46 protein-coding genes (2 of these 46 only partly in view) are annotated in these 57671 nt (G+C 63.8%); 33 read left to right on the top strand and 13 right to left on the bottom strand.

The window, feature by feature from the left end; genetic code table 11:
- Together gatA and KY465_RS16735 are read left to right on the top strand one after the other, a co-directional pair.
- Window positions 1-926: the 3' portion of an Asp-tRNA(Asn)/Glu-tRNA(Gln) amidotransferase subunit GatA gene (gene gatA, locus KY465_RS16730; RefSeq protein ID WP_219203223.1), read on the top strand. 556 nt of this gene lie to the left of the window's left edge; only the last 926 of its 1482 coding nucleotides appear in the window; its start codon lies off the left edge, out of view; its stop codon occupies window positions 924-926.
- Window positions 927-1079: 153 nt separating this feature from the next.
- Entirely contained in the window at window positions 1080-1622 is a 543-nt protein-coding gene (locus KY465_RS16735; protein ID WP_219203224.1) for a GNAT family N-acetyltransferase, read from the top strand.
- Window positions 1623-1643: 21 nt separating this feature from the next.
- Here KY465_RS16735 and KY465_RS16740 read toward each other — a convergent pair whose 3' ends face one another.
- On the bottom strand, window positions 1644-2837 hold the full coding sequence (locus KY465_RS16740; protein ID WP_219203225.1) for a GGDEF domain-containing protein: 1194 nt from the start codon (window positions 2835-2837) through the stop codon (window positions 1644-1646).
- Between the two features lie 163 nt (window positions 2838-3000).
- Here KY465_RS16740 and gatB point away from each other — a divergent pair, with 163 nt between their 5' ends.
- From gatB to KY465_RS16765, 5 genes are all read left to right on the top strand, one after another.
- The gene (gatB, locus tag KY465_RS16745; RefSeq protein WP_219203226.1) at window positions 3001-4509 is read left to right on the top strand and encodes an Asp-tRNA(Asn)/Glu-tRNA(Gln) amidotransferase subunit GatB; all 1509 of its coding nucleotides are present in this window, start codon (window positions 3001-3003) and stop codon (window positions 4507-4509) included.
- Window positions 4509-5042, top strand: a complete 534-nt coding sequence (locus KY465_RS16750) for a GNAT family N-acetyltransferase (RefSeq protein ID WP_219203333.1) — start codon at window positions 4509-4511, stop codon at window positions 5040-5042. The genes gatB and KY465_RS16750 overlap by 1 nt, the downstream gene beginning before the upstream one ends.
- Before the next feature lie 30 nt (window positions 5043-5072).
- The gene (locus tag KY465_RS16755; RefSeq protein WP_219203227.1) at window positions 5073-5453 is read left to right on the top strand and encodes a DUF427 domain-containing protein; all 381 of its coding nucleotides are present in this window, start codon (window positions 5073-5075) and stop codon (window positions 5451-5453) included.
- 131 nt (window positions 5454-5584) lie between these two features.
- Window positions 5585-5983, top strand: coding sequence for an NADH:ubiquinone oxidoreductase subunit NDUFA12 (locus KY465_RS16760; protein ID WP_219203228.1), 399 nt, complete (start codon window positions 5585-5587; stop codon window positions 5981-5983).
- Window positions 5984-6158: 175 nt separating this feature from the next.
- A complete protein-coding gene (locus KY465_RS16765) occupies window positions 6159-6674 on the top strand; it encodes a DUF2155 domain-containing protein (protein ID WP_219203229.1) in 516 nt (171 codons plus the stop codon).
- Window positions 6675-6769: 95 nt separating this feature from the next.
- On the opposite strand, the gene KY465_RS16770 is transcribed toward KY465_RS16765, so the two are convergent.
- The 6 genes from KY465_RS16770 to KY465_RS16795 all read right to left on the bottom strand — a co-directional run bounded on the left by KY465_RS16770 (window position 6770) and on the right by KY465_RS16795 (window position 13886).
- Complete coding sequence (locus tag KY465_RS16770; protein WP_255561764.1) at window positions 6770-8764, bottom strand: OmpA family protein; 1995 nt, start codon at window positions 8762-8764, stop codon at window positions 6770-6772.
- A gap of 129 nt (window positions 8765-8893) precedes the next feature.
- On the bottom strand, window positions 8894-9511 hold the full coding sequence (gene aat, locus KY465_RS16775; RefSeq protein ID WP_219203230.1) for a leucyl/phenylalanyl-tRNA--protein transferase: 618 nt from the start codon (window positions 9509-9511) through the stop codon (window positions 8894-8896).
- Between the two features lie 20 nt (window positions 9512-9531).
- Complete coding sequence (gene accC / locus KY465_RS16780; RefSeq protein ID WP_219203231.1) at window positions 9532-10884, bottom strand: acetyl-CoA carboxylase biotin carboxylase subunit; 1353 nt, start codon at window positions 10882-10884, stop codon at window positions 9532-9534.
- A gap of 12 nt (window positions 10885-10896) precedes the next feature.
- Entirely contained in the window at window positions 10897-11370 is a 474-nt protein-coding gene (gene accB / locus KY465_RS16785; protein ID WP_219203232.1) for an acetyl-CoA carboxylase biotin carboxyl carrier protein, read from the bottom strand.
- A 269-nt stretch (window positions 11371-11639) separates the two neighbouring features.
- Window positions 11640-12398 (bottom strand): DsbA family protein, encoded by a 759-nt coding sequence (locus KY465_RS16790; protein ID WP_219203233.1) that lies wholly within the window; start codon window positions 12396-12398, stop codon window positions 11640-11642.
- 87 nt (window positions 12399-12485) lie between these two features.
- Window positions 12486-13886, bottom strand: coding sequence for a M48 family metalloprotease (locus tag KY465_RS16795; protein ID WP_219203234.1), 1401 nt, complete (start codon window positions 13884-13886; stop codon window positions 12486-12488).
- A gap of 189 nt (window positions 13887-14075) precedes the next feature.
- On the opposite strand from KY465_RS16795, the gene KY465_RS16800 reads away from it, so the two are divergent.
- Window positions 14076-15242, top strand: coding sequence for a pyridoxal phosphate-dependent aminotransferase (locus KY465_RS16800; protein WP_219203235.1), 1167 nt, complete (start codon window positions 14076-14078; stop codon window positions 15240-15242).
- A gap of 104 nt (window positions 15243-15346) precedes the next feature.
- Here the strand turns inward: KY465_RS16800 and KY465_RS16805 are convergent, their stop codons facing one another.
- Entirely contained in the window at window positions 15347-18538 is a 3192-nt protein-coding gene (locus KY465_RS16805) for an Rne/Rng family ribonuclease (protein ID WP_219203236.1), read from the bottom strand.
- Between the two features lie 814 nt (window positions 18539-19352).
- On the opposite strand from KY465_RS16805, the gene KY465_RS16810 reads away from it, so the two are divergent.
- From KY465_RS16810 to prfB, 3 genes are all read left to right on the top strand, one after another.
- Window positions 19353-20594, top strand: a complete 1242-nt coding sequence (locus KY465_RS16810; protein ID WP_219203237.1) for an N-acetylmuramoyl-L-alanine amidase — start codon at window positions 19353-19355, stop codon at window positions 20592-20594.
- 386 nt (window positions 20595-20980) lie between these two features.
- Window positions 20981-23443: a penicillin-binding protein 1A gene (locus KY465_RS16815; RefSeq protein WP_219203238.1), complete on the top strand. Its 2463-nt coding sequence runs from the start codon at window positions 20981-20983 to the stop codon at window positions 23441-23443.
- 132 nt (window positions 23444-23575) lie between these two features.
- Window positions 23576-24704, top strand: a protein-coding gene (gene prfB, locus KY465_RS16820) for a peptide chain release factor 2 (RefSeq protein ID WP_219203239.1) whose coding sequence is annotated in 2 segments (ribosomal slippage) — window positions 23576-23644 and window positions 23646-24704 — 1128 coding nt in all. Because the reading frame shifts where the segments join, the coding sequence is not laid out codon by codon here.
- An 88-nt stretch (window positions 24705-24792) separates the two neighbouring features.
- Here prfB and KY465_RS16825 read toward each other — a convergent pair.
- The 3 genes from KY465_RS16825 to KY465_RS16835 all read right to left on the bottom strand — a co-directional run bounded on the left by KY465_RS16825 (window position 24793) and on the right by KY465_RS16835 (window position 26935).
- Window positions 24793-25356 (bottom strand): type 1 glutamine amidotransferase domain-containing protein, encoded by a 564-nt coding sequence (locus KY465_RS16825; protein WP_219203240.1) that lies wholly within the window; start codon window positions 25354-25356, stop codon window positions 24793-24795.
- Window positions 25357-25546: 190 nt separating this feature from the next.
- Window positions 25547-26161, bottom strand: coding sequence for a hypothetical protein (locus KY465_RS16830; RefSeq protein ID WP_219203241.1), 615 nt, complete (start codon window positions 26159-26161; stop codon window positions 25547-25549).
- A gap of 9 nt (window positions 26162-26170) precedes the next feature.
- A complete protein-coding gene (locus KY465_RS16835; RefSeq protein ID WP_219203242.1) occupies window positions 26171-26935 on the bottom strand; it encodes an NAD kinase in 765 nt (254 codons plus the stop codon).
- 265 nt (window positions 26936-27200) lie between these two features.
- Between KY465_RS16835 and KY465_RS16840 the strand changes: the two genes are divergently transcribed.
- The 11 genes from KY465_RS16840 to KY465_RS16890 all read left to right on the top strand — a co-directional run bounded on the left by KY465_RS16840 (window position 27201) and on the right by KY465_RS16890 (window position 41543).
- Window positions 27201-28394 carry an ABC transporter substrate-binding protein gene (locus KY465_RS16840; RefSeq protein WP_219203243.1) on the top strand — a complete coding sequence of 398 codons (1194 nt, stop codon included), beginning with the start codon at window positions 27201-27203 and terminating at the stop codon, window positions 28392-28394.
- A 96-nt stretch (window positions 28395-28490) separates the two neighbouring features.
- Window positions 28491-30653: a YbhB/YbcL family Raf kinase inhibitor-like protein gene (locus tag KY465_RS16845; protein ID WP_219203244.1), complete on the top strand. Its 2163-nt coding sequence runs from the start codon at window positions 28491-28493 to the stop codon at window positions 30651-30653.
- A gap of 16 nt (window positions 30654-30669) precedes the next feature.
- Window positions 30670-31074, top strand: coding sequence for a hypothetical protein (locus KY465_RS16850; protein WP_219203245.1), 405 nt, complete (start codon window positions 30670-30672; stop codon window positions 31072-31074).
- 12 nt (window positions 31075-31086) lie between these two features.
- Window positions 31087-32043 (top strand): alpha/beta fold hydrolase, encoded by a 957-nt coding sequence (locus KY465_RS16855; protein ID WP_219203246.1) that lies wholly within the window; start codon window positions 31087-31089, stop codon window positions 32041-32043.
- A gap of 74 nt (window positions 32044-32117) precedes the next feature.
- On the top strand, window positions 32118-33455 hold the full coding sequence (locus KY465_RS16860) for an ABC transporter permease (protein ID WP_219203247.1): 1338 nt from the start codon (window positions 32118-32120) through the stop codon (window positions 33453-33455).
- Window positions 33452-34867 (top strand): ABC transporter permease, encoded by a 1416-nt coding sequence (locus KY465_RS16865; RefSeq protein WP_219203248.1) that lies wholly within the window; start codon window positions 33452-33454, stop codon window positions 34865-34867. Before KY465_RS16860 ends, KY465_RS16865 begins: the two co-directional genes overlap by 4 nt.
- A 9-nt stretch (window positions 34868-34876) precedes the next feature.
- Window positions 34877-35566 carry a bacteriorhodopsin gene (locus tag KY465_RS16870; RefSeq protein ID WP_219203249.1) on the top strand — a complete coding sequence of 230 codons (690 nt, stop codon included), beginning with the start codon at window positions 34877-34879 and terminating at the stop codon, window positions 35564-35566.
- A gap of 32 nt (window positions 35567-35598) precedes the next feature.
- Window positions 35599-37809, top strand: a complete 2211-nt coding sequence (locus KY465_RS16875) for a flotillin family protein (protein ID WP_219203250.1) — start codon at window positions 35599-35601, stop codon at window positions 37807-37809.
- An 11-nt stretch (window positions 37810-37820) separates the two neighbouring features.
- Window positions 37821-38300 carry a hypothetical protein gene (locus tag KY465_RS16880; RefSeq protein WP_219203251.1) on the top strand — a complete coding sequence of 160 codons (480 nt, stop codon included), beginning with the start codon at window positions 37821-37823 and terminating at the stop codon, window positions 38298-38300.
- Window positions 38297-40156, top strand: coding sequence for an SLC5/6 family protein (locus tag KY465_RS16885; RefSeq protein WP_219203252.1), 1860 nt, complete (start codon window positions 38297-38299; stop codon window positions 40154-40156). Before KY465_RS16880 ends, KY465_RS16885 begins: the two co-directional genes overlap by 4 nt.
- A gap of 58 nt (window positions 40157-40214) precedes the next feature.
- Window positions 40215-41543 (top strand): MmgE/PrpD family protein, encoded by a 1329-nt coding sequence (locus KY465_RS16890; protein ID WP_219203253.1) that lies wholly within the window; start codon window positions 40215-40217, stop codon window positions 41541-41543.
- Window positions 41544-41582: 39 nt separating this feature from the next.
- On the opposite strand, the gene KY465_RS16895 is transcribed toward KY465_RS16890, so the two are convergent.
- On the bottom strand, window positions 41583-42521 hold the full coding sequence (locus KY465_RS16895; RefSeq protein WP_219203254.1) for a LysR substrate-binding domain-containing protein: 939 nt from the start codon (window positions 42519-42521) through the stop codon (window positions 41583-41585).
- A gap of 116 nt (window positions 42522-42637) precedes the next feature.
- On the opposite strand from KY465_RS16895, the gene KY465_RS16900 reads away from it, so the two are divergent.
- Window positions 42638-43780, top strand: coding sequence for a CaiB/BaiF CoA transferase family protein (locus tag KY465_RS16900; RefSeq protein ID WP_219203255.1), 1143 nt, complete (start codon window positions 42638-42640; stop codon window positions 43778-43780).
- A gap of 137 nt (window positions 43781-43917) precedes the next feature.
- Here the strand turns inward: KY465_RS16900 and KY465_RS16905 are convergent, their stop codons facing one another.
- Window positions 43918-45075: an acyl-CoA dehydrogenase family protein gene (locus tag KY465_RS16905; protein ID WP_219203335.1), complete on the bottom strand. Its 1158-nt coding sequence runs from the start codon at window positions 45073-45075 to the stop codon at window positions 43918-43920.
- 250 nt (window positions 45076-45325) lie between these two features.
- On the opposite strand from KY465_RS16905, the gene KY465_RS16910 reads away from it, so the two are divergent.
- The 10 genes from KY465_RS16910 to KY465_RS16955 form a co-directional block, all read left to right on the top strand.
- Entirely contained in the window at window positions 45326-46105 is a 780-nt protein-coding gene (locus KY465_RS16910) for an IclR family transcriptional regulator (RefSeq protein WP_219203256.1), read from the top strand.
- Between the two features lie 130 nt (window positions 46106-46235).
- Complete coding sequence (locus tag KY465_RS16915; protein ID WP_219203257.1) at window positions 46236-47159, top strand: MBL fold metallo-hydrolase; 924 nt, start codon at window positions 46236-46238, stop codon at window positions 47157-47159.
- A gap of 53 nt (window positions 47160-47212) precedes the next feature.
- A complete protein-coding gene (locus tag KY465_RS16920; RefSeq protein ID WP_219203258.1) occupies window positions 47213-48820 on the top strand; it encodes an AMP-binding protein in 1608 nt (535 codons plus the stop codon).
- Window positions 48821-48870: 50 nt separating this feature from the next.
- Window positions 48871-52173, top strand: a complete 3303-nt coding sequence (locus KY465_RS16925; RefSeq protein ID WP_219203259.1) for an acetyl-CoA carboxylase family protein — start codon at window positions 48871-48873, stop codon at window positions 52171-52173.
- 117 nt (window positions 52174-52290) lie between these two features.
- Complete coding sequence (locus KY465_RS16930; RefSeq protein ID WP_219203260.1) at window positions 52291-53406, top strand: C4-dicarboxylate TRAP transporter substrate-binding protein; 1116 nt, start codon at window positions 52291-52293, stop codon at window positions 53404-53406.
- A 63-nt stretch (window positions 53407-53469) separates the two neighbouring features.
- A complete protein-coding gene (locus tag KY465_RS16935; RefSeq protein ID WP_219203261.1) occupies window positions 53470-54030 on the top strand; it encodes a TRAP transporter small permease in 561 nt (186 codons plus the stop codon).
- Entirely contained in the window at window positions 54027-55337 is a 1311-nt protein-coding gene (locus KY465_RS16940; RefSeq protein ID WP_219203262.1) for a TRAP transporter large permease, read from the top strand. The genes KY465_RS16935 and KY465_RS16940 overlap by 4 nt, the downstream gene beginning before the upstream one ends.
- 46 nt (window positions 55338-55383) lie before the next feature.
- Window positions 55384-56370, top strand: a complete 987-nt coding sequence (locus KY465_RS16945) for an NAD(P)H-dependent flavin oxidoreductase (RefSeq protein ID WP_219203263.1) — start codon at window positions 55384-55386, stop codon at window positions 56368-56370.
- Entirely contained in the window at window positions 56370-57308 is a 939-nt protein-coding gene (locus KY465_RS16950) for a hypothetical protein (RefSeq protein WP_219203264.1), read from the top strand. The genes KY465_RS16945 and KY465_RS16950 overlap by 1 nt, the downstream gene beginning before the upstream one ends.
- Window positions 57309-57395: 87 nt before the next feature.
- On the top strand, window positions 57396-57671 hold the 5' portion of the coding sequence (locus tag KY465_RS16955; RefSeq protein WP_219203265.1) for an enoyl-CoA hydratase-related protein. 579 nt of this gene lie beyond the right edge of the window; 276 of the gene's 855 nt are visible here — the first part of the coding sequence; its start codon is at window positions 57396-57398; its stop codon lies beyond the right edge, outside the window.

A 57671-nucleotide genomic window follows, 5' to 3' on the forward strand; every position in this document is an offset into this window, starting at 1 on the left:
AGCCCGCCGCCTTCACCGGCACCGTCGGCATCAAGCCGACCTATGGGCGCTGTTCGCGCTGGGGCATCGCCGCCTTTGCCTCCTCGCTCGATCAGGCCGGTCCGATCACCCGCGACGTGCGCGATGCAGCCCTGATGCTCACCTCCATGGCTTCGGTTGACGACAAGGACACCACCTGCGTTGACAAGCCGGTGCCGGACTACGCCGCAGCGCTCGGCCAATCGGTCAAGGGGCTGAAGATCGGCATTCCCAAGGAATACCGCGTCGATGCCATGCCCGAGGAGATCGAGACGCTCTGGCATCAGGGCATTGCCTGGCTGAAGGACGCCGGCGCCGAGATTGTCGATATCGAGCTGCCCAACACGCGCTACGCGCTGCCGGCCTATTATATCGTCGCACCGGCGGAAGCCTCGTCCAACCTGGCGCGCTATGACGGCGTGCGCTACGGCCTGCGCGTGCCCGGCAAGGACATTCTCGAAATGTACGAGAACACCCGCGCCGAAGGATTTGGCGATGAGGTCAAGCGCCGCATCATGATCGGCACCTATGTTCTTTCGGCCGGTTATTACGACGCCTATTATCTGCGCGCCCAGAAAGTGCGCACCCTGATCAAGCGTGATTTCGAAACCGCCTTCAATGCCGGTGTAGACGCCATTCTGACCCCGGCAACGCCGTCCTCGGCATTTCCCATCGGCGACAGCGCCATGAAGTCGGACCCGGTGAAAATGTATCTCAATGACATCTTCACCGTCACGGTCAACATGGCTGGTCTGCCCGGCATTTCCGTTCCCGCCGGCCTCGACCATCAGGGTCTGCCGCTCGGCCTGCAGCTGATCGGCCGGCCGTTCGACGAGGAAACCCTGTTTCGCACCGCGCATGTCATCGAACAGGCCGCCGGGCGCTTCGAGCCGACCCGCTGGTGGTGATCTGATCATCCGCCGGGCCGGGGACCGATGCGGCTCGGCCTGATCACGGTTCCCCATTGATCAACGCCCCGGCTTGCCGGCGCTGCCTTTTTGCCGGACACTCGGCCAACGGCGCCATGGCGCCAGGGTCCTGGAGAGGGCATGGGGAGTCGGATGATGCTTTCACTGCGTCCTGCGCGCTCGGCGGACATTGCCCGCCTGTCCGACATCGGTCTGCGCGCCTGGGAAATGGCGATCGCCGGCTGGGGCGAGGATGGCGAGAGCATGCGCGACAATGCCAGCAAGGCCTATGCCGATTTCTGTGGCCGGCAATGGCCGGACATTCTCGTTGCCGAGTGGGAGGGCGAGGCCGTCGGCTGGGGCGCCTGTGAGAAGGCCGACGACGTCATCACCGATCTATGGGTTCTGCCCCCTTATCAGGGACGGGGCATCGGCACGCGGCTTCTCGGCCGTCTCGAACAGCAGGTCGCCGGCCGCAATTATCACCATGCGCGCCTTGAGACCCATGCCCGCAACGCTGGCGCCATCAAGCTTTACAAGCAACTTGGCTATCAGGTTCGGGCCTATGTGGTGGCCTATTCGCCGCCGCTTGATCGCGACATCGACAAGGTCGAGATGATCAAACATTTCGACGGCTATGATGCCGCCCGGATCGAGGCGCCGGATGACGGCCTGTATGGCCTGGGTGGCGACTGAACCCGCCGGATATCAAGGCCGTCAGCCGTGCTCCGCCACGCTGCTGCCTTGTGGCTCAGGCTCGAGGGCTGCCGCAACGACCACGGTGCGATTGCGGCCTTTCGACTTGGCCCGGTAGATTGCCGCATCGGCGCGCGCCAGGAGCCCCTCATAGGTCTCATCGGCTTGCAGCTCTGCGACGCCGAAGCTCGCCGTGAAAAACTGCTCTTCCTTGCCAAACCGGAACAGCCGGGCGGCAAAGCCGGTGCGGATGGCTTCCGCCGTCAGGCGCGCCATCGCCTGGTTGGCGCCGGGCAGCAGGATGCAGAATTCCTCACCGCCGATCCGCCCGACCACGCCCCCCTCCGGAACCGCCGCCTGCAGCACCTTGCCGAACCCGCGGATCACCCGATCGCCGGCCGCATGACCGAAGCGGTCATTGACCTGCTTGAAATGGTCGAGATCGCAAAGCACCAGCGAGACCGGCCGGTTTGAACCCGCATTCGCGACGAGACAGCGGGCGGCCTCCATCTCCAGGCCGCGCCGGTTCAAAAGGCCGCTCAGCTTGTCGGTGTTGGCCTGCTGTTGCAGATCATCCAGCCGGTCGGTCCAGATCGCCGTGAAGACACACATGGCAATCGACAGGCCCGCCAGTGTGCCCATCACGTGAAGAAGGCCGGAAAGCGCGGAATCCGCATAGGTTTCCGGTGACAGCGAGACGCCGGCAACAAACAGAACGGCCGTGCCGCGCAGAAAATTCTGCAGCGCGACGGCGGCGATGATCCAGAACAGCACGTGATTGATCTTTGCCGTGGCGCCGCGCGGTATGAGGGTCAGGGCGAGCACGTACAGCGTTCCCGGTGCGAAACTCATCACCACGGCCCGCATGTTGATATTCGGCTCCAGGAACCAGAAGACCGCCACGCCGGCGAAGGCCAGGCTGACCACCGTCAGGATCGCCGCATAGGGGATGCGCCGCTTCATCATCAGCGCCAGGCCGATGACGATCAGGCTGAGCGCCGAGAGGTAGAAAAAGTGGATGGTGAACGACAAAGGAATATTGTCGATCGTCTGGCGCTGCACGTCGAGGATCAGCGCCGTGACCCCGCTGGCATAGGCAATGGTGAAGACAAGCGCTGCCGGCTGCCGGTTCCAGCGGTACAGACCGAGAAAGCTCAGCGTCAGCGCAATGCCGATCGCCGGCGGCAACAGCTGATAGATCGAGAGATTGTCCAATGCGCCGCCCTGTTGCTCATGTTGGTCGTGAGCCTAGGGGGAGAGGCTTAAAAACCCCTCAACTTACCAGTAATTTTTCTTATTTTGTCGCTCGCTTGACCGCCACAGCAGAAGGCGGCATTAGAAGGCCTGCTTTCCCCATGTCCGACGACCGAGGTTTTCTGTGACGATAGTCGATACCCGCACGCCCGACCCCAAGCGCCTTGTTGCCGGAGCCACCGGTGACTGGGAGGTGATCATCGGGCTGGAGGTCCATGCACAGGTGACCAGCGCCGCCAAGCTGTTTTCCGGCGCCTCGACCGAATTTGGCGCCGCGCCCAATGCCAATGTCTCGCTCGTCGATGCGGCGATGCCGGGCATGCTGCCGGTGATCAACGCCGAATGTGTCCGCCAGGCGGTGCGCACCGGCCTGGGCCTGAAAGCCAAGATCAACAAGCGCTCGGTGTTTGATCGCAAGAACTATTTCTATCCGGACCTGCCGCAGGGCTACCAGATCTCGCAGTTCAAGGACCCGATTGTCGGCGAGGGCATGATCCTCATTTCGGTCGGCCCCGATCGGCAGGGCAATTTCGAGGATATCGAGATCGGTATCGAACGCCTGCATCTTGAGCAGGATGCCGGCAAGTCGATGCACGACCAGCATCCCTCGATGTCCTATGTCGATCTCAACCGCTCCGGCGTGGCGCTGATGGAGATTGTTTCCAAGCCCGACATGCGCTCCGCCGACGAAGCCAAGGCCTATGTCACCAAGCTGCGCTCGATCCTGCGCTATCTCGGCACCTGCGACGGCAACATGGATGAAGGCTCGATGCGCGCCGACGTCAATGTCTCGGTGCGCCGTCCGGGCGAGGGGTTCGGCACCCGCTGCGAGATCAAGAACGTCAATTCGATCCGCTTCGTCGGTCAGGCGATCGATTCGGAAGCGCGCCGCCAGATCGCCATTCTCGAGGATGGCGGCAGCATCGATCAGGAGACCCGCCTGTTTGATCCGGGCAAGGGCGAGACCCGCTCGATGCGCTCCAAGGAAGACGCCCACGATTACCGCTATTTCCCCGATCCCGACCTGCTGCCGCTCGAATTCGACGACGCGTTTATCGAGGAACTCGCCGCCGGCCTGCCGGAACTGCCGGACGAAAAGCGCCAGCGCCTGATTTCCGATCTCGGCCTGTCGGTCTATGACGCATCGATCCTCGTCTCCGATGAAGCGATTGCCGATTACTTCGAGAAGGTGGCCGCGGGCCGCGACGGCAAGGCGGCCGCCAACTGGGTCATCAACGACCTCCTGGGCGCCTTGAACAAATCCGGCAAACCCATTGAGGAGACTCCCGTTTCCCCGGCCCAGCTTGGCGGCATTCTCGATCTCGTCAAGGACGGCACGATTTCCGGCAAGATCGCCAAGGATCTGTTTGAAATCGTCTGGACCGAAGGCGGCGACCCGAAGGAGCTGGTCGAAACACGCGGCATGAAGCAGGTCACCGACACCGGCGCCATCGAGAAGGCGGTCGATGAGGTGATCGCCGCCAATCCCGACCAGGTCGAGAAGGCGCGCGCCAAGCCCAAGCTTGCCGGCTGGTTCGTCGGGCAGGTGATGAAGGCCACCGGAGGCAAGGCCAATCCGCAGGCCGTGCAGCAGATCGTGCGCGACAAGCTCGGGATCGTGGAGGAAGACTGATCTTTTTCGTTCGCACCGCTTCCGAGCGCGATGTTGGCGCCATCGCGGCATTGCTCGCTGTGACCTGGCGCGCCACCTATACGTCGCTCTACGGCCCGCAAAAGGTCGAGGAGCTGATCGCCGCATGGCATGCGCCAGAGCGCATTCGCGAGCATCTCGCCCGCCCTGAGGGCGAGTATCTCATCGCCGATGACGGTACCGAACTCGGCGGCATGGCCTATGCGACAATGAGCGGCCAGGATGACATCAAGACCATCCGGCTGCACCAGCTTTACGTTCATCCCGGTCACCAGCGCCAGGGCATCGGCCGCGATCTATTCGCCGATATCGAGACCTGCTTTCCCGGCGCCAGGCGCCTCGTGGTTGAAGTGGATCCGAACAACGGCCAGGCCATCGCCTTTTATCGTGGCGTCGGCATGACCGAGGCGGGCCGGATCGACGATTGCGGCACGCCCGGCTCCGGCATACCGGCGATCCTGATGGAGAAGGAACTGCCCGCCGGCCCGGATGCCTCTGGACTTGTCGGCGTCTGACGCCATCTCTTCGCCAGGGAGGCGCACGCCATGCACCGCAAGACCATTCACAATCCGGACAATGAAGCGCATTTCATGCGCCTCAAACCGGTCGCCGGCGTTGTCAGCATCTCTCGCTCCGGCGTGGTGCTGGCCGAATCGGCCAACGCCTGCTGGCTGCTTGAGACGGGCCACGATATCTACGATCCGATGCTCTATCTGCCCGCCGCAGCGCTCGCGGTGAGGCTTGATCCGGTCGCGGGCAAATCGACCCACTGTCCTCTCAAGGGCGACGCCAGCTATCTCTCCTATGCCGGCAGCGAAATCGCCTGGCGCTATGATCGGCCACTGCCGGGCGCCGGCGTTCTTGCCGATCTCGTCGCCTTCGATCCGCGCGAGGTCACGATCACTCTGACCGGCGACAATCTGTAGCGACTGGCGAATAAACCGGCTTGGCACTGACGGCGGTCTGGACAAGCCCCCGCCAGCGCGCCATAAGCAGGAAAAGCCGGCCAACCACGAGCAAGCCAACCACGAGCCTAGCAACTGCGAGCAATGCCGCCATGAAGTCTTTCTTTCTGCAACTCTTCACCTGGTGGAACGGAACCACGATCGGCACCCGTTTCCACACCTGGCGCAACGGCACCCGTGTCGGCTCGGACATGTTCGGCAATGTCTATTATGAGGGCGGCACCGATTCCGAAGGCCGCACCCGCCGCTGGGTGGTCTATGCCGGCTACTCCGACCCGACCACGATACCGCCGGGCTGGCACGGCTGGATCCATCACCGCACCGACATCGCCCCTCCTTCGGAAGATTACGCCGAAAAACCCTGGCAATTGCCGCATCTGCGCAACATGACCGGCACGCCGCTGGCCTATCGGCCGCGCGGTTCGATCCTGCGTGCCGGCGAACGCCCGCGCGTGACCGGCGATTACGACGCCTGGACCCCGAAATCCTGAGCTCTTGGCACTATGACGGGCACCGGATGGTCACATTTCGGTGGTTTACACCGGCTGTGTCCCTCTTGCGGGCATGCATGTGCGGGGCGGGCGATACCGCAGGTCCCGACGCGCATCCGGAGCCTCGGCGAGTGTTTCGGCTTGGCAATAGCGAACAGACAGCAGGTCACAGGACATGATTAGCAAGGCTTCTTCACCCGCTCTGATCGCCGCGAGCCTGCTGTTGTCGGCGGTGCTGCCCTTCGGCGCGTCGCAGGCCGCCCGCATCGAGAACCCGGTGGCCGAATTTTCCGGCATCGACAAGATCACCGGCCGCATCACGACCTTTGATGTCTATATCGACGAGACGGTGCAATTTGGCGCCCTGCAGGTCACGCCGCGCGTGTGCTACAGCCGCGACCAGACCGAGGCGCCGAAGACCGACACATTCGTCGAGGTCGACGAGATCACCCTCGATCGCAAGATCCGCCGTATCTTCACCGGCTGGATGTTTGCCGATTCCCCGGGCCTGAACGCCGTCGATCATCCGGTCTATGATGTCTGGCTGAAGGACTGCAAGCAGCAGTCGAACGTACCGCCGCCCGATGGCATGCCGGAGGCCGAGGTGCAGACTGACGCGCAGACCGACACGCAGCCGGAGACCGATGGCGCCGCGACGGACGGCGGGGCAGCCGAACCAGCCGGCGGCTGACTCTCCGCGCGCGACGCCACTTTCCTCATGACAGCAAAAAAGGCCCGCCGCGCATGCGACGGGCCTTTCCTTTTCTTCAGATCGGTCGCTTGAGATCAGCGCGACGCGACTGGGGTCACGAGTGGCGTGATCCGGCGGATGGTCACGCGGCGGTTCAGCCGCTCCGGACCCTCGGTGCGGATCTTCAGATAGCGCTCGCCATAGCCCTGCGTGGCCAGGTTTTCCGGCGGAATGCCGTAGACCGAGGTCAGGGCGATGGCTACCGATTCGGCACGCTCGTCCGACAGGATGAGGTTGGATTCCTCCGACCCGACGGCGTCGGTATGGCCTTCGATCAGGAAGGTTTCCGCCGGATTATCCTGCAGGATCCGGTCCATCGCCTCGGCCACATTGCCCAGCTCGTCGACCTGGTCGCGCGGGATTTGCGCACTGCCGGTCGCGAAGGTCAGCGTGTCCATGTCGATGCGCCGCACCTTGTCGCGGATACGTGCCGAGTATTTCACTTCATCGACCGTATACAGACGCTCAACCCGTTCCACCGGCGGTTCCTCAAGGAACTCGTAGTAATCGCCGGGTTCGGCAACCGTGGCATCAAGCACATATTCGCCGATCGGAATGGTCAGACGCAGGGGCGGCAGGTCACGGCCCGGATCACGCCACGGGCGGCGCCCGTCACGATCATCTTCCGGCACGTAGACCAGGAGGATTTCACGCCCGTTCGGCATGATACGGGTCCGCTGGATGATCTCGCCGTGGCGATTATAGATCGTCACTACCTGCACGCCATTCGGGCGGACAATCACCTCGCGGGTGCGACCACGCGGAAGTTCCTCGTAATACACATCCTCAGCCCGATCCCGCAGACGGCGGTCGTCGTCGCCGCGCACGATGATCTGGTTGTTGAACTGGATGACCACCCGGTTCTCGCTCTCTGTGATCACCTCGGCATCATCGGGGCGGTTGCGGCGGCGGCGATCCGGATCGGCATCCAGCCGGCGGCCTTCCTCGGCCAGCGGGTCGGGAGCTTCGACCGGCTCATTGGCCATCGCTGCCTGCGCCTCGGCATCGCTCTGCGGTGCCGGAGCCGCTTCAGCCTGGGCCTCGGCCTGCGCCTCTTGTTCGGCCGGCTGCTCACCTGACGCCTGCGCATCCGCATCGGCATCAGCGGCCGGCTCTTCCTTGGCACTGTCGAGAACAGGCGCGCCACCTTCAACCGGCAACACGGCTTCAGGCGTTACCTGGGTATCGCTCTCTGCAGATGCCCGGGCAGCGGCTTCAGCGTTTTCATCCTGCTGGGCCTCGCTCTGAGCCGGTGCAGCCTCGCCACTGGTCTCGGCTGAGCTGTCGCTCTCGGCCTGGGCCTCGGTCTCCGCAGCCGGCGCGGCGCCAGTGTCGGCGGGCGGCGGTGGCGTTGCATCATCCTGGCCGCCCTCGGCTTCGGCTGGAGCGGATTGCTCGGCCGGAGCCGTCTCGGCTTCGGTTGTCGCAGAGCCGCTCGCTTCAACCTCGGCATTGGCGTTGGCATCAGCTTCCGGAGCGGCGTCACTGCCGGCGGTAGCTTCGACTTCGGTCTGCACATCAGCCTCAGCCTCAGCTTCCGCCTCGGCTTCTGCAGCAGGTTCTTCAGCCGGCGCGGCGGGCTCTTCAGCCGGCGCGGCGGGCTCTTCAGCCGGTGCGGCGGGCTCTTCAGCCGGCGCGGCGGGCTCTTCGGCCTGCGGTGCGGGCTCTTCGGCCGGCGCGGCGGGCTCTTCCGCCGGAGCAGGCTCGGCCGGAGCTTCTTCCGGCGTCGGGGCAGCCGCCTGCGCTTCCGCAGCTACGGCTGCATCAAGTTCCGCCTGCGCGGCGGCAACCCGTTCCTTCGCAGCGGCAGTGTCACCGCCGGAAGCCTGCGCTTCCGTCAGGGCTGCCATTGCGGCTTCAAGTCGTGCACGCGCATCAGAAACGCTCATCTGCACGGCGATAAGGGGCAGGGTGCGGGTCTGCTCCGCACCCGAGGGCGCTGCGGGGCGCAGCGGCAAAGCATGCGCCTGCACGCCGCCGAGCGCGGCAGCAAGCGCGGTTGTGGCCAGAAGCCTTGAGGTAAATGACATAGGTATACTCCCGTTGAGGTTCGGGATAACAACGCGAGCGCCCTCGCTCTGTTCCCAACCGCAACGCATGCCGCGTTCACATTGCTGCTTATCAGGGTGAACAAGTGTGATGGGATACAGCGCTTTTGTTCAGCCGAAGTTCAGGTCCGGTCCGGTCAGCGCCTCGGTGAGATATGCCGTATATTCGGCTTGCGGCATCTCGATGGCCCCGAATGACTTGAGATGGTCCGTGGTGAACTGCGTGTCCAGAAGCACATAGCCGAGCCTGTTCAGCTGCTCGACGAGGTGCACCAGACAGATCTTGGAGGAATCGGTGGCGCGGGAAAACATGCTCTCGCCAAAAAAGGCGCGGCGCAGCGAAACGCCGTACAGGCCGCCAACCAGCTCGCCATTGCGCCAGGCTTCCACCGAATGCGCGTGGCCCATGGCGTGCAGTTCCAGATAAAGCCGCCGGATCGTCGTGTTGATCCAGGTCGTCGGTCGGTTAGGCGTCGCTTCCGCGCACCCCTGCATCACCTCCGCGAAAGCCGTGTTGACGCGGATCTCGTAGGGCTTCTGGCGAATGGTGCGGGCCAGACGCCGCGGCACGTGAAAATCATCGAGAGGGATGATGCCACGGATTTCCGGCTCGACCCAGAACAGATCCGGATCGTCGGCATTCTCGGCCATCGGAAACAGGCCGGACGCATAGGCGCGCAGCAGCAGCTGCGGTGTGACCCGCATGTCTAGCCGGTCCTCATGCGCCATCCGGCCCCTCCGGCATCAGCTCAATGCGTGTTTTTCTTCGCCTCAAGATATTTCTCCAGCCAATGGATATCGTAATCACCATTGGCGATATCCGGATTGGAGAGCAGATCGCGGAACAGCGGGATGGTCGTGTTGATGCCATCGACCACGAATTCATCAAGCGAGCGGCGCAAACGCATCATGCACTCGACCCGGTTGCGCCCGTGCACGATCAGCTTGCCGATCAGACTGTCGTAATAGGGCGGGATCTTGTAGCCCTGATATACGCCGGAATCGACGCGCACGCCGAGCCCGCCCGGCGGATGATAGTGGGTGATCGTTCCCGGCGAAGGCACGAAGCTGCGCGGATCCTCGGCATTGATCCGGCATTCGATCGCATGTCCCGAGAAGCGAATGTCTTCCTGGCGCACGGAAAGCCCGCCACCCGAAGCAATGCGGATTTGCTCGTGAACGAGGTCAATGCCGGTGATCGCTTCGGTGACCGGATGCTCCACCTGCAGCCGGGTGTTCATCTCGATGAAATAGAAGTTGCCGTCTTCATAGAGAAACTCGACGGTTCCGGCGCCGCGGTATTTCAGCTTGCGCATCGCATTGGCGCAGATCTCGCCGATCTCGTGGCGCTGCTTGGCATTCAGGCTGGGTGAATTGGCTTCTTCCCAGACTTTCTGATGCCGCCGCTGCAGCGAGCAGTCCCGCTCGCCCAGATGCACTGCGTTGCCGGCGCCGTCGCCAAGCACCTGCACCTCGATATGCCGCGGCGTCGAAAGATATTTCTCGATATACACCGCCTCGTTGCCAAAAGCCGAACCGGCTTCCGTGCGCGCCGTGGCAAGCGCCACCGACAGCTCGTCGGCATTGTGCGCGACCTTCATGCCGCGACCGCCACCGCCGGCGGTTGCCTTGATGATCACCGGAAAGCCGATCTCCGCTGCCAGCGCCCGGGCGTCGTCGTCATTGGTGATCTCGCCATCCGATCCGGGAACCACGGGGATGCCGAGTTCTTCCGCCGTTTTCTTGGCGGTGATCTTGTCGCCCATGATGCGGATGTGATCCGCCGTCGGGCCGATGAAGGTCAGGCCATGCGCTTCCAGGATATCGGCGAATTTGGCGTTCTCGGAGAGAAAACCATAGCCCGGATGCACCGCTTCGGCGCTGGTGATTTCGCAAGCGGCGACGATCTGGTGAATATTGAGATAGCTGTCGCGCGAGGGCGGCGGCCCGATGCAGACGCTTTCGTCGGCAAGCCGCACATGCATGGCATCCTGATCGGCTGTCGAATGCACGGCCACGGTCTGGATGCCGAGTTCCTTGCAGGCGCGCAGCACCCGGAGGGCGATTTCGCCGCGATTGGCAATGAGAACCTTGGAAAACATCGATGGTCCGCCCTATTCGACAATGATGAGCGGTTCGCCGTATTCGACTGGCTGACCATCGGTGACGAGAATTTCCGTGACCTTGCCGCCTTTCGGCGCGGGGATCTGGTTCATCGTCTTCATCGCCTCGATAATCAGCAGGGTCTGGCCCTCAGTGACCGACTGGCCGACTTCGACAAATGGCTTGGCGCCGGGTGAAGCGGCCAGATAGGCGGTGCCGACCATCGGTGCCGGCACGGCATTGCCGTTCGCTGCGGCCTTGGCGTCGACGGCCGCGCCCGAAGCGGGCGTCGCGGCAGGGGGTGGCGCCGCCGGGGCAGGGGCGGGAACGTGAACCGGTTGCGGCGCGACGGGCGTGCCGGCGCGCGAGACACGAATGCGCAGATCGTCCTGTTCCACTTCGATCTCGGTCAGATCGGTCTCGTTGAGAATGGTTGCAAGATCGCGGATCAGCGTCTGGTCGATTGCCGGAGTTTTTGTAGACATTCGGGCGTTGCCTTCTTGTTATCCTCGGGGCGCGGAGCGCGCGCACCCACGCGTTGCTTGTTGCGGCGCGGCGGTCGACGGACCGGATTCGGCCAGACGATCACCAAAAACGGGTGATTGGGACCTAAGATGCGCCGCTTCGTCTCGTCAACCCGACCGGCTGACAAAACATGCCTTTCTTTCGATACCGCATCGCGCTCGCAAGGCAAACCTGCATTTGGCGAGCGGGCAGCCCGCCTATGGCGAATCAGCAACCCGCCTCCGGCAAGTCAGCAAACCGTGCTGTCACAGCGGCGCAGATTGGCGATCTTCTCCTCGAGCGTTTCGACCCCGACGGCGCCGAACACCGTCTCGTCGCCGATCACGTAAGACGGCGTGCCGCGAATCCCAAGCGCATCCGACAATCGATAGGCCTCGCGGATGTCATCCTTGATCGCCGGGTCCTGCATGCCGGCGCGCAGGGCGCTTTCGTCGGCGCCAAGCGCCGTGGCGATGTGCACCGCCACATCTTCATTGGCCCGCTCACCGCCGAGCAACTGGCGATGAAACTCGCCGTATTTTTCGGGCATCAATTCGCGGAACGACATCGCAACCATGTGCGCGCCCATCGAATCCGGTCCGAGAATGGGAAATTCCTTCAACACGAAGCGGACATTCTTGTCTTCCTCGAGAATGCTGTCCATGTCGGCCATCGCCGCCTTGCAGTACCCGCAATTGTAATCGAAGAACTCGACGACCGTGACATCGCCATCCGGATTGCCAAGCACCACATCGCCCGGCGCGTCGAAGATGGCCTTGCTGTTCTCACTGATTACCGCCTTCGACCGGCTGGCGGCCTCCGCTTCCTGCTTGGCTTGCAGCGCCATCTGCATCTCTTCGAGAATCTCGGGATTGGACAAGAGGTAATCCCGGATCACCGTTTCGATTTCGCTTTTCTCGCTCGCCTCGAGAGCCACCGCCGGTGCAAGCATCCAGCCGCTGCTCAGAGCCAGGGCAAGCAGGCTGGTCTTGATCAACCCGTGCAACATGTCCGTTCATCCCTTCCGGCCGTCCAAGGGCCTGTCTGTGCTGTGCGGGCCATCCTCGCGATCAGCCCGTTTTCGATGCCCGGCCTTCTAGCGGCTGACCGAGAAGATGTCATCCGCCCGCCGCGCCGCCGGCGTGCCCTTCGGCAATTTCGCCAGGGCGCGCGCCGCGAACACTTTTGCCTCGCGGCCGTTGCCGGCGCGGAAATACCCTTCCGCGAGCGCCAGTTCGGCATTGCCGATATCGCCTTTCAGGCCATAGGCCTGCGACAGATGCAGATAGGCATTCAAATTGTCGGGTTCGGCCTGGATCCCGGCCCGCAGATTCTCGATGGCCTTTGTTGCGTTGCCGGTCTTGCCCGAGGCCAGAAGGGCGAAACCGTAGCGGGCCCGGATCAGGCCGTTGCGCCCGCCGCTGAGCCGCAGCGCCTGCTCGAAGGCCTGTGCCGCTTCGTCCGCGCGCCGCAGTTTCAGCAGGATCTCGCCCTTGAACTCCCGCAGGTACGGTGATTTCGGCTGGGCTCCGATCAGCGCATCGATCTTTTTCAACGCCGCAGCCGAATTGCCGGCCAGATCCGTGGCCACCGCATCGCCGTATCGCGCCGCGAGCGAGGCATCGCCGCGACCGAACAGCCGCGCCACCGCCGGATGGCCACCCATATAGGCGGCGATCTTGGCGCGCGCCATCTGATGACGCTGCATCAGGCCACCCGGATCTTCCCGGTCGAAATAGGGGCTTTCGCGCGCCAGCGACTGCAGCATGGCAATGCGTTCGCGCGGCAGCGGATGGCTTTGCTGATAGGGATCGACGCGCACTCCGGCCAGCGCCAGACCGCTTGAAAAGCGCTCGAAGGTCGCCAGCATGCCGCGCGCCGATTGCTGTGTCGCCTTGAGATATTTCGCGGCCGCCTGGTCGGCATTGATCTCTTCCGAACGCCGATAGCTCAAAAGCATGCGCTTGGCCATCATCGGCGCCGCCGTCGCCAGCGCACCGCCGGCCGATTTGCCGCTGCGGCTGTCGGCCACCGTCCCGGCGGCCAGCGCACCGACGCCAAGCAAGCTGCCGACGATCGCCATGGTGCGCGTTCGTGCGAGCTGTTCGCGCAGCCGCTGCTGGTGGCCGCCGGCCAGATGCCCCGCTTCGTGCGCCAGCACGCCGATGATCTCGTTCGGCGTTTCCGCCGCCTCGATTGCTCCGGTGTTGATGAAGATGCGCCGCCCGGCGACGAAGGCGTTGAAGCTGGGATTGTTGATTAGGACGATATCGATCCCGCGTTGTTCGAGGCCTGCCGCTTTCAGGATCGGCCTTGCATAGTCGGCCAGCAAACCTTCGATCTCCGCATCGCGCACCACCGCCACGCGGCCTTGCGCCTGCGCCGGCTGCGGCAGGTCCGCCAGAAGGACGGCCAGCCCGGCCAGGAGACTCACGAGGGTTCGCGCCAGCGCACGGACGGGCAGGGCATTTGCCAGGAATGAGGTCGAGCAACGCATGGTCATGCCATCCTATACCGGCCCCCGAAACAAATGAAAACGCCGCCCGCCACGCCGCCGCGCCACCTCGCGGGAAATTGATCTGACGAGGATGGCGCCGCACGCCTTGTGATCGCCATGCCAATCGGGCATTTGTGCGGCGATTGGGGCGCGGATGTCGCGCGCCCTGCCGAATGCCCGGAGAATTGCATGATCACGCCCAAGCGGCCGACCCTCGCGCCCTTTCACGCCATGGATGTTCTTGCCGAGGCGACCCGTCTTAAAGGGGCCGGCAAGGACGTCATTTCGCTGGCCGTCGGGCAACCGGCGCATCCGGCGCCGCAGACGGCGCTGGCGGCGGCCCGGGCCGCGCTTGAGGATGGCCGCATCGGCTACACGGACGCACTCGGCTCGGCGGCATTCCGCACCGCGGTCGCAGAGTTCTATCGCCAGCGCCATCACATCGAGGTCGATCCGGGCCGCATTGCCGCCACCAACGGCTCGTCGGCGGGCTTTAATCTGGTCTTTCTGCAGTTCTTCCGGCCGGGCGAGACGGTGGCGATTTCGCGACCCGGCTATCCGGCCTATCGCAACATTCTTCAGGCGCTCGGTCTGAAGGTCGCCGAGATCCATGTCGGAGCCGAGACAGGCTATGTCCTGACGCCCGAGGCGATCGAAGAGCATGAGCGCCAGCACCAGATCCGCGTCGATGGCGTGATGGTCGCCAGCCCCGCCAATCCGACCGGAACCGTCACCTCGCGCGCGCAATTGCAGAAGCTGGCCGACTGGTGCGCCGAGCGCGATGCCGTCTTCATTTCCGACGAGATCTATCACGGCCTGACCTTTTCCGGCGAAGAGACCACGGCACTGGCCATCTCCGACCGCGCCATCGTCATCAATTCGTTCTCCAAGTATTTCTGCATGACGGGCTGGCGCATCGGCTGGATGGTCCTGCCGCAGGATCTCGTCCGGCCGATCGAATGTCTGGCGCAAAGCCTCTATATCTGTCCCTCGGAACTCTCGCAGATCGCCGCCACCGCCGCCTTTGACGGCATCGCCGAAATGGAGGCGGTCAAGGCCGGCTACGCCCGCAATCGCGACCTGTTCGCCCAGCGTCTGCCGGAGCTTGGCCTGCCGCTCGCCTCGCCGATGGACGGCGCCTTCTACGCCCTTTGCGACGTCTCGCGCCACACCAATGATTCGATGGCATTCGCGCGCGAGATGCTGCAATCGATCCATGTCGCGGCAACGCCCGGCCTCGATTTCGATCTCATCGATGGCCACCGCCTGCTGCGCTTTTCCTATGCCGGCGACCATAATGACATGCAGCAGGCGCTGGACCGCATGCAGGCCTGGCTGCCGACGCGCCGCGTCTGAGACCCGGAGTACAAGACCTATTGCGGACGCAAAAACCGGCGGACATGATCCGCCGGTTCTGTTGTCTTCAGGCTGCTGTCAGAGCCCGCTGATGCGGGCAGCGGCTAGAGAAAGCCGCGGCGCTGCCACCAGCCGCCCTTTTTCGGCTTCGACTTGCCCGTTTCGGCGTCATCGTCCGTTTTGTCTTCCTCTGCCGCCTTGCTGGAAGTGACCACCGGCGCCGAGGCAATCGCGGCGAGATCGGTCTGGGCGCGACGATCACGCTTGCCGTTGTCGTCACCGGTCGCCTCATCCGCACTGTCGGCACGGCCGCTGTCTTCGCCTTGCGCGGGCGCCGCCGCATCGGTCGCTTCTGCGGTTTCAGCAGCCACTTCACCCTTCAGGCTGTCGCGCGGCGCCGCTTTCTTGCCGTCATTGTCCGCAGGCTCCTCGACGACAGGGGCCGTGGCTGCCGCCGCAAGATCGAGCTTGTCTGCGTCATCGCCGGCATTCTGCGCCTCATTGGTCGGTGCCTCATCAGACGGCGCCGCACTGGTCTCGTCATCCGACTTGCGCCGGCGGCGCGGCCGCTTCGGCTTGGCCGGCGCCTCCTCGGACACGGCCTCCGAAGTGGTGTCCGGGCCGGATCCGGCATCTGCGGCTGCAGCCGCAGATGCCGGATCCTCGTTGGAGGCCGCTGCATCCGCTGCGGACGCCTCGGCATCGCCTTCGTTCGCCTGCGCGTCTGATGAATCATCATCTGCTGCAGCAACGCTGGCGTCATCGCGGTTCTTGCGTCCGCCACGACGGCCACGCCGCCGTTTGCGGCTGCGCCCCTCGTCGTCGTCCCCGTTCGAGGACTCGCCGGAACCCTCCTCCGCAGTGTCGCCGGAGGCCTGGCCGGCTTCCTGCTCCGCGCCGTTGCCGTCCTGCGCGCCATTGCCGTCGCCGGCGCCATCGCCGGAACCGCCGCCACGCCGGCCACGCCGCCGCCGCCGCCGCCGCTTGCGCGAGCGGTTGTCGTCCTGGTCGCCGTCCTCGTCCTGACCATTCACCGCCGAGGCCGGATCGCGGCTCGTCTCAGGCGCGTTGTCGGCGCCCTCATTGTCCTCCTCGACCGTATCGATCTCGGCATCGCCATCATCGGCTTCGTCATAGGAGGGGCTGTTGGCGTGGATATGCTCGAGCGTCACCGGCTCGTCGACCGCCTCGCCGCGATCGATGGCGAAATACTGGCTGCCAACATCCGGATCGGAGGCAAACGCGATGCGCAGGCCGAAGCGTTTTTCCAGGTCGAAGATCGTGTCACGCTTGTTGTTGAGCATGTACAGCGCCGTGTCGCCGGAGGTGCGCACCGTGATGTGATGGGTGGTGTGCTTGAGCAGATACTCCTCGATGCCGCGCAGGACGTGCAGCGCGACCGAGGAGGCCGAACGCACATGCCCGGTGCCGGCGCAGTGGGCGCAGACCTGCATCGTGCTTTCCAGCACCGAGGCACGAATGCGCTGGCGTGACATCTCCAGCAGTCCGAAATGCGAGATGCGGCCCACCTGGATGCGGGCCCGGTCATGCTTCAGGCAGTCCTTCACCTTCTTTTCGACCGCCCGGTTGTTGCGGTTCTCGTCCATGTCGATGAAGTCGATGACGATCAGGCCGGCCAGATCGCGCAGGCGCAATTGCCGCGCCACTTCTTCGGCGGCCTCGAGATTGGTCTGCAGCGCCGTGTCCTCGATGGAATGCTCGCGCGTCGAACGCCCGGAATTGACATCGATCGCCACCAGCGCCTCGGTCTGGTTGATGATGATGTAGCCGCCGGATTTAAGTGTGACTTGCGGCTGCACCATGCGGTCCAGCTGCGCATCGATCCCCGAGCGCGCAAAGATCGGCATCAGATCGCGATAGGGCTGAACCACCTTGGCGTGGCTCGGCATCAGCATCTTCATGAAGTCCTTGGCCTCGCGATAGCCATCCTCGCCAGAGACGACAACTTCGCGAATGTCCTTGGTGTAGAGATCGCGGATCGAACGCTTGATCAGGCTGCCTTCCTCATAAACGAGGCAGGGCGCCGTCGAGCGCAGCGTCAGGTTGCGCACATTCTCCCACAGCCGCATCAGATACTCGAAATCCCGCTTGATCTCGACGCGGGTTCGCGATGCACCGGCCGTGCGCAGGATGACCCCCATGCCCTGCGGCACGTCGAGCTCGCGGGCGATCTCCTTGAGCCGCTTGCGGTCGGTCACATTGGTGATCTTGCGTGAAATGCCGCCGCCGCGCGCGGTGTTCGGCATCAGCACCGAATAGCGCCCGGCGAGCGAAAGATAGGTGGTCAGCGCCGCACCCTTGTTGCCGCGTTCTTCCTTGACGACCTGCACCAGCAGGATCTGCCGCCGCTTGATGACTTCCTGGATGCGGTACTGTTTGCGCGGCTTGCGGCGGGCCCGCTCCGGCAGTTCCTCGAGCGCGTCCTCGGAGCCGACCGCATCGACCTTGTCCGTTCCGTTGTCATCATCCGTGTCGTCGTCGCCATTCTCCGTATCGGAAGAGGCATCGCCCCGTCCGGTCATGCTTTCGACCGGCTCGGAGATTTCGTCGGCGTCGATCGCAGCTGCGATGACATCCGGGCCCCCGTCATTCTTGCCGGCATCATCATCGCCCGCATCATTCTTGCCGGCGTCGTTCTGACCCGCGTCATCCTTGCCCGCGTCATTGTCCGCGCCGCTCGCGGCGGCGTCGGTCTGCGGGCTGTCTTCCGCATCCTTCTTCTTGCGGCTGCGGCGCGCCCGGCGCGGACGGCCTTCGCTCTCGTCGCCGGCGTCCTTGTCGTCATTGGCGCCAGCGCTCTTGCGGGCGGCGCGCTTTGAGCGCGTCGGCTTTTCTGTCGTCTCGCCGTCTTCAGAGGTCTCGCCGTCCTCAGCAGCCTCAGATTTATCGGAATGGTCCGACTTGTCCGACTTGCGGCTGCGGCGCGCCGACTTCTTGGCCGGCTTTTTTTCCGCCTCCTCGTCGTCGGCATCCGCTTCTGCGGCGGCATCCTGCGCTTCGGCCTCAAGCAGGGCCTGACGGTCCGCGAGCGGGATCTGGTAGTAATCCGGATGAATTTCCGAGAAGGCGAGGAAGCCGTGGCGGTTGCCGCCATAATCCACGAAGGCGGCCTGCAGCGACGGTTCGACCCGTGTCACCTTGGCGAGATAGATATTGCCGCGCAGCTGTTTCTTGTGCTGCGATTCGAAGTCGAATTCCTCTATCCGATTTCCACGCACGACAACGACGCGAGTCTCCTCGGGATGGGAGGCGTCGATAAGCATTTTCTCTGACATTGACTGTTAGCTCCTCGCCACAGCTGCGGACCGGCCCCGGCAAGGACGCGCAAGGCGCGCCGTGGAGGCAACGTTCCGGATGTGGCGGATAATGAGGGGATCGGGCCGGACGGAGCTGCAGACAACATGTGCATCCCGGCGGGCGGCGTTGCAGCCGCGAACCTGTGATGCGTTTGATGAGGTCTTGTGTGCTCCATGAAGTGCCGGCCGGATATACCTGTAATTGCAGTCCTTGCGGACCGATGAAACCCATTTCTGGGGTGCGGCAGTGCGCCGCCTTGGGAAAGTGACAGCTGCGATGCTGCCAAAAACCGTTGAACTCATGTCCGGGCACCGGCGAACATCGCTGTGCACGAACCGAAAATTACACCGCTCGGGAAGTTGTTCGGCCTGGGGCGCAAACGACCTCCGTCGATCGGGAGGCGAAAGCATCTGGACGTCGGCCGGTCCGCTTGTCGGCGCCTTCACCACCGGAAAAATCCGGCCGGTGTCGGCGGTCGAGGTGGGCGGGCCTGGCCCGTCAAACTCTGCCTCCAATTACCGCTTTTATGGTGTGACGTGTCGTCTTGCAAGCGGTAATACATCTCGCTCCAGAGAGCGCCGCAAAGCGTCACCCGCCAGCGCAAGCATGCCGCTTGAGCGCGTGCATGGTAAAGACGAGATTAACATAATCATGCCATAGCGAATCTTCAAACAGGGCCATGCCCGCGTTTCACATGCGGTTGGAGCGGACGACAATCCGGTCCGGCGGCTTCGAAGGCACGAAGCGCGAACGGCAAGCTACGGGGAACTGAATGTACGGCGGGACGGTGAAATGGCGGGTGCGGTGAGGCGGGCGAGCGGCGCCTTTGGCGCGTTTGCGGCGCTGACCTGTGCCCTTTGGCTCAGTGCCTTTGTCGCCGGCGCCGCGTCTCAGGAAAACAATGGCCGCGCCGCGGCCGAGCGGATCGATGGCGCGCTCGCCTTTGCAGCCCGGCTGGTGGCCGATGCAGAGCGCGCACGCCTCCTGATCGACTTTGAAACCCCGCCGACATTCAAGGTGCGCTATCTCGATTCTCCGGCGCGCATCGTTGTCGAGCTGTCGCCGAGCATATTTGCCTTCGATCGCGCCGGCCTGAAGGAGCGCGGCCTGGTCCGGACCTTGCGCTTTGGCGATGCCGGCCCCGACAAGGCGCGTCTGGTGCTGGAACTGGCCGGACCCGCCCGGCTTGAAAAAGCCGCCATCGAGCCGCTCGAAGGCGGCGGTGGCCATCGCCTCGTGCTGGATGCCGTGGTGGCTGATCAGGCCGCCTTTTCGGCTCTTGTCGATGAGGCGGACTGGCTGGCCGATCTGTCGGAGGACCGGTCGGCGCCCTCGGTCGGAACCGAGATGGTGATCGTCATCGACCCCGGCCATGGCGGTATTGACGGTGGCGCCGAAGGGGTTCAGGGCACCCAGGAGAAGGATGTCACACTGGCGTTTGCCAGGGCGCTGCGCGACGCGCTGAACGATCTCGACAACATTCGCACCGTTCTCACCCGCAGCGACGACAGTTTCCTCTCGCTTTCGGGCCGCCTGCGCGCCGCTCATCAGGCCGAGGCGGATCTGCTGTTGTCGATCCATGCCGATTCGATCCGCCTGCGGCGGCTGCGCGGGGCGACGGTCTACACGCTGTCCGACCGCGCTTCCGACGCCGTTGCCGCCGCACTTCTGGAGCAGGAGGACGAGGCCGTCGCCATGATCGGCGCCGAGATCGAACATGCGCCCGACTCGGTGGCAGGCATCCTTGTCGACATGGCGCGCAATGAAACCCGCGTTCTCTCGACCGGACTTGCCAGCGAGATCGTCGCCTCCTTCGAGGGACAGGTGCGGCTGATCAACAACCCGCACCGCCAGGCCGGTTTTCGCGTTCTGCAGTCGCCGGACCTGCCTTCGGCGCTGATCGAGCTGGGATATCTGTCCAATCCCGAGGACGAGAAACTGCTGACCGACGCGGCATGGCGGCGCAAGGCGGCCGAGCTGCTGGCGGCATCCATTGCGCAGTATCGCGATACCATATTGGCAGCCGGTGAATAATCGGGCCGGCACATATTTTGGCGTGGGAAAAGGGCCGATGCGTGCTAGAACATGGCGTGGCAGATGCGCAACATCGTGATGACAATGTCACGCTGCTTTGCCGGCCCGACGGCGATGGCCCTATTTTGTGCACATTGCTGGGGCTAAGCGGGTGAAGTGGACGCGGGCAGGCCGCAGGGTGGTGTCCGCAGGATCGCTCACGGCTGTGGCCGCTGAACAGATGATGAACCTGAAACGGACGGAAACAACGAAGACCAGATCGCAGACGCCCGGAATGCCGCCGCTCGCAATGCCCCGCCCTGGCGCGAGGGGCAGGCGGACGCGGTTCCGGTCAGGGCAGGCGGCCCTGGGCCGGTTCGACCCAACAGCAAGTGACAAGTGAACGCATGATTCGATTGATTGGCTACTTCTTCGGCATCGGCACGGTGCTCCTCCTGATCGCCGCGGGCGCAGTCGCCTGGTATGTGGGCAGCATCACCCGCGATCTGCCCGATTACGAGGTGCTCAACAGCTACGAGCCGCCCGTGACGACGCGCGTGCATGCCTCCGACGGGCAACTGATGGCGGAATATGCCGCCCAGCGCCGCCTTTATCTGCCGATCCAGGCCATTCCTGACCGCGTCAAGGCCGCCTTCATTTCCGCCGAAGACAAGAATTTCTATACCCATCCCGGCGTCGATCCGGTCGGTCTGGCGCGCGCCATCGTCACCAATGTGCAGAATATCGGCTCGGGCCGGCGCCCGGTCGGGGCTTCGACGATCACCCAGCAGGTGGCCAAGAACTTTCTGCTGTCTTCCGACCAGACCATCTCGCGCAAGGCGCGCGAAGCCATCCTGTCGTTCCGTATCGAGCAGGCCTATTCGAAAGACCGTATTCTCGAATTGTATCTCAACGAGATTTTCTTCGGCCTGAATTCCTACGGCATCGCCGGCGCCGCGCTGACCTATTTCAACAAGTCGGTCAATGAACTGACGATCGCCGAGACGGCCTATCTCGCGGCCCTGCCGAAAGCGCCATCCAATTATCATCCGTTCCGCAACACCGAACGCGCCGTCGAGCGCCGCAACTGGGTCATCGACCGGATGGTCGACAATGGCTATGTCACGCCCGCCGAGGCCGAGGAGGCCAAGGCGCAGCCGCTCGGCGTCACGCCGCGGCGCACCGGCTCCTACCTGTTTGCCTCGGAATATTTCGCTGAGGAAGTGCGCCGCGAATTGCTGGACCGCTACGGCAAGACAGCGCTTTACGAAGGCGGTCTTTCGGTGCGCACGACGCTCGATCCCGAATTGCAGCGCCTGGCCCGCAAATCCTTGCAAAAGGGTCTGATCAATTTCGACGAGCGCCGTGGATTCCGCGGCCCGGTGGCGACCATCGATGTTGCCGGCGACTGGGGCGCGGCAATCGGCGAGATCGATCCGCTTCGCGACGTGCCCGAGTGGAAACTGGCCGTCGTGCTGTCGGCCGATGCCGAGGAAGTGCAGATCGGCTTGCGCCCCGAGGCGCAGGTGTCAGGGGCCACCGGCGAGGAGCGCCAGACCGCCGTCATCCGCCCAGCGGACATGCAGTGGGCCTTCCGCCTGAACATTGGCGACGAGCGCAAGACGGTCAAAACACCGGACCAGGTGCTTTCGCCCGGCGATGTCATTTATGTCGAACAGCGCAAGGACGACGAGGGCACGCCGCGTTGGCGGCTGCGCCAGCCGCCGGAGGTGCAGGGCGCCCTGGTGGCCATGGACCCGCATACCGGACGCGTTCTGGCGATGGTCGGTGGATTTTCCTTCGCCCAGTCGGAATTCAACCGCGCCACCCAGGCGATGCGCCAGCCGGGCTCCGCATTCAAGCCCTTCGTCTATGCCGCGGCCCTCGACAATGGCTACACGCCGGCCTCGGTCATTCTCGACGCCCCCATCGAGATCGTCTCCGGCGGTGAGGTCTGGCGCCCGAAAAACTATGGCGGCGGCTCGGCCGGACCCTCCACCTTGCGGCTTGGCATCGAACGCTCGCGCAACCTGATGACCGTGCGTCTGGCCAAGGATATGGGCATGAATCTGGTGGCCGAATATTCCGAGCGTTTCGGCGTCTATGACGACATGCTGCCGGTGCTCGCCATGTCGCTCGGCTCTGGCGAAACCACGGTCATGCGCATGGTCTCGGCCTATTCGGTGCTCGCCAATGGCGGCAAGCAGATCCGGCCGTCGCTCGTCGACCGCATCCAGGACCGCTACGGCAAGACCATCTTCCGGCACGAGGAGCGCCGCTGTGATGCCTGCGTTGCCACTGCCTGGCTGAACCAGCCGGAGCCCGAGGTGATCGATGAGCGCGAACAGGTTCTCGACCCGATGACCTCCTACCAGATCACCTCGATGATGGAGGGTGTCGTCCAGCGCGGCACCGCCGCCGGCAAGGTTACGCTCGACCGCCCGACGGCCGGCAAGACCGGTACCACCAATGACGAGAAGGACGCCTGGTTCGTAGGCTACACGCCCAACCTCGTCACGGCTGTCTTCATCGGCTATGACACGCCGACGCCGATGGGGCGGGGCGCCACGGGCGGCGCGCTGGCCGCCCCGGTGTTCAACGAATTCATGCAGGCGGCTGTCGAGGGCACGCGCCCCAGCGATTTCCGCGTGCCCGAGGGCATGAAGCTGATTGCCATCAATCGCAAGACCGGCATGGAAGCGCCGCAGGGTGCGGATGGAACGATCATGGAAGCCTTCAAGCCCGGCACCGGCCCGTCCGATTTCTATTCGGTAATCGGCATGGACCAGGTGGCGACCGGCGAGGCCATCACCGAAGTCTCGCCGCAGGCCAGCCAGGCTGTCAGTTCCGGTGCCGGCGGTCTGTACTGACACGTCGAACCGCGGGCGAATCGCGCCTTTGCGACAGCGGTTTACAAGCTGCGGCTCGGCCCTTATGGTCCGGGCCGCTTTGCCGGTCTCGCCGGCTGCGACAATCTGAATTTCTGACAGAACGAGAATGCGATGCGCGCAGAAACCCAAGATGTGGTTGATGAAATCAAGCAGGCCATCAGCCTGCTGAGGAGGCATCTTTGACTGGGAACCGGCTCTCAAGCGATTTGACTGGCTGAACGCCCGCGCCGAGGATCCCAGCCTCTGGGACAACCCGACGGAAGCCCAGAAGCTGATGCGCGAGCGCCAGCAGCTGGAAGACGGCATCACCGGCATCCGCAAGCTCGAATCACAGCTGTCCGACAATCTCGAACTGATCGAACTCGGCGAGGGAGAGGGCGACAGCGAGATCGTCGAGGAGGCCGAGAGAGCGCTGAAAGCGATGCGCGGCGAGGTCACCCGGCTGCAGATCGAATCGCTGCTGTCCGGCGAGGCCGATGCCAACGACTCCTATCTCGAAGTCCATTCCGGCGCCGGCGGCACCGAGAGCCAGGACTGGGCCAACATGCTGTTGCGCATGTACACCCGCTGGGCTGACCGCCGCGGCATGAAAATCGAGGTTCTCGAGATGCATGACGGCGAGGAGGCGGGCATCAAGTCGGCGACCTTGCTGATCAAGGGCCACAACGCCTATGGCTGGCTCAAGACCGAGGCGGGTGTCCACCGGCTTGTGCGCATCTCGCCCTATGACAGCGCCGCGCGCCGCCACACCTCGTTCTCGAGCATCGGGGTGTATCCGGTGATTGACGATTCCATCGACATCGAGGTCAATGAGAGCGATTGCCGCATCGACACCTATCGCGCCTCCGGCGCCGGCGGCCAGCACGTCAACACCACCGATTCGGCTGTGCGCATCACGCATATCCCGACCAATATTGTCGTCCAGTGCCAGCAGGAACGTTCGCAGCACAAGAACCGGGCCAAGGCCTGGGACATGCTGCGTGCCCGGCTCTACGAGGCGGAACTGCAAAAGCGCGAAGAAGCGGCCAATGTGGAAAATGCCGCCAAGACCGATATCGGCTGGGGCCACCAGATCCGCTCTTATGTTCTCCAGCCCTACCAGCTGGTCAAGGATCTGCGCACCGGCACCGAGAGCACCAGCCCGCAAAACGTCCTTGACGGCGACCTCGACGCCTTCATGGAGGCAGCGCTGGCGCAGCGCGTGTACGGCGGCAGTGAAGAGGTCGAAGATCTGAATTGAGGCGGCATCGCCTCGCGCAGCGAATCTCCGCGCCAACAAAAAAGGGGCGGCCGGAGCCGCCCCGAATGTCTGCAGCCAAGGTCTTGGGTCAGGCCGCGCTGCGATCTTCGTGTTTTCCTTCAAGAACCTCCTCGATGATCTTGTCGACAAAGGCATCCAGATCATCGGGGTTGCGGCTGGTGATCAGCGCGTCATCAACCACCACTGCCTTGTCCTGCCAGTTGGCGCCGGCATTCTTCACGTCTGTGGCAATCGAGTGATAGGAGGTCATGTCGCGACCTTCGGCAACGCCGGCCTCGATCAGCAGCCAGGGCGCATGGCAGATGGCGGCCAGCGGCTTCTTGGTGTTGAAGAAATCGCGCACGAACTTCACGGCGTTCTCGTCGGTGCGCAGCAGATCGGGATTGATCTGGCCGCCCGGCAGCACCAGCGCGTCATAGTCATCCACCGAGGCGGCGATCAGCGCCTTGTCGACCTTGACGGAATTGCCCCAGTCCTTCTTGTCCCAGCCGTTGATTTCGCCCTCTTCCGGCGAGATCACCTCGACCGTGGCGCCGGCGTCACGCAGTTTGGAAAGCGGCACTTCCAGTTCGGACTGTTCGAAACCATGGGTGGAGAGAATAGCGATGCGTTTGCCATCAAGCTTGGCCATTGTGAGATCCTTTCATTGGATTGCGTGTCGCGCAGGGCGCTGACGACCTGCTTCCCAAGGCAAACGCAACGAAGGCGCGGATGATCCCGGCAATCGTTAAAATTGTTGCGGATCGAGAATCACACTTTGTGACAGGGGCGGATGCCGCGCGCCCGGTGCCTCATCCCACGCGGTGCGACAGCGCGACGGTTCAATTGGTCGCCTGCTCAACCGCCACTTCGCCGAATTCATCGACAAACACGGCCCAGGTCTCTGCTTCGCCGGCACCCGGATCGATCTTCAGATTGACGAAGGTCGAGAAGCCGGCACTGCCGCCGCCGTCTTCCTGGCGCACATCGGTGACATAGGCGCCCAGATCATTGATGGCCGCAATGGCGCGGGTCTGCAGCACCTGCGGCCCGTCCGGCGTCAGGGCCACCTGCTGCAGGTGAACGCGCGAGGTGTTGTCGGCCGAGCGCAGCACCACAAGCCGGTAATAGCCGCGCTGGCTGCTCTCCGCCGCATCCTTCTCGCTCTGCGCCTCGGTCTCGGCGGCATCCGGCGCATCGTCACCTTCGGCCGGCGGATCTTCCACAGCGGTGCTTTGTTCGCTGTCTTCCGGCGCAATGCTGCTGTCCGCCCAGCGGCCGCCGCTGAGAACGAAGAGCACCCGTTCCGGCACCGCTTCGGCATCGAGGTCTTGGGCGCCAGCCGGCGCGGGCAGGGCGGCGAAGGCGGTCATCGCCGCGCAAAGCAACACGGCGGCAAGCAGGCCGAAGCCGGGAGTGGCTGACTGTTTTGGGAAGGGGGATCGGCAAGCAGACATCGGGCAACCTCAATATTGAAACTGTTCGTTCAGGATGCGTTCGTTCAGCGAATGACTGGCATCGGTCAGGATGCGCGCATCGGTGTCCGGCGAAGCGGCAACCTCGACCCGCACCACCGATTTCGCCTCGCTGTGATCGGCGACGGCATTGACCGGACGTTTGTCGGCTTCAAGCACTTCGATGGACACATGCACCTTGTGCGGCAACAGCGCCCCGCGCCAACGGCGGGGGCGGAAGGCGCTGACCGGCGTCAGGGCGAGAAGCGGCGCATCGAGCGGCAGGATCGGTCCGTGCGCCGACAGATTGTAGGCCGTCGAGCCGGCGGGCGTCGCCACCATCACGCCGTCGCAGATCAGTTCCTCCATCCGCACCTTGCCATCGATCGAAATGCGCAGCTTCGCCGCCTGATAAGACTGGCGGAACAACGACACCTCGTTGATGGCGAGCGCCCGGTGGATTTCACCGTTCATGTCGGTGGCCTGCATTTCCAGGGGCCGCACCACGTTTTCGACGGCTGCCGCAAGCCGCCCGTGCAGATCCCGGTCGGAGTAATCATTCATCAGAAAGCCGACCGAGCCGCGATTCATGCCATATACCAGCCGGCCGGAATTCATTTCATCGTGCAGCGTGGCCAGCATGAAACCGTCGCCGCCGAGCGCCACGATGACCTCGGCATCCTCCCGGCGCACATTGCCGTAGAGCGCTGCCAGATGTCGCGCCGCCGCCTGCGCCTCCGGCGTCGATGCCGCGATAAAGGTGATCTTTCCGTCCATACCTGCCTGCCTGCTGCCTGTGGGCTGCGACAATGGCGATTGCGCCGGTGGGATGCAAGACTGCCGGCCGCAAACGCCGCCTGTCCGGCTGCTCGTTTGCGCATGCCGCGTCCCGCGCGCGGCGCCGCTCCTGTATCCGGTCATACCCCGTGGATATGGGGGGCATAATCAAAACATGCTTCCGATTGCCATCCTGGCATGGTCAAGTGGGGAATAGCTCGTCCAGCGGTCTTGTCTGGCAGCTTCGCAAGGGAGGATAAACAGGATGAAACAACCATTGCTGCGCATTGCGGCGCTTTGTGGTGCGGCGCTTCTGGCGACCACCGCAATCTCTGTGGCGGGTGTCGATGAACTGCCCGAGGATATCCAGCAGGAACTCTACAACCCTGAAATGATCGATCCGAACCAGCCGGTCGGCGACAGCGCCTATCGTGACTGGGTGGCCAAGAATCCGCCGCCGTGGAAGATCGGATACGCCTCGTCCTATGCCGGCAACACTTGGCGCGCCGGCGTGATGAACCGCCTGCAGAACGAGATCATTCCCAAGTGGAAGGAACTCGGACTTCTCGAGGAAGTCGTCATCACCCAGTCCAATCTCAACGATGCCACGCAGATCCAGCAGATCCGCCAGCTCGTTGACCAGGGTGTCGATGCGGTCATCGTGTGCTGTTCCAACCCGACGGCGCTGAATGCGTCGGTGGAATACGCCTATAACAACGATGTCGCGGTGTTTTCCGGCATCGGCTATCTGACCAGCCCCTATTCGGTCAACTCCTCGGCGAACTTTGTCGTCGGCGGCCGCATGATGGGCGAATGGATGGCCGAGGAGATCGGCGGCGAGGGAACCATCCTCAATGTCGAGGGCATCCCCGGCGCATCCGCGTCCGACAGTCAGAATGTCGGCATCGAGCTGGCTCTCGAGGACTATCCCGACATCAAGGTCAAGGGTCCGATCGCCGGCATGTGGACCGACCAGGTCGCGCAGGCTGAAATCCAGCGCTGGCTCGCCACCAATCCCGGCAAGCTTGATGGCATCATCATCCAGTCGGCCTCCGAGCTCGGCGCCCTGCGCGCGTTGCAGCAGTCCGGCCGCGACATGGTGCCGATCACCATCGGCTCGGAACTGGGCGCCCTGTGCTACTGGCGCAACAACCCCGACTACGTCTCCGCCGCCATTCACGCATGGCCTCCCGGCGACGATTTCGAGATGATCTGGAACATCATGATGCGCACGCTGCAGGGGCAGGGCCCGAAGGTGCAGTCGATCCTGACCAAGCCGATCATGATGGACCGCGAGCAGATGATGGCCGCCATTCCTGAAGACTGCTCGGAGCAGTCGGACCAGTGGTATCATCCGGGCATCGAAGCCTGGGCCGGCAAGGATTTTCTGGACCAGTTCTTCCTGCGTCCGGCCGATCCGGAAGCCTACGACCCGGCGTCGCATCCCGTCGCTGAGTGATCAACGTGGCAAGGCCGTGCGCGTCACGGCCTTGCCACCCCAGGGGCATCGTACCGGCGGATCGCGTCCCGCCGGACTTCAATCGGAGAATATCAGTTGTCTTCCGTAGCGGCAGAGCTCGTTGACGTCCGAAAGACCTTTGGTCCGACCGTCGCACTCGACCGTGTGAACCTGCGCGCCTATGAGGCCGAGGTGCACGCGATCATCGGCGGCAACGGCTCCGGCAAGTCGACGCTCGCCAAGGTGATTTCCGGCGTGCTCGTGCCCGATCACGGACAGGTATCGATTTTCGGCAAGAGCGCCACGACGCCATCCGAATCCAAGGAACTCGGCATTGCCAACGTCTACCAGGAAGTCCTGGTGGCCGATGAGTGCTCCGTGCTCGACAATCTCTTTCTCGGTGCCGACGGCCTGTTCGGTGCCGCCGAGCCGCACGATGTGCGCTATGAGCGGGCGCGCCAGATCATGGCCGATCTTCTCGGCTTCGAACTCGATCCCGACACCATCGTCGGCGAGCTGCCGCTGTCGATCAAGCAATGGATCACCATCGCCCGCGGCATGCTGACCAATCCGCGCGTGCTCATTCTCGACGAAAGTTCGGCGGCGCTGGACTTCGAGGCCACCGAACGGCTGTTCCGCAAGATCCGCGAAATGAAGGCCGATGGCTGCGCCATTTTCATCGTCACCCACCGTATCGCCGAGCTGGTGCGCATCGCCGACCGGGCCACCGTCCTGCGTGACGGGCTGTCGGTCGGCACGCTCGAGCAGCAGGAGATCACCGAGGAAAACATCCTGCATCTGATTGCCGGCCCCGAACGCGAGCGCGCCCAGACCGGGCAGACGGCCGTCAAACGCCTGTCCGACCAGCCGGTGCTGCGCATGAACAGCATCAATGTCTGGCCCGACACGCCGCGCTTCGATTTCAATCTCTATCCCGGCGAAGTCGTTGGCGTCACCGGCCTCGATGGCCAGGGGCAGGCAGACTTCGTGCGAGCCATTGCCGGCGTCGAGCCGCCGCTCTCCGGCACCATTCACATCATCCGCGACAAGGTCGCCGAGCCGGTCTTCGATCTGGCCAGTGCCCGCGAGAACGGCATCGCCTATGTCTCGGGCGACCGCAAGAAGGAAGGCATCTTCCCCAATCTCTCGATCTTCGAGAACATGTCGATGTCGATCTATCCCGAACATGCGACCGGCGGCTTCTTCAACTTCATCGATCGCCGCAAGCTCGACCCGATCTTTGCGCATGAGACCGGAAAGCTGGCGACCAAGATGGGGGATCCGGGCAATCTCATTACCTCGCTGTCCGGCGGCAATCAGCAGAAGGTGCTGATCGCCCGCTCCTTCGCCGAGCGCCCGGGTGTGCTCGTGCTCAACGATCCGGCGCGCGGCATCGATATCGGCGCCAAGCTCGACCTTTACCGCAACCTGCGCGAATATGCCGGACGCGGCAATGCGGCGGTGTTCCTGTCCTCCGAGATCGAAGAGTTTCTCGATCTGTGCAATCGCGTGCTGGTGTTTCGCGGCGGCGTCATCTCGTCCACCTTCGAGCCGCCCTTCGACACGCACGTCATTCTCAATGCCACCTTCGGGCGCAAGGCGGATGCGCGCCTGCCCGGCGAAGAGCGCGATGAGGAGGCGGATGGCGCCAATTGGCGCTCGACAGGCGACGATGGCCGCCCGGCGGCACGCCCGGTACGGCTTGGACCCACGATCAACGGGAGGATAAGAATGAACCAGTCGGGCTTTCTGCTGATGGCCCCGGACATTCCGCAGGGGAGCATCATTCCGGACCGCTTTACCGAACGCAACCAGACCTCGCCGGCGCTCGAATGGGAGGGTGTCCCGGACGGCACGCAGAGCTTTGCGCTTGCCATCACCGATCCCGATCTGCCGGAGGAATTCAATTTCCCGCGCAGCTTCGCGCACTGGCTGGTCTACAATATTCCCGCCGATGTGCGTTTTCTGCCCGAGGGGGCATCGATGACGGGCCGGATGCCGTCCGGTTCGCAGGAGCTGAATTCCGATTTCGTGACATTCGGCATTCCCGGCTTCGGACGCGGCTATGGCGGTCCCTGGCCCCCTGACGCCGCCCATCGCTATGTTTTCACGCTGTATGCGCTGAAGGCGCGCAGCCTCGAACTTCCCCCGGAGGCGGATCTGACCGCCTTCGCAAAAGCGGTTCTGCCGCTGACCATCGACCAGAGCAGTTTCACAGCAACCTACGGCCCGGCCAAAGCGGCGCTGCCCACGGCCTGAACGACAGGAGATCAAAATGAGCATACACGGCAGTAGAAAGGCATTCGACCTCGACTGGGTCGAGCGTTGGGCGCGCCGCGTCAATGAAGATCGGGTTCTTCCCAGAATCGGCCGTTTCTTCAATGCGCGGTTTGTGCTTGGCGTCGACGACACCGACTATCTCTGTGAGGTCCGCAAGGGCAAGATCGAGAAAATTTCCGAGGGACTCGAGCCCTCCGATCTCGGCTATGAATTCGCCTTGCGCGCACCATCCTCGGCCTGGTCCAAGTTCAGCCAGAAGACACCCCCGCCGATGTTCAACGACATCTGGGCGATGGCGCATCCGCTGCACAAGCAACTGCATATCGAAGGCAACCAGCTGACCTTCTGGCAGAACCTGCGGGCTCTGCACTGGATGCTGGCCCTGATGCGCGAAGTTTAAGGAGAACGAGCGATGAACAAGCACGATCCGATCGTTGGCCGCTACGTCTATGTGACCTGTCAGGGCAAGACCTACCGGACCTATTACGAAGAAGCGGGGGAGGGCATTCCGCTGGTCTGCCTGCACACCGCCGGCGCCGATGGCCGCGAATACCGCCATCAGCTCTGCGACCCGGACATCACCTCGAATTTCCGCGTCATCGCCTTCGACCTGCCGCGCCACGGCAAGTCGCTGCCGCCGGCCGACTACTGGAAGGAAGAGGATGAGTACAAGCTGACGACGAATTTCTATTCGGAGTTCATTCTCGAGTTCTGCCGGGCGCTCGAGCTGCACAAGCCGGTCGTCATGGGCCAGTCGATGGGCGGCAATATCTGCCTTGACCTGGCCCTGCGCTATGAGAACGAATATTCGGCGCTGATCGCGCTCGAAGGCTGCGACCACTCCCCGGGCTGGCATATCGACCCGCTGCACCACCCGCATATTCACGGCGGCGAAGCCGTCGCGACGTCGGTGTTCGGCCTGATGGCGCCCGATAGCCCCGACGAGTATCGCTGGGAAACCTGGTGGTACTACGCCCAGGGCGGCCCCGGCATCTTCAAGGGCGACCTCTACTACTACTCGGTCGATTCCGATTACCGCGACAAGGTTCACAAGATTTCCGGCAAGGTGCCGATTTATTTCCTGACCGGCGAATACGATTTCGCCTGCACGCCGGAAATGACCCAGCGCACCGCCGAGAAGGTCAAGAACAGCGAATGCGTCATCTTCGGCGGCGGACACTTCCCGACCTCGGAAGATCCCGACAAGTTCAAGGAAGTCATCATGCCGGTCTTCAAGAAGATCCTGCAGAATGATCCGGAACGCCGCGGCGGTTCGGCGCGCGACTATCAGGCGCGTGGCACCTCCGGCAGCTCGACGCGCAGCCGCTCCGGAGAACGCCCGAGCGAACGCCGCGTCATCGACCTTTAGGGCATCCCGCCTTTCAACATTCCTGTTCTCCGCGGATCGGCCGCGGAGAACCAACCTTCAACACCACGGACACCATGGCAGAACGCGGATCCTCAACGAATGCCTATCTCCTCGTCCCGATCATCCTGATCGCGGCGTTGCTGGGCACGGCTGTCATCCGCGGCCCGAATCTCGTTTCTGAATCCGGCATCGGCAGCGCGATCATTGTCGCCGCGCCGCTGATCCTGGCCACTTATGCCCTGATGGTGCTGGCCGTCACCGGCCGCAGCACCGTCGACCTGGCGGTCGGCCCGCTGCTTGCCTTCATCAATGTCGTCATCGTCAAGCTCTCCACCGCCGGCTATCTGACCAGCCCGATCGCCACCTTCATTGTCGCGCTCGGGCTCGGCATGCTCTATCAATTGCTGTTCGCGCTGATCGTCATCTGGGTGCGCGTGCAGCCGATCATCGTCGCCCTGTCGGGCTTTCTGGCGCTCACCGGCATCAATCTTGTCATCATGCCGCGCCCAGGGGGCGTCGCGCCCGCCTTCATGTCCGACTGGGGCCTTGGTACCTCGATCTTCTCGCCGGTGCTGCTGATCCTGGCGCTCGCCACCGCCGGCTGGTATCTGTTCACCGCCACCACCTTCTATTCCAATCTGAAAATGATGGGCTATGACGAGCGTGCCGCCTGGACCTCCGGCGTCAAGACGAGCACCGTGCGCATCGGCGCCCATCTGATTGCCGGAATCTATGTCGGCCTTGGCGCCATCTGCTACACGGCGCTGATCTCCTCGGGCGATCCCACCCAGGGGCAGAACATGACGCTGACCGCGGTTACCGCGCTCGTGCTCGGCGGCGTGGCCCTGTCCGGCGGGCGCGGCGGCGCCATCGGCGCGCTGATGGGCGCTGTCAGCCTGTGGCTCATCGGCTATGTCCTCGCCACCTTCAACTTCGGCGCCATCCAGGCTTTCATGACCCAGATGGTCTACGGCGTTATCCTGGTGCTGTCGTTGCTGCTGACGCTGCTCGTGCCGCTGATCTCGCGCTATGTCAGCTTCATCTCGCCATGGAGCGCCTTTCTCGTACTCGCCCTCGTCGTCATTGGCATCATGCTGCAGGTCACCACCTATGGCGCTTTCGAGACCCTTGAGCCCGTGGTCGCCAGCGCCACGCTTGCTGATCGCTATTTCCTGCTTCCGCCGGCCCGGGTTGCCGCCGATGGCCTGGCGTTCTCGCCGATCCAGGGCTTTGCCCTTCTCGCCGGGCTGGCCGCCATCGCCTTCGTCTTCACCGCAAGACTGGTCAATGCAGAGGCCGGCGCCCGCACGATGGGCCTGTTTCTCTACCTCTTTGTCGCTGTCTTGCTGACCGCCCTGTTCGTCGCCATCCTGCTGCAGCCCGAAAGCCTGCTCTTTGGAGCCGCGCCATGAGTGAAAAACCTGTCGTCCGCTCAAGCATCCTGCCGATCCCGAAATCCATCGGCCTCGTCTGGCTGAACATCGCCCTGGCCCTGATCCTCGCCGCCATCGGCTTGGGTGTCGGCTTTGCACAGTCCGGGCTCGCCGCGCAGCAGGTCATTCTCTACACCGTGCTGATGGCCGCCACGGTTTTCGTGCTGCTCAACTATGTCGCGGTTGTCTTCGAGGCGCGCGCCGAAGCCAGGGCAGTCGCCAGCGAAGAGGACCAGGAGGCCGAAAGCAGCCGCTTGCGCCAGTTGTGGGCCGACAACCGCGTCCTGGCCATTGCCATGGCGACCCTGCTGGTCCTCTACCTCATCCTCACCGCGGCGATCCCGGAATTCCGCTCGATCAAGAACCTGATCGGGTTCCTGGTGCTCGAATTGATCCTGCTCTTTGCCTTCAAGATCTCGGGCTACTTTGCCGCCGGCCGGTCGGCCTTCATCGGCCTCATCGTGCTGTTCGCGCTGATCGTCATCTCCGCCTTTTCCATCGAGGGCTTTCTGTCCGGTCCGAATATCAAGGCGATCCTTCTGTTCGCCGCCTTTCTCGGCATTGCCTCGGTCGGCCAGACGATGGTGGCGCTGCTCGGCGGGCTCGATCTGTCGATCCCGTTTGTCATCGGCTCATCGAACATTGCCCTGTTGTTCCTGATCACGCTCGGCGTGCCCTCCTATGTCGCCTTCGGTTTCATTCTCGTGCTGGGTGGGATTGTCGGATTTCTCAATGGCGTGATGAGCTACCGGCTGCAGGGGCAGGCGCTGATCGTCACGCTCGGAACCGGTTTCGCCGTCGCCGGCTTCACCCAGATCATGACCTCGATCGGCTCGCAGTTCGCCGGCAATGTCTTCGGCACCGTGCCCGGCTGGCTGTCCAATCTCGCCGCCATGAACGGCCGCTTCTTCGGCATTCCGTTTCCCCCGACGATCTTCATCTGGCTGGCCATCGCGGTCATCCTGATCGTCGGTCTGAAGACCACCACCTGGGGCCGCAATCTCTATGCGCTGGGCGGCAACCGTCGCTCGGCGCGTCTGATCGGCATCAGCGAGTTCAAGTACTGGGTCGGCTGCTACGTCATATCCGGTGTCTTCGCCGCCCTTGCCGGATCCTTGCTGCTCGGCTGGTCCGGCGGCGCCTTCATCGGCGTTGGAGATCCCTATCTGTTCACCACCCTGGCTGCCGTCGTCATCGGCGGAACATCGTTGCTCGGCGGCAATGGCGGCTACGGGTTCACCGTCATCGGGGTGCTCGTGCTGCAGGTCCTGACTTCGTTCCTGCTCGGCATCGGTCTCGAATATGAATGGCAACAGTTCATTTTCGGCCTGCTGATCCTGCCCATGGTCGCGCTGTACGGCCGGTCCCCGCATATTCGTGCTACTGTCTGAGGAAACGCCATGTTCACGACCCTTTACACTTCCCAGGATGTGGTTTCCACTTCGCTGACGGGGCTCGCCCTGATGAGCGTCGCCGCCGCGCTCTTGTGTTTCGTCGGCCTGAGCTGGAGCAACGAGCGCTGGCGTGTTCCGGTGGCGATCGTGGCCACCGCCTGCCTGGTCACCGCGCTGTATTACGCCGGCGCCGCCGGCTTCTGGCTGGGCGGCGAGAAGGCCAGCGCCGGCGTGCGCTTTTCGGCCTGGTACACCGTGCATCCGCTGCAGGTCGCCGCTGTCTATTTCTTCGCCCGCACGCAGGGACCGGTGCCTGTCGGTATCTTCTGGCGGATCACCGGTGCGGCCGTGCTGATGACCTTCGGCCGCTGGCTGGGGGATGCCTCCTTCTTCAACCCGACGCTGGGTGTTCTGATCTCCATCGGTTTCTGGCTCTACATTCTCGGCGAGATGTATTTCGGGGCCATGACCGAGGCGGTCCGGAAATCCTCGCGGCCCGTGCGGCTCGGCTTCTTCTGGATCCGCCTGCTGTTCACCATTGGCTGGGCCGTCTACCCGATCCTGCACTTCGTCGATGTGGTGATCGGCGTTGGCCAGGCGCCGGGCGTTATCGTCCTCTACAATGTCTTTGACATCGTCAATCTCATCATCCCGTCCCTCATCGTTCTGGCTGTCGCTGGCCAGGAACGGTACTGATCGCCCTGCGGCGCTAAGGAAGGAAAATCGTCATGACCGGTGCCGATATTATCGCAATCATCATCCTGGCCACGATCCTCATCGCGGTCGGTGTCTATCTGCTGCATTGGCTGTACCGCCACTCCTCGAAGGACCAGAGTTTCGTGCGCACGGGCTCGGGGGGCGAACGCGTCGTCATGGGCGGCGGCGCACTGGTGATCCCGATCATCCACGACATCACCGTCGTCAACATGAACGCCATCCCGATCGAGATCCGGCGTCAGGGCGAGCAATCGCTGACCACCAAGAACAAGATGCGCATCGACATCGTCACGGAGTTTTTCGTGCGTGTCATCGCAACCGAGGAAGGCGTGTCGCTGGCAGCCCGCACGCTCGGGGCCCGCACGCAGGAATCCACCGCCCTCAAGGAAGTCATCCAGGGCCGGCTTGTCGATGCCATGGCGACCGTTGCCGCCTCCATGACGCTTGACGAGATCCACCAGAACCGCGCCGATTTCGTCCGTCAGGTATCGCGCCTCGTCGAGACTGTTCTGACCTCGAACGGCCTCGAACTCGAAACCGCGGCGCTGACCTCGCTCAACCAGTCCGACATCTCGGTGTTCAATCCGTCGAACCATTTCGACGCCGAGGGCCTGACGCTGATTGTCCGCGAGACCGAAGAGCGCCGCAAGCTGCGCAACCAGATCGAGAACGAAACGCGGGTGCAGATCAAGACCCGTGATTTCGAGGCGGAACAGCGCATCATCGAGATCGATCGCGATCTTGAATATGTCCGCATCGAGCAGGCGCGCGACATCGAGTCGAAAAAGGCGCAGCAGGCCGCCGAGATCGAGACCGAGCGTTCCACCTCGCAGATCTCGATCACCCAGGCACGCGTGCGCGCCGAGGAAGAATCCGAACGCGTCATGATCGCCAAGGGCAGGGCGCTCGACGAAGAGCGCATTCGCAGCGAGAACGAGATCAAGACGCTTGAGATCGAGCGCCGCCGCGACACTGAACTGGCCGAGATCACGTCCAAATCGCATCTCGAGACCGAGCGCATCCAGAGCCATCGCCAGGTCGAGGCCGAGCGCATCAACCGCGAAGCCGAGATCCGCGAGGCCCAGATCAGGTCGCGGCTCGATATCACCACGCTCGAGACGGAAAGCGACGGCAAGATCGAGAACGCCCGCCTGCTCACCCAGCAGGAGGTCGAGCGTGCCCGCATCACCACCGAGAAACTCATCGAGATCGAGGCCGTCGAGCGCGAGAAGGACGTCCGCGTCACCTCGGAGATGGCGCAGTCGGAATCCGAGCGCGCCATGCTGGCCAAGAAGCTTTCCGTCGAGAACGAGCGCCTGCAGATCGAGGAGGAGCTGCGCGCCCGCGACATCCAGCGCCAGCACAAGATCAAGCTCGCCGAAACCGCCAGCTACCGCGAGATCGAGGACGCCCGCGTCGTTGCGGACCGCGAGATCGAGGAACTGCGCGTTGCGGCCCGCAGATACATCGAGCGCTTCGAGATCGAGCAGAAGATGGAAACCGAACTGGCCGACAAGGAGCGCCTGATCGCTGTCGTCAACAAGGCGATCGACGAGGCGGTGGCCCGCACCAACGAATCCGAGGCAAGGCGCAAGCTGGCCAAGTCCGAGGAGCAGATCGAGACGACGCGCGCCGAGGAGAAGGCCAACCGCGCCAAGGCCATCGAGGTGATCGATGCCGAAGCACGTGCCGAGCGTGAGACCATTCGCCTGATCAAGCAGGCGGAAGCGGAAAAAAGCGCCAGCGAGTATCGCGCCAAGGGCGACATGGCCGAAGCCAAGGCCGCCGAGCTGCGCTATGCCATCGATGCCGAGGGCAATCGTCAGCTCAACGAGGCGGAGAACCTGCGCAGCGAGGAAGCGCGCCGCAGTGCCATCCTCGAGGGCGTTGTCACGCGCCTGCCGGAGATCATCCGCGAACAGGTCAAGCCGATGGAGAACATCGACTCCATCAAGATCCTGCAGGTCGATGGCCTGCCGGGCCTCAACAGCCCGTCCGATCGCGGCGATGGCAGCGGTGGCGGCGGCGGATCAGGCGGCGGCATTTCCGACCAGGTCGTCAATTCGGCAATGAAGTATCGCACCCAGGTCGCTTTCGTCGACGGGCTGATGGAAGAGATCGGATTGCCGTTGAAGAATCTCGGCGCCGCCGGCGGCATGCAGTTCAAGAACTTCCCGCCCAAGCCGTCCGAAGGCGGCGGCAGTGACGACGACGACAGCTAGGACCTGCCATAATGGCCGACACCTCGACCGACAGGCTGGATCGCCATGCGCTTGTCATGGCTATCTGGACGCCATCCGCCTTTGTGGCGGCGATCCTTGCGCACACGGGCATCGCGTCCGAGGCCGCGCCGGAAGTCGCACGCGCCTGGATTGCCGCCGCCTTCGCGGCGGTGATCCTCGCCTTCGTCGGTCATGTGATTGTCAATACTGTCCTCAAGACCGGCTTCACCGCCGGTGAGACGGCGCTCGGCCTCGTGGCCTTTGCAACGGCGCTGCTCACTCTGCTGCTCACCGTGCTGACCGGCTCGGACGATCTGGTGCAAAGGATCTTCCTGCCGGTCGGAGTGGGCCTGATGGCCCTCGTCGTGGCGGTTATCGCCTATCTCGTCATTCGCCACGGACCACGCGGTGCCTTCGAGAAGTTCGATGTCATCCGCGACAACAATCTGCGGCCCGCTTCGCGGCTGCCGCATCGGGGAGGACGACGGTGACGCCGCTGCTGTTCTCCCTGCTGCTTCTGCTGACGCTGTATGCCGTGTATTTCGCCGCCCGCATCGCCCGCCTTGATGCGCCAGCCGCAGAATTTCTCGATGGCGGCGGGCGCTTGCCGGGATGGGCAGCGATGTTCATCCTGCCGGGGCTGGCCATCGCCGGTCTCGGTCTTGAACAGCATCTCTGGCGGGTCTCGACCTTCGGACTGTCCGCCTCGCACATCGCTGTCGGGTTCGTGCTCTTCGCGGTCGCGGCGCTGCTGATCTGGAATCGGCTGTGGTATGTGACGCGCATTGCCGGGCTTGCAACGCCCGGCGAAGCCCTCGGCCGGTTTTACGGATCGATCGCCCTGCGCGTCATCATCCTTGCCTTGACCCTGCTTTTCGCACTGCCCTTTTCCGCCAATCTGCTCTCATTTGCCGCCCAGCTTCTCGAACAGGCCAGCAATGGAAGCGTGCCGCGCATTGCCTGGGTCTGGCTGTTGGCGATTTCACTCGCCGTGCCAGCCATCATCGGCGGATGGAGGGCCGCGATCCTCGTGCTCGCGATGCATGCCGTGCTACTTGCCCTTCTGCTGCCAGGCTCGACAATTCTGGCGGAAATCCTCATCGCCGGGCCGGGATTCCCGGCACAGCCGATCCCGGTTGCCGAGGGCGTCCTGGCCGATCGCATCCCCGGCGTCGTGCAATATGTCGGGGGCATCGGCAAGAAAGTCCTGCCCGTCGGGATTTTTTCGGCCGTCGCCATCGGCTCGTCGATTCTTGCCCTGCTCGGCATTCTTTTCAGCCCGGCGAGCCTGTATCTCGGCCAGACCGTGCGCGCCGGCGCGACGCTCGGCGTGTCCAGCGTCTGGCTGACCGGCGGGCTGGCCGGTGGTGTTCTCGTCCTCGGCGCGCCGCTTCTGGCCACGCGCATGGCTGACGGCCCGATGGCGCTCGCTGAAACGCTTTATGCCGCCGCGCCCCTGGCCGGCGCGGCGCTGGTTCTGATGCTGGTGATCGCCACGCTTTTTGCCGTCAGTTTCTTTGTCACCGGCGGTGTTCTGATCTTCACGCGCGAACTGATCATCGCCTATCTGCTGCCAGATCTATCCCACCGCGCTCAGCGCTTTTCAGCGCGTGTCGCGCTTGGCTTCACCTTCTTTTTCGTGGCGCTGCTCGCCAGCTTTTTCCCCCTGTTGTCAGCTGTAACAGCAAGTGTCGCTTTGCCTCTGGCAGTGCAGATGCTGCCGGCCTTTCTCGGGCTTGGCTTTCTGCGCTGGATCAGCCGCGGCGCCATCCTCGCCGGCATGACACTCGGCATGCTGATCGTCGTCTTCACCGAACCGCTTGGCCTGATCGTGTTCGAAGCGCTGTTTGTCGAACTGCCCTGGGGGCGCTGGCCCCTGACCATTCACTCCGCCGCCTGGGGCCTGACCTTCAATCTGCTGATCGTCTTGCTGTCGGCGGTCGTCACGCTGAACGCTCCCGATCGCTTCGAGCGCGACCGTCTGCACGATTCGCTGCTGGCGGCAACGCGCGTCGAGATCGGCGGACGCGGCCTGTTCTGGTCGCTGATGCTCGTCTGGGGGTTTCTGGCCTACGGGCCGGGCGCCGTGCTCGGCAACACTTTCTTCAGCGATCCGATCTTCAGCCCAGTCGCGGCGGCGCTCGGCATCCCTTCGCTCTGGGTCTGGCAGATCCTGTTCTGGCTGTTCGGCGTCGTGCTGGTCTGGTGGCTCGCCTACCGCGTCGGCTTCGGCAACCTCTCGGAGACGCACATCGAACCGATCGAACTGGGTCAGGCGCCGCCGCGACGATCGCCCGACTGGCTGGCTGCCGGTCTGGCCCGCGTCGCTGGCAACAAGCGCCGGTGACGGCCCGCGATGACCCTGCTGCAATGCATATGAATGAGCTGTGAAAAGGAACGATCCCATGGCGTTCATCGACGAACTGATCGAACTTGCGGCCCAGCCGGACGATCGCCTGCCGCCCAAGGCGATGATGCTGGCGCGCTATTCGTTGCTTGACTGGCTGACATGCGGTGTTGCCGCGATCGATGAACCATTGGTCACCAAATTGCGCCAACTGGCCGAAGAGGAGGGCGGCAAGCCGGTCGCCCCGCTGTTTGGCGGCGGCATGGCACCGGCGCGCATGGCAGCCCTGGTCAACGGTGCCGCAAGCCATGCGCTCGATTATGACGACACGCATTTCGCGCATGTCGGACATCTTTCAGTCGGCATCTATCCGGCGGCGATGGCTGCCGGAGTGGAGCAGGACCTTGGTGCCGATGCCATCCTTAAGGCCTTTGTGGTCGGCGCCGAAGCAGCCATCCGCATCGGCCTCGTTCTCGGACGCGAGCACTATCTGATGGGCTTCCACCAGACTGCCACCGCCGGTGCATTCGGGGCGACCATCGCGGCGGCGCGCCTTTACAAGCTCGATGACCGGCAATTGCGCAATGCCCTGGGCTTGTGCGCCACCCGCGCCTCGGGCCTGAAGTCGCAGTTCGGCACCATGGGCAAACCCTACAATGCCGGTATTGCGGCCTCCAATGGCATCGAATGCGCCAGGCTCGCCGCACTTGGCATGACCTCCGCCGATGACGGCCTACTCGGCGTGCAGGGTTTTGTCGAGACCCACACGCCGCAGGGCAGGGGCATGGCGGGCGCCGATACCGCTGGCCGGCCGCAAGGCGGCGCGTTTCTGTTCGAGGACAACAAGTATAAATTGCATGCCTGCTGCCACGGCCTGCACGCCATGATCGAGGCTGTTCTGGATGCCGAGGCGTTGTGCGGGCGCGCGATCAAGGACGTTGCCGCCATGACGCTGCGCACCAATCCACGCTGGCTGCGCGTGTGCGACATCAAGCGGCCGCGCACCGGCCTCGAGGTCAAGTTCAGCTACAACTGGCTGTTTGGCATGACAGTGCGCGGCGACAAGACCGGCGACGATCGCGCCTATACCGACGCGCTGGCCGCCGATCAGGAACTGGCTGCACTTGCGGAATGCATCGAGGTGATCGGCGATGAATCCCTCAGCGATCTGCAGGCGGAAGGGGTGGTGACGCTGAGCGATGGCACGACGGTGCCGATCAGCCATGATCTCGCCGCGCCGCTGCCCGAAGACGTGCTGGCAGAGCGACTGCAGGCCAAGGCGGTCGCCATTCTCGGCGACCGGGGCAACCGGATATGGAACCAGCTTGGCGGGCTGGATGCTCTGGCTGCCCGTGACATCGGCGCGCTGATGGCACCTCGCGCCTGAGTGTCGGCGAAACCGTGCTCACCGCCGGCGGAACGCCCGCTATTCATCCCTCGGCAATTCCGCCTGCCACAGGCGCCGGTTGATCAGGTCGCGCACCACTTCGCGGCACAGATCCTCGGTCTGGCGGGTGGCGCGCGTCACACGGTTGGTCGAGCGGACCAGGTAGATGCTGCGCCTGAGGCGCGGTTCACCGATCGGCGCACCGACCAGCGTTCCGGCGCTGACAAGATCGTGCACGGCCGCCGGTGAGAGTATCGTATGGCCGCTGCCGCGCGCCACCAGCGCCTTGATCTGCGGCAGCGAATCCATCTCGGTCGGCACATTCAGTGTAAGCCGCTCGCTCTGGGCGACCCGGTCGATATAGGCGCGCAGCCCGTGCCGCTCGGAGGGCAGCACCAGTTCGGTCTCCGCAACCTGCGCAAAGGTCACCGGCTCGCCCGGCGCACTCTCGAACGGCCAGCAATCGCTGGCGGCGTAGATCCACAGATCCTCGATCAGCAGCTCCGAGGAGGCGCACTCGCCGATATTGGTGTTGTCATAGAGCAAGGCCATGTCGATCTCGCCCTTCAGCACCCATTCGCGCAGGTGCCCGGACATGGCCTCGGTGGCGGTGAATTGCACTTTCGGCATTTCGACCCGGATCGTCTCGGCCATCGGGATCGAAAGGGCCATCGAGATCGACGGCGTCATCCCGAAGGCGACGCGGCCCGAGGGTTCGGCACCGATATCAACGACGTCACGCTGCGCTTCCTCGATCATCGCCTCGATAGCGCAGGCATGCAGGTGCAGCCGTTCTCCCGCCTCGGTCGGCGCGATGCCGCGCGCCGAGCGCACCAGGAGTTCGGTGCCCAGCACGGCTTCGAGATTGCGCACCAGTTGCGACAGCGAAGGCTGCGCGATGCCCAGGTTGCGCGCCGCGCCGCTCATCGAGCCACTGTCGATGATCTCGCGAAAATATCTCAGCTGACGTGAATCCATTTTACCTCTCGACTGGAGGACATAAGTTGAACCTATCGGGGCGCTGTCAACAAGCTATTTGCGCCGCAGGCGGTAAATTTCGCATCTTGATCACTGTAACCTGCAAGGAGGCAAGGATGCCCGATCTCGAAGGTTTGACGGTGGTTTCCGTCGAACATGCCGTTGCCGCACCCTACGCCTCGGTCAAGCTGGCAGATGCCGGTGCGCGGGTCATCAAGGTCGAGCGGCCGGAAGGTGATTTTGCGCGCAATTACGACGCCCTTGCCGCCGGCAACAGCGCCTATTTTGTCTGGCTCAACCGCGGCAAGGAGTCAATTGCCCTCAACCTCAAGGATGATGCCGACAAGGCGGTGCTTGCCGCGCTGCTCGAGGACGCCGACATCCTGATCCAGAATCTCGGCCCCGGGGTCATGGATCGCCTTGGCTTTGGCGCCAGTTCCTTGCGTGCCCGCCTGCCGAAACTGATCATCTGCTCGATTTCCGGCTATGGCAGCGACGGGCCGCGCGCCAGGCAGAAAGCCTATGATCTGCTCATCCAGGCCGAGAGCGGTCTTTCGGCGATCACCGGCACGCCGGAGGAGCCGGCGCGCGTCGGTGTCTCCGTGTGCGACATCGCCGCCGGGATGACCGCCTATCAGGCGATACTCGAAGCTCTGATCGGGCGCGCCGCAAGCGGCGAGGGGCGGCATATCGAGGTGTCGCTGTTTCACGCCATGGCGGATTGGCTCAATGTGCCCTATCTGCAGTACCGCTACGGCGGCAAGCCGCCACAAAGGCAGGGGCTGCGCCATCCCACCATCGCGCCCTACGGCATCTTCACCTGCGGCGATGGCAAGGAACTGCTGATTTCGGTGCAGAATGACCGCGAATGGCGCGCCTTGTGCACCGCCTTGAATATCGGCGATCTCGCCGACGACCCGCTCTTTCGCACCAACAATGCCCGCGTGGCCAACCGCGACAAGGTCGACGGGGCGATCGACACCGAACTCGGCCGGCGCAGCCGCGAGGACAACACCGCCTTACTGGATGACGCCCGTATCGCCTATGGCAGGCTGTCGGACATGGAAGATCTTGCGCAGCATCCGCAGAGCCGCTTTGCCGGCATCGACACGGACAATGGCCCGCTCGATATCCTCGCTCCGGCGGCTGTCATTGACGGTCAGCGGCGGGAAAATTACGGCACGGTGCCGCAGCTGGATGCGCACGGCGCGGATATTCGCCGCGAAATTGCCGCCCGCGCGGCGCGCCGGTCGTCCTGACCGGCGAACCCGGCCGCGGGAGCGCGGCCGGACGCTTCGCCACCTCACTCACGATCCGATAATATCTTTCAATACAGCCTCTTGGGCTGAGATTCGGACTCAGATTGTCAGCCGCGCAAGGACGGCCTGTCGAAAGCTCAATAGCTGCGCGGCATACCGAGAACATGCTCGGCAAGGAAGGACAGGATCAGGTTGGTCGAGATCGGTGCCACCTGATACAGGCGCGTCTCGCGGAACTTGCGCTCGACATCGTATTCCTCGGCAAAGCCGAAACCGCCGAAGGTCTGCACCGCCGCTTCCGCAGCCTCCCAGCTGGCCTCGGCGGCCAGCATTTTCGCCATATTGGCTTCCGCGCCCGGATTTTCCCCGGCCTCGTAGCGGCGAATGGCCTCGCGCACCATCAGTTCGGCGGCGCGCATGCGTGCATAGGACTGGGCAATCGGGAAGGAGACGCCCTGGTTCTGACCGATCGGACGGCCGAACACCTCGCGCTCGCTGGCATAGGATGAGGCTTTGGCAATCAGCCACTTGGCATCGCCGATGCATTCGGAAGCGATCAGGATGCGCTCGGCGTTCATGCCCGACATGATGTAGCGAAAACCCTTGCCTTCCTCGCCGATGAGGTTTTCCGCCGGCACCTCGACATCGTCGAAGAACACTTCGCACGAGGAATGATTCATCATCGTGCGGATCGGTGAAATCGTCAGGCCATGATCCTTCGCCTGCTTCATGTCGAGGATGAACACCGACAGCCCGTCGGTCTTTTTCTTCACTTCCGAGACCGGCGTCGTCCGGGCGAGAAGGATCATCAGATCGGAGTGCTCGGCACGCGAGGTCCAGATCTTCTGGCCGTTGACGATGTATTTGTCGCCCACCTTCTTGGCGAATGTCTTCAGCGCGGTCGTGTTGGTGCCGCTCGTCGGCTCGGTGACGCCGAAAGCCTGCAGCCGCAGCGATCCATCGGCAATACCCGGCAGATAGCGCTTCTTCTGTTCCTCATTGCCGTGCCGCAGCAAGGTGCCCATCGTGTACATCTGCGCATGGCAGGCGCCGGCATTGCAGCCCGCGCGGTGAATTTCCTCGAGGATTGCCGCGCCCGCCGACAAAGGCAGGCCGATGCCGCCATATTCTTCGGGGATCAGGGCCGACAAATAGCCTTGCTCGGTCAGCGCCGTGACGAACTCGCTCGGGTAGGCCCGCTGCTCATCCTTCTGGCGCCAGTATTCGCCGGGGAAACCCTCGCACAGCTTGGCAACGGCATCGCGGATTTCCTCATGCATCTCGATGGTGGTCATGGCGTCGGCTTCCTCTGTTTTGCCGGACATCTAGCATCCCTGCCGATTCTCCGGCAGACCGCATGGATGATCGCCCTTATAAAACCCGCCTATGCCCCGGTTTCACCTCGGCCATCCGGGCGCGCTGCGGCACCGGACCGCCGGCAGCGCGCCCGGATGTTGACATGAAACTCGTATTGCTCTTTGACCTAGATGTCGCCAACCAACATTCTAGCAACCTCGAAAACCGAACCTCCGGAAATCCGTGCCCATGACACCCGACAGCAAGCCGAGCTCTTTCAAGCAGAACATTCGGGCCGTCTCGCGGGCAATTGCCGTCCTCAATTCTTTTGCGGGCAAGGACGCGCAGACGCTTGCCGAGGTGAGTGCGGCAACGGGGCTGGACAAGGGCACGACGCGCCGGCTGCTCTTGACCCTTGTCGAGAACAACTACATCGCCCTTGATGCCGCCAACAATCAGTACCGCCTCGGCAGGGCCATCCGCGATCTTGCCTCGAATGTCAGCGATTCCCAGGACCTGCGCACGCTGGCGCAGCCGGCTCTGCTGGAACTGGCGAGCGAATTGAGCGTGACCGTCTTCCTTTCCGTCTTCAAGGAAGGGGCCGCCGTTTGCCTGGCCCGCTATCACGACATGCGCGGCCTCGAGGTGCATTGGTGGCCCGTCGGCGGAACCCTGCCGCTCAATTGCGGCGGCGCGCCGAAACTTCTGCTCGCCTACCAGCCTGAAGAGGAAATCGCGCGGCTCGTCTCCGAGCCGATGCAGCCGCTCAACGAGAACTCCATCGTGTCACCTGATGATTTGCGTCAGCGTCTGGCACTGATCCGCGAGCGGGGTTTCGAATGCGCCGTCGATGATGTCGCCATCGGCATCACGGCGCTGGCCGTGCCGGTTCTTGATGCCGACAACAAGCCGATTTGCGCCGTCTCGATCGCCGGGCTGACGCCGCAGATGATCAAGAACGGCGAGCCGGTGCCGCTCGAGCGGCTGCGCCAGACGGCGCGACACATCCGCGGTCGACTCGGCCTGTGAGCGACAGGAAATTGGGTCCGGCAGCCTGGGGGCTGGGGAGTTGTCTGTTTTGTCCATGGGTTATCTAGTGAAATGCAGTTGACTGGGTAACACGTCATCGTTAGCGTGGCGCGCCATGGAGGAGGGTGACGTGCGGACGATTGACAGCGGTTCATTGCAGCTGAGCTTGATCAGGGAGTCTGTCGGGGCGGCGTTTCCGCCGGCCACCTTGTTCCCGGACTTTGGCGACGAGATCTTTGCGCGCGCGCCCGTCGCTCTCGGTCCCTCCTACTACAATGCCGAAAAGCAGAAACTCGTCTCGAGTATTCATTCCTGGCTCTTGTGTCTCGACGGCAAACTGGTGCTGATCGATACCGGCTATGGTCGCGGCAAGGAAAACGGCATCGCCGAAGCGCCGTTCTTTCTCAGCTTGGCTGCCGCCGGCGTTGCGCCCGCCGACATCGATCTAGTTGTTCTGACGCATCTCCATACCGACCACATGAAGAACAACACCATTGCCACCGCCGACGGGTGGCGCCCGGCCTTTCCCAATGCGCGTTATGTTGTCGGGCGCCGCGAATACGCCCATTGGCAGCCGGGAGGCGCCGGGCTGGCGCTTCATCCCGGCCAGGCGCCGATACTCGCTGAAACCGTTGTGCCGCTGGTCGAAGCCGGCTGTCTCGACCTGATTGACGACGAGACCGAGCTCCTGCCGGGGCTGCGCACCATGCCGGTCCCCGGTCACACCGCCACCCAACTGGCGCTGCTCATCGACAATGGCGAGCAGCTCTTCGTCCACGCGGCCGACAGCATTCATCATCCGTTGCAAGTGCACCGCCCGGAATGGGGATCGTCGCTGTGCGAGGATGGGCCGCTGGCCCTGCGCAGCCGCCTCAAGGTGCTCGATCTGTGCGCCGAACGCGGCGCGATCCTGATGGCGTCGCATTTCGCCGGAACGGGCGCAGCCAGCATCACGCGCAGTGCCGATGGCTTTCATTTCGAGCCGGTCGAGATCACCCGATCCCCTCGTGCGGCCCACCCAGAACCGCAGCCCGTCCGGCCACAGGCCGTCTGATAACGCCGGGCAAGACACGTTTCGCCAATCCGCCCGCTTCGAGAGCACCCGAGATGACAAGCACCGCCCCCGCCGATCCGAGAATACCTGCCCGTGACGATTGCGTGCTCGGCCCGCTCTTGGAAAAGCGCGCCGCCGCGCATCCAGACAGGATCTACGCCGTCTTCGAGGGCGGACTTGAGTGGAGCTACGCCCGCACCCTTGAGGAAACGCGGCGCACGGCGGCCGGTCTGCAGGCGCTGGGCCTGAAGGCCGGACAAACCCTGCTGATCGCCTTGCCCAATGGTCCCGATGCGCTGCGCGTCTGGTTCGCTGCCAATTACCTCGGTGCCATCGCCGTCAACGTCAATCCGGCCTATCGCGGCGCGCTCCTGCAAAGGGTCATAGAGAATTCGCAAGCGCGCATTTTCGTTGCGGAATCCGAGTTGATTCAACACATCAACGCGGTTGAGCGCGGCGACCTCGAGACCCTTGTCGTTTTCGGCACAGACCAACTGCCGGGCAGCGAGCTGGCGGTGGTCGGAAGCGCCGCTCTCGACGCGGCCGGCAGTGCGCCGACACCGCCTGAGCGGGAGATCCTGCCCTTCGAGACCCAGTGCATCATCTACACCTCGGGTACCACCGGGCCGTCGAAGGGGGTCATGTGCTCATATCTGCATATCCAGACAGCCGGCAAGGCGGTGTATTTCCTGACAGGCGAGGACCGCTATCTCGTCAATCTGCCGGTCTACCACGTGGCCGGCATCCTGCCGTGCATGCTGATGCTCTGGCTCGGCGGTTCGGTCGCCGTCATCGAGCGGTTCCGCACCGGCGCCTTCTGGCAGGTCATCGCCGAGACCAAGGCGACATTCGCCATCCTGCTCGGCGTCATGACGCGCTATCTGCTGTCGCAGCCCGAATGTCCCGAGGAAAAGCTCGGGCATCTGCGCCACATCATCCAGCAGCCGCTCGACGAAGACGGCAAGGCGCTGCGCCAGCGCTTCGGTTTCGATATCTACACCTCGTTCAACATGACGGAAGTCTCCCTGCCGATCGTCTCCGGCCGCAACCCCGTGGTGGCCGGCATGTGCGGCCGGGCGCGGGATGGCGTCGAGTTGCGCATCGTCGATGAATGGGATTGCGAAGTGGCCGACGGCGAGACCGGCGAACTGATCATCCGCACCGACCAGCCCTGGGCGATGACCCACGGCTATTTCCGCGACGCGGAGGCCACTGCCAGATCCTGGCGCAACGGCTGGTTTCACACCGGCGACGTGTTTCGCAAGGATGACGACGGCAATTACTATTTCGTCGATCGCCTGAAGGACACGATCCGCCGGCGCGGCGAGAACATTTCCTCCTTCGAGGTCGAGACGGCCCTGATGGCACATCCCGCGGTGCGGGAAGCGGCGGCGGTGGCGGTCGACAGCGAGATCAGCGAAAGCGAAGTCATGGCGGTCCTCTCGCTCGTCGACGGAGCGACGCTCGATCCGGTTGATCTGATCGCGTTTCTGCGTCCGCGGCTCGCCTACTTCATGATCCCGCGTTTCGTTCGGGTGCTGGACCAGTTGCCAAAGACGCCGACCGGCAAGATCGAGAAGCATGTCCTGCGCAGCACCGGTCTGTCCGCCGGCGATGTCTGGGACCGCGATACCGCTGATGTAAAGGTGCGTCGCGGCTGAGCGGCACAAGGTTCAACGTGATCAACCGATCCGCAAGCAGGGAAAATGCTTTGCAATTCAACTCTCTTCTCATCGCCAATCGCGGCGAAATCGCCATCCGCATCGCCCGCGCCGCGGCCAATCTCGGCCTGACCTCAGTCGGCATTGCGCCGAAGGACGATGCCAGCTGCCTGCATCTGGGCCACGTCGATCGCGCCCGTGATCTCGAGGGCAGCGGCCCCGCCGCCTATCTCGACATCGAACAGATCATCGGCATAGCCCGCGACGAGGGCTGTGACGCCATCCACCCCGGTTACGGCTTTCTCAGTGAAAGCGCCGAGTTCGCCCGCGCCTGTGAGGCGGCGGGGATCGTCTTTGTCGGGCCGCGCCCGGAAACACTCGCCACGTTTGGCGACAAGGTCAGCGCCCGCAAGACCGCCGAGCGTCTCGGCGTACCGCTTCCCGAGGGCTCGCAGGCGGGCATCAGTCTCGACGAGGCGCACAGCTTCATGGAGGGCCTGGGTGAGGGCGCCGCCGCGATGATCAAGGCGGTGGCCGGCGGCGGCGGCCGCGGCATGCGCGTCGTGCGCAGCCTTGATGCACTGGCCGGCGCCTATGCCGTCTGCCGGTCCGAAGCCAGGACCTCGTTCGGCCGCGATGAAGTGTACATCGAACGCTATGTGCCGCGCGCCCGCCACGTCGAGGTGCAGGTGCTCGGCGATGGCGACGGCACAGTCATCCATTTCGGCGACCGGGAATGCAGCCTGCAGCGCCGCCACCAGAAGCTGATCGAGATCGCGCCCTGTCCCGGCCTGTCAGCCTCGCTGCGCCAGCGCGTCATCGATGCTGCCCTGACATTGGCGCGGGACGTGCAGTACCGCAGTCTCGGCACGTTCGAATTCCTTGTCGACACGGCGGCCGGAACAGACGGCGCCTTTTATTTCATGGAGGCCAATCCGCGGCTGCAGGTCGAGCACACCGTGACCGAAGAGGTGGCAGGGATCGATCTCGTCGAAACCCAATTGCGCCTCGTCGGCGGCGCCAGCCTTGCCGATCTAGGCCTCGATGCGGACAACCCGCCGGCGCTGCGCGGCTTTGCCATCCAGGCCCGCATCAACATGGAACGGATGATGGCCGATGGGTCGACGGTCCCAGGCAGCGGTACGCTGACAACCTTCGATATCCCGTCGGGACCCGGTATCCGCGTCGACAGCCTCGGCTACACCGGCTATCGCGTCAGTCCCTCCTACGATTCGCTGCTCGCCAAGATCATCGCCGTCTCCCGCCAGCCGGATTTTTCCGGCGCCCTGAGCAAGCTCAGGCGTTCCCTTGATGAAACGCGCATCGAGGGGGTCGACACCAATCTCGATTTCCTGCGCGCTCTTCTCGGACATCCGGCACTCGAGGCCATCGACTTCCACACCCAGTTCGTCGAGGAGGCCCTGCCGGATCTCCTCGCGGTGCAGCCGCCGCGCCCCCGGTTTTTTGACAGGGCCGGCGCACCGGCCTCATCCGCGCCGGCGGGAGGACTACCGGCCGCCGCTGCGCCCGAGGGACAGCTTGCCATCGTCGCGCCGATGCCCGGAGCACTATCGCAGATCCGTGTGGCACCGGGGACGGCGGTGGTGGCCGGGCAGGAGCTGGCGCTGGTCGAGGCGATGAAGATGCAGATGGCCGTGGTTGCCCCGGCCGATGGCGTGATCAGCGCCGTCCACGTCTCGGACGGTGACATCGCCGATGCGGACACGCCGTTGTTTTTCCTGGCGCCGCAGGAGGGTTCGGGCATCGAGGCGCGCAAAGTCGAGACCGTCGATCTCGACGAGATCCGACCGGAACTTGCGGAGCTGTTCGAGCGCCGTGCCGGCCTGCTCGATGAAAATCGCCCCGACGCCGTGGCCAAGCGTGAAAAGATCGGCAAGCGCATGGTGCGTGAGAATCTCGCCGAGTTCTTTGACGAGACCCGCTATGACGAATTTGGCAGCCTGACCTTCGCCGCGCAGCGTTCGCGGCGCTCGATCGATGAACTGATCCGCGTCAGCCCCGCCGACGGCCTGATCACCGCCATCGGCACCGTCAATTCTGACCTGTTCGACGCCGAGCGCAGCCGCTGCATGGCGATGGCCTATGACTATACGGTTTTTGCCGGCACCCAGGGGTTCAATGGTCACCACAAGCAGGACCGCATGCTCCGCATCGCCAGCGACTGGTCGCTGCCGATCATGCTGTGGGCGGAGGGCGGCGGCGGGCGTCCGGGCGATACCGATTTCCAGACCCAGACCGGATTGGCCTCGACCACCTTTGCGCATCTCGCCGCGCTCAATGGCAAGGCGCCGCTGATCGGGGTTGTGACCGGGCGATGCTTCGCCGGCAATGCCGCAATGGCGGGCTGCTGCGATGTGATCATCGCCACAGAGGATGCGAGCCTCGGCATGGCGGGACCGGCGATGATCGAGGGCGGCGGTCTCGGCCTGGTCAAGCCCGACGAGGTCGGCCCGATCAGCGTTCAGGCTCCGAATGGCGTCGTCGATCTGGTTGTCGCCGATGAACGCCAGGCCGTCGCCGAGGCACGCCGCTATCTCGGCTTCTTCCAGGGAGACCTGGCCGGTTGGGAGGCCGCCGACCAACGGCACCTGCGCCACGCCGTGCCACAGAACCGCATGCGTGCCTATGACATCCGCGCGCTTCTCGACCTGTTCGCCGACAGCGGATCAGTGATGGAACTCCGACGTGCCTTCGCCCCCGGAATGATCACGGCGCTGATCCGCCTGAAGGGCAGGGCGGTCGGCGTCATTGCCAATGATTCCCGCGTACTCGGCGGCGCCATTGATGCCGATTGTGCCGACAAGGCCGCACGTTTCATGCAGCTTTGCGACGGGTTCGGCATTCCGCTCCTGTCGCTCTGTGACACGCCGGGATTCATGGTCGGCCCGGAAGCGGAAAAGACGGCGCTCGTCCGCCATGTCTCGCGCATGTTCATCACCGCTGCGTCGCTGTCGGTGCCGATGGTCACGCTGGTGTTGCGCAAGGCCTATGGACTTGGCGCCATGGCGATGGCCGGCGGCAGTTTTCATGCCCCCGTTGCTTCGCTCGCCTGGCCGACCGGCGAATTCGGCGGCATGGGCCTCGAAGGCGCGGTGCGGCTGGCTTACCGATCCGATCTCGCCGCCGCCGCGGAGGGTGCTGAGCGCGACGCGCTGTTCAACCGTCTCCTCGACACGCTCTACGAGCGCGGCAAGGCGCTCAACGTTGCCGCCGCGCTCGACATCGACGACGTCATCGACCCGCAGGACTCCCGTTCGCGCATCGCCGCCGCCTTTGCCGCCGCCGGAACCATTGCCCGGGGCGGGCGCGGGCGCCGAATCGACACCTGGTAACGCCGAAACAGCTGGATTTCCGCCGTCCGAAGCAGAACGCGGTTGCAATATGCATCGATTCGTGGAATTCATTGTGTGAAAGGCATTTCATCTGATGAAATTATGGGAGGATATAGGATGAAAAGACTGACCAGCTATCTCTGTGCCGCGACGGTGCTGATGACGATCGGCGCCAAGGCCGAGGAACTCCGTTTCGCCATCGGCGTGCCGGACAATTTCACGATGGTCGACGCCATGCGCTACTTCAAGGAGAAGATCCCGGAGCGCACCGACGGCGAGATCACCGCTCGCCTGTTCACCGGCTCGTCGCTGCTCAGCTTCACGGAAACCTTTTCGGGCATCCGTGATGGCATCGCAGACATGGGCTACGTCGTCTCCTCCTACCACCGTGCCGAACTGAAGGAGACGAACCTGATCGGCGATCTCGGCATGACCGGCTCGAATCTTGTCGTCATGGCCGGCGCCGCCAGCGAGTATTGCCTGACCAGCGAAGAGTGCCGCCAGGAATATCTCAATGAGGGGCAGGTCTTTCTCGGATTCACCTCGACCGCGCCTTACCGTTTGATCTCGACCACGCCGATCAAGAGCCTCGAGGACCTGAAGGGCAAGCGCATCCGCAGCTTCTCGGCCTTTGGCCGCTGGGCCGAGGCCGTGGACGCCGTGCAGGTCAACCTGCCGGCCGGTGACATCTACGAGGGATTCTCGCAGGGCACCATCGACGTCAACACCCATCCCTATGAGGCTTTCGTCACTCTCAGCCTGAAGGACGTGGCAAAATACGTCACCGACCTGCCGCTCGGCACGTTCTTCATCAACGCGCTGTTCAACACCAATGTTGATGTGTGGCGCGGCTGGGACGAGGAGACCCGCCTGGCTGTGCTCAACACGGCCGCCGAAGGCATTGGCCGCGCGGCCGCGGCCACCTATGCCGGTGATATCGAATCCCACGAAAAGGGTGTCGCCGACATGGGCGTCGAGGTCGTCACCCCTGACGCCGAGGTCATTGCCGCCACCGAAGCCTTCGTCGAGGAGGATGTTCCCGGCATCGCCGAATTGAACGAAACCAAGTTCGGCGTCACCGATGCGCAGGCCAAGATCGACCGTTTCCGCGGTCTCGTCGACAAATGGGAAGGCCTGGTTGCCGAGATCGACGCCAGCGCTCCGGACCAGGTCGCCGATCTGTTCCGCGACAACATCTACGGCGACACGGACAAGGCCAGCTACGGCATGTAAGCTGACACCGCGCGGCCGCCCGCTCATGAGGCGGCCGCGCAGCACGGTTCCGGGGGGAGGCGAATGCTCTACAGGATCGGACGGGCACTGGCTCGCATCCTTGATGCCACACAGGTCATCGCGGCCATCCTGGTGATCGCCATGATGGTGCACATCGTCCTGGATGTTGTCATCAAGTTCACCACCTCTCAGGGTTTTCCCGCCACCGTCGAGATCGTCACCCATTACTACATGGTCGGCGTCGCCTTTCTGCCGGTCGCCTTCGCCGAACGGATGAATGCGCATATCTCGGTCGAGGTTCTGACCCAGACGCTCTCGGACCGGCTGCAGAACTTCGCGCTTTACATTTCCTGGCTGTTGTCGATCGTCGTCTATTCGGTGCTCACCTACCGCACATTCCTCGATGCCGAGAAGAAACGCGACGTTGTCGCCTTCATCTTCACCCAGGGCGTGCGCATCGACATCTGGCCCAGCTACTATTTCCTGCCCATCGGGTTCGCCCTGATGACCCTGACGCTTGTCTACCGCTGCGTCGTCTTCTTCCTGCCCGCCAACGATGGGCTCGGTGGCGGACGCGGCTCTGACGAGCCGGGCGCCAAGCCGGCCGAGGGGATCGTCGAATGACCGATCTTGCCATCGGCTTCGCCGGCATCGGCGTTGCCGTCTTCCTCATTCTCGCCCGCATCCCGATCGCCGTGGCGCTGACCACGGTCTCCTTTGTCGGGATCATGCTGCTGGTCGGCGAACGGGCCGCCTTCGGCATCCTGACGGCAGTGATCTACGACTTCGTCGCCAAATGGACGCTGACCTCCATTCCCATGTTCCTGTTGATGGGCTTCCTCTGCTTCCATGCAGGACTGACGCGCGGCCTGTTCAACATGTGCCGCGTCTGGCTGTCGCGGCTGCCGGGCGGCCTCGCCATCACCGCAGTGGTCGGCTCCGCCGGCTTTGCCACCGTCTCCGGATCGAGCGTCGCCTGCGCTGCCGCCATGGGCCGCATCGCCGTGCCGGAAATGCTGCGCTACGGCTACAAGCCCGAGCTGGCGACCGGCTCCATTGCCGCTGCCGGCACCATTGGCGCATTGATCCCGCCATCGATCCTCCTCATTCTCTTCGGCACATTCACCCAGACGCCGATCAGCCTGTTGTTTCTCGGCGGGATCGGCGCCGGCTTGCTGACGGCAATCTCCTACATTCTGCTGATCATCATCCGGGTGAAGCTCGATCCGTCGCTGGCGCCACCGGTCACCGAGGTCATCAGCCGCGAGGAGCGGCGCGCCGCGGCAAAGGAAACCTGGCCGACCCTGCTGTTGATCCTGATCGTCTTCGGCGGCCTTTTCTCCGGCGTCTTCACCGCCACCGAGGCCGGCGCGGTCGGCGCCGCGGCGTCATTCCTCGTTGCCGCGCTCAATCGGACCCTCAGCCTGCGCGTCATCTGGCTCGCCGTGCGCGAGACCACCTTCACCACCGCGACCATCTTCGTCATCACCATCGGCGCCAATCTGCTGACCCGCTTTCTATCCTTGAGCGACGTCGCCGGCGAACTCTCGCAATTCGTCATCAGCTTCGGCGCCGAGCCCTGGATCCTCGCACTCGGCCTGGTCGTCCTCTATCTGATGCTCGGCCTGATCCTCGAACCGCTCGGCGCCCTCCTGCTGACACTGCCGGTCGTGCTGCCGGTGATGCAGGCCTCCGATGCCAGCCTGATCTGGTACGGGGTGCTGATCGTCAAGCTGCTCGAGGTCGGCATGATCACGCCGCCGGTCGGGCTGAATGTCTTCGTCGTCAAGAGCGTCGTCGGCGACAGGATATCCACCTCGGCGATCTTCCGGGGCATCTGGTGGTTCCTCATCGTCGACGTCATCGTTCTCGGCCTGATGATCGCCTTTCCGCAACTGATCACCTTCATTCCCGATCTGATCGGCACCTGACGGCGCGCATCCGCGCGCTGCCCTTTCCCAACCGGCTGGAGGACCGATGAAAACCCGCATCACCGAATTGTTCGGCATCGCCCATCCGATCATCCAGGGCGGCATGCACATGGTCGGCTATGCCGAACTGGCAGCGGCGGTCTCGAACGCTGGCGGTCTGGGCATCATCACCGGCCTGACGCAGGGCACGCCCGACAAGCTGGCCCGGGAGATTGCCCGCTGCCGCGCTCTGACCGACAAGCCGTTCGGCGTCAATCTGACCTTCCTGCCGACCGTTCAGTCACCGGATTATCCCGGTCTGATCAAGGCGATCATCGACGGTGGCGTCAAGATCGTCGAGACCGCCGGCAACAACCCTCAGGCCGTGCTGCCGCATCTGCAGGCTGCCGGCATCAAGGTGATCCACAAATGCACCTCGGTGCGCCATGCGCTGAAGGCCCAGTCGATCGGCTGCGATGCGGTGTCGGTCGACGGCTTCGAATGCGGCGGTCACCCCGGCGAGGACGACATTCCGAACATGATCCTGTTGCCGCGCGCCGCCGATGCGCTCGACATTCCCTTCGTCGCCTCGGGCGGCATGGCCGATGGCCGCTCGCTGGTCGCCGCTCTGGCGCTCGGCGCCGATGGCGTCAACATGGGCACCCGTTTTCTCGCCACCCGCGAAGCGCCGGTGCATGACCGCGTCAAGGACGCCATTGTTGCCGCCAGCGAACGCGACACACGCCTGATCATGCGCGGCCTGCGCAACACCGAGCGCGTTCTCAACAATCCGGCCGTCGAAAAGGTGCTGGCCACCGAACGCCAGCGTGGCAGCGACCTGGTCTTCGAGGACATCGCGAATGAGGTCGTCGGCGTCTATGGTGCCGTCATGAAGGACGGCGAGACTGATCGCGGCGCCTGGTCCTGCGGCATGGTCGCCGGCCTGATCGATGACGTCCCAAGCGCCGCCGAACTGATCGAGCGCATCATGAACGAGGCGGATGCGATCATCACCGGGCGATTGGCGCAGCTCAATGCCGGGAAGGGAGCCTGATGTTCGATTGCCCGATCGAAGAGTCCGGTGGCGTCCTTTCCGGACCCGTCCGCCAGCCGCTGCAGATGCTGTCGGAGCAGGAATACGGCCATAACGGCACGATCCATGATGATGCGACCGCCCGCAGCGTCGGCTTTGAGGGTGGCACCATCGAGGGGCCGACGCATTTCAGCCAGTTTGTTCCGCTCTGCCACGCCCTGTGGGGCGACGACTGGCTGGCGCGTGGCTGCCTCTCGGCCCGTTACCGGGCACCCGCCTATGAGGGCGACAGCCTGCGCGCCTTCCTGCGGCGTCCGGACAAGGACGGCGCTGTCGCCGAAATATGGATGCAGCGCGACGACGGCACCGAGATCCTGCGCGGCACCGCCTCCCTCGGTCCGGACTTTCATGACACGGCGCTGACGCGCCGCCTTGCCGAATTGTCTCCGGCCCGCCAGCCGGTCATTCTGTCCAATGTCGAGATCGGCGCCCGCGTGCCGCGCCTGCCGGTGCGCCTTGATGCCGACCGGCGGGTCGGCAAGCTCTATCCCTTTTCGCTGGCCGACAAATTGCGCCGCATCACCGAACCCTCGCCGCTCTACACGGCGGCGCAGGCGCCCTGGGACCGCCCGCTGGTGCCGTTTGAAATGATCAGCGTGCTGATGCAGCACAGCTGGGAGGACAGGTCGGTCGATATCAAGGGACCGGCGGTCGGTCTGTTTGCCGACCAGGAGATCCGGCTGCTCGACGGTCCGGTCTTTGTCGGGGAGGACTACGAGGTCGACCGCGAGGTGGTGTTTCTGAGCGAGAGCCGCCGCACCGAGAGCGTCTGGATCCGCACCCGGCTGCTGCGCCCCGGCAGCGACGAGGTGGTCGCCGAAATGCTGCTCAACTGCGCGTTCATGAAGGAATCCTACGCGCCCTATGAGAGCGAGCGCAAGGCGCTTTACGGCGGCTGACCGCGGCTAGAGCGCAGGCCGCCAAGGGTTGTGAAGAGCAGTTGGCGGCGGGCAGGCGGGGCGGCGACAGAGGCAAGGACAGACGGAATGGAGTATTCGGACATTCTCTGTGAGAAGGCGGACGGCCTTCTCACCATCACCCTCAATCGTCCCGATCGGATGAACGCCTTCACCTATGGCATGCGTGACGAACTGCTCGACGCGTTCGACCGCGCCGATGCCGATGATGACGTGCGCGCCGTCATCATCACCGGAGCCGGACGGGCTTTCTGCGCCGGTGCTGATCTCGCCGGCGATGGCGAAAGCCTGAAGGGCGAGACGCCGGACGCGCCATTTCGCGATGGCGGCGGCATGGTGACCCTG

Source organism: Neohoeflea coraliihabitans (genome assembly GCF_019334345.1).
In the GTDB taxonomy this organism is placed as follows: Bacteria; Pseudomonadota; Alphaproteobacteria; order Rhizobiales; family Rhizobiaceae; genus Pseudohoeflea; species Pseudohoeflea coraliihabitans.

Bases quoted from the DNA above. Each gene is read 5' to 3' on its own strand.
- KY465_RS16735 (WP_219203224.1), top strand. From the start codon at position 1,080: ATGATGCTTTCACTGCGTCCTGCGCGCTCGGCGGACATTGCCCGCCTG.
- KY465_RS16755 (WP_219203227.1), top strand. From the start codon at position 5,073: ATGCACCGCAAGACCATTCACAATCCGGACAATGAAGCGCATTTCATG.
- KY465_RS16760 (WP_219203228.1), top strand. From the start codon at position 5,585: ATGAAGTCTTTCTTTCTGCAACTCTTCACCTGGTGGAACGGAACCACG.
- KY465_RS16765 (WP_219203229.1), top strand. From the start codon at position 6,159: ATGATTAGCAAGGCTTCTTCACCCGCTCTGATCGCCGCGAGCCTGCTG.
- KY465_RS16770 (WP_255561764.1), bottom strand. From the start codon at position 8,764: ATGTCATTTACCTCAAGGCTTCTGGCCACAACCGCGCTTGCTGCCGCG.
- aat (WP_219203230.1), bottom strand. From the start codon at position 9,511: ATGGCGCATGAGGACCGGCTAGACATGCGGGTCACACCGCAGCTGCTG.
- accC (WP_219203231.1), bottom strand. From the start codon at position 10,884: ATGTTTTCCAAGGTTCTCATTGCCAATCGCGGCGAAATCGCCCTCCGG.
- accB (WP_219203232.1), bottom strand. From the start codon at position 11,370: ATGTCTACAAAAACTCCGGCAATCGACCAGACGCTGATCCGCGATCTT.
- KY465_RS16790 (WP_219203233.1), bottom strand. From the start codon at position 12,398: ATGTTGCACGGGTTGATCAAGACCAGCCTGCTTGCCCTGGCTCTGAGC.
- KY465_RS16795 (WP_219203234.1), bottom strand. From the start codon at position 13,886: ATGCGTTGCTCGACCTCATTCCTGGCAAATGCCCTGCCCGTCCGTGCG.
- KY465_RS16800 (WP_219203235.1), top strand. From the start codon at position 14,076: ATGATCACGCCCAAGCGGCCGACCCTCGCGCCCTTTCACGCCATGGAT.
- KY465_RS16805 (WP_219203236.1), bottom strand. From the start codon at position 18,538: ATGTCAGAGAAAATGCTTATCGACGCCTCCCATCCCGAGGAGACTCGC.
- KY465_RS16810 (WP_219203237.1), top strand. From the start codon at position 19,353: ATGGCGGGTGCGGTGAGGCGGGCGAGCGGCGCCTTTGGCGCGTTTGCG.
- KY465_RS16815 (WP_219203238.1), top strand. From the start codon at position 20,981: ATGATTCGATTGATTGGCTACTTCTTCGGCATCGGCACGGTGCTCCTC.
- KY465_RS16825 (WP_219203240.1), bottom strand. From the start codon at position 25,356: ATGGCCAAGCTTGATGGCAAACGCATCGCTATTCTCTCCACCCATGGT.
- KY465_RS16830 (WP_219203241.1), bottom strand. From the start codon at position 26,161: ATGTCTGCTTGCCGATCCCCCTTCCCAAAACAGTCAGCCACTCCCGGC.
- KY465_RS16835 (WP_219203242.1), bottom strand. From the start codon at position 26,935: ATGGACGGAAAGATCACCTTTATCGCGGCATCGACGCCGGAGGCGCAG.
- KY465_RS16840 (WP_219203243.1), top strand. From the start codon at position 27,201: ATGAAACAACCATTGCTGCGCATTGCGGCGCTTTGTGGTGCGGCGCTT.
- KY465_RS16850 (WP_219203245.1), top strand. From the start codon at position 30,670: ATGAGCATACACGGCAGTAGAAAGGCATTCGACCTCGACTGGGTCGAG.
- KY465_RS16855 (WP_219203246.1), top strand. From the start codon at position 31,087: ATGAACAAGCACGATCCGATCGTTGGCCGCTACGTCTATGTGACCTGT.
- KY465_RS16860 (WP_219203247.1), top strand. From the start codon at position 32,118: ATGGCAGAACGCGGATCCTCAACGAATGCCTATCTCCTCGTCCCGATC.
- KY465_RS16865 (WP_219203248.1), top strand. From the start codon at position 33,452: ATGAGTGAAAAACCTGTCGTCCGCTCAAGCATCCTGCCGATCCCGAAA.
- KY465_RS16870 (WP_219203249.1), top strand. From the start codon at position 34,877: ATGTTCACGACCCTTTACACTTCCCAGGATGTGGTTTCCACTTCGCTG.
- KY465_RS16875 (WP_219203250.1), top strand. From the start codon at position 35,599: ATGACCGGTGCCGATATTATCGCAATCATCATCCTGGCCACGATCCTC.
- KY465_RS16880 (WP_219203251.1), top strand. From the start codon at position 37,821: ATGGCCGACACCTCGACCGACAGGCTGGATCGCCATGCGCTTGTCATG.
- KY465_RS16890 (WP_219203253.1), top strand. From the start codon at position 40,215: ATGGCGTTCATCGACGAACTGATCGAACTTGCGGCCCAGCCGGACGAT.
- KY465_RS16895 (WP_219203254.1), bottom strand. From the start codon at position 42,521: ATGGATTCACGTCAGCTGAGATATTTTCGCGAGATCATCGACAGTGGC.
- KY465_RS16900 (WP_219203255.1), top strand. From the start codon at position 42,638: ATGCCCGATCTCGAAGGTTTGACGGTGGTTTCCGTCGAACATGCCGTT.
- KY465_RS16905 (WP_219203335.1), bottom strand. From the start codon at position 45,075: ATGACCACCATCGAGATGCATGAGGAAATCCGCGATGCCGTTGCCAAG.
- KY465_RS16910 (WP_219203256.1), top strand. From the start codon at position 45,326: ATGACACCCGACAGCAAGCCGAGCTCTTTCAAGCAGAACATTCGGGCC.
- KY465_RS16920 (WP_219203258.1), top strand. From the start codon at position 47,213: ATGACAAGCACCGCCCCCGCCGATCCGAGAATACCTGCCCGTGACGAT.
- KY465_RS16930 (WP_219203260.1), top strand. From the start codon at position 52,291: ATGAAAAGACTGACCAGCTATCTCTGTGCCGCGACGGTGCTGATGACG.
- KY465_RS16935 (WP_219203261.1), top strand. From the start codon at position 53,470: ATGCTCTACAGGATCGGACGGGCACTGGCTCGCATCCTTGATGCCACA.
- KY465_RS16940 (WP_219203262.1), top strand. From the start codon at position 54,027: ATGACCGATCTTGCCATCGGCTTCGCCGGCATCGGCGTTGCCGTCTTC.
- KY465_RS16945 (WP_219203263.1), top strand. From the start codon at position 55,384: ATGAAAACCCGCATCACCGAATTGTTCGGCATCGCCCATCCGATCATC.
- KY465_RS16950 (WP_219203264.1), top strand. From the start codon at position 56,370: ATGTTCGATTGCCCGATCGAAGAGTCCGGTGGCGTCCTTTCCGGACCC.